At 74.4% G+C, this 56,005-nt stretch carries 53 protein-coding genes (1 of these 53 cut by a window edge); 25 read left to right on the top strand and 28 right to left on the bottom strand.

Translation table 11 applies throughout. From position 1 onward, the window contains the following. Positions 1-907, bottom strand: partial view of an NAD(P)/FAD-dependent oxidoreductase gene (locus C5507_RS07830; RefSeq protein WP_104527972.1) — the 5' portion only. 521 nt of this gene lie to the left of the window's left edge; the window shows 907 of its 1,428 coding nt (coding positions 1-907); it begins with the start codon at positions 905-907; its stop codon lies beyond the left edge, outside the window. A 120-nt stretch (positions 908-1,027) separates the two neighbouring features. Between C5507_RS07830 and C5507_RS07825 the strand changes: the two genes are divergently transcribed. After that, on the top strand, positions 1,028-1,660 hold the full coding sequence (locus C5507_RS07825; protein ID WP_104527971.1) for an alpha/beta fold hydrolase: 633 nt from the start codon (positions 1,028-1,030) through the stop codon (positions 1,658-1,660). Here C5507_RS07825 and C5507_RS07820 read toward each other — a convergent pair whose 3' ends face one another. Beyond that, entirely contained in the window at positions 1,661-3,079 is a 1,419-nt protein-coding gene (locus C5507_RS07820; protein ID WP_104528061.1) for a xylulokinase, read from the bottom strand. A gap of 213 nt (positions 3,080-3,292) precedes the next feature. On the opposite strand from C5507_RS07820, the gene C5507_RS07815 reads away from it, so the two are divergent. After that, entirely contained in the window at positions 3,293-4,576 is a 1,284-nt protein-coding gene (locus C5507_RS07815) for an ROK family transcriptional regulator (protein ID WP_104527970.1), read from the top strand. A gap of 66 nt (positions 4,577-4,642) precedes the next feature. Further along, a complete protein-coding gene (gene xylA / locus C5507_RS07810) occupies positions 4,643-5,806 on the top strand; it encodes a xylose isomerase (RefSeq protein ID WP_104527969.1) in 1,164 nt (387 codons plus the stop codon). Between the two features lie 71 nt (positions 5,807-5,877). Here xylA and C5507_RS07805 read toward each other — a convergent pair whose 3' ends face one another. The 4 genes from C5507_RS07805 to C5507_RS07790 all read right to left on the bottom strand — a co-directional run bounded on the left by C5507_RS07805 (position 5,878) and on the right by C5507_RS07790 (position 9,334). Then, positions 5,878-6,291, bottom strand: coding sequence for a hypothetical protein (locus C5507_RS07805; protein WP_242611094.1), 414 nt, complete (start codon positions 6,289-6,291; stop codon positions 5,878-5,880). Next, positions 6,291-6,791 carry a cupredoxin domain-containing protein gene (locus tag C5507_RS07800; protein WP_104527968.1) on the bottom strand — a complete coding sequence of 167 codons (501 nt, stop codon included), beginning with the start codon at positions 6,789-6,791 and terminating at the stop codon, positions 6,291-6,293. Before C5507_RS07800 ends, C5507_RS07805 begins: the two co-directional genes overlap by 1 nt. Positions 6,792-7,025: 234 nt before the next feature. Continuing rightward, positions 7,026-7,529 (bottom strand): hypothetical protein, encoded by a 504-nt coding sequence (locus C5507_RS07795; protein WP_104527967.1) that lies wholly within the window; start codon positions 7,527-7,529, stop codon positions 7,026-7,028. Positions 7,530-7,729: 200 nt separating this feature from the next. Continuing rightward, positions 7,730-9,334, bottom strand: coding sequence for a DEAD/DEAH box helicase (locus C5507_RS07790; RefSeq protein ID WP_242611093.1), 1,605 nt, complete (start codon positions 9,332-9,334; stop codon positions 7,730-7,732). Positions 9,335-9,683: 349 nt separating this feature from the next. On the opposite strand from C5507_RS07790, the gene C5507_RS07785 reads away from it, so the two are divergent. Beyond that, positions 9,684-11,003 (top strand): MFS transporter, encoded by a 1,320-nt coding sequence (locus tag C5507_RS07785; RefSeq protein WP_242611092.1) that lies wholly within the window; start codon positions 9,684-9,686, stop codon positions 11,001-11,003. A gap of 35 nt (positions 11,004-11,038) precedes the next feature. Next, on the top strand, positions 11,039-11,563 hold the full coding sequence (locus tag C5507_RS07780) for a DUF4265 domain-containing protein (protein ID WP_158657540.1): 525 nt from the start codon (positions 11,039-11,041) through the stop codon (positions 11,561-11,563). A gap of 6 nt (positions 11,564-11,569) precedes the next feature. Here the strand turns inward: C5507_RS07780 and C5507_RS07775 are convergent, their stop codons facing one another. The 5 genes from C5507_RS07775 to C5507_RS07755 form a co-directional block, all read right to left on the bottom strand. Further along, positions 11,570-13,204 (bottom strand): GMC family oxidoreductase, encoded by a 1,635-nt coding sequence (locus C5507_RS07775; RefSeq protein ID WP_104527964.1) that lies wholly within the window; start codon positions 13,202-13,204, stop codon positions 11,570-11,572. Further along, the gene (locus tag C5507_RS07770) at positions 13,201-14,754 is read right to left on the bottom strand and encodes an aldehyde dehydrogenase family protein (RefSeq protein ID WP_207225766.1); all 1,554 of its coding nucleotides are present in this window, start codon (positions 14,752-14,754) and stop codon (positions 13,201-13,203) included. Before C5507_RS07770 ends, C5507_RS07775 begins: the two co-directional genes overlap by 4 nt. 64 nt (positions 14,755-14,818) lie before the next feature. Beyond that, the gene (locus tag C5507_RS07765) at positions 14,819-15,250 is read right to left on the bottom strand and encodes an ATP-binding protein (protein WP_130504233.1); all 432 of its coding nucleotides are present in this window, start codon (positions 15,248-15,250) and stop codon (positions 14,819-14,821) included. 195 nt (positions 15,251-15,445) lie between these two features. Further along, positions 15,446-15,817, bottom strand: coding sequence for a hypothetical protein (locus tag C5507_RS07760; RefSeq protein WP_104527962.1), 372 nt, complete (start codon positions 15,815-15,817; stop codon positions 15,446-15,448). Positions 15,818-16,061: 244 nt separating this feature from the next. Continuing rightward, on the bottom strand, positions 16,062-16,403 hold the full coding sequence (locus C5507_RS07755; protein ID WP_104527961.1) for a hypothetical protein: 342 nt from the start codon (positions 16,401-16,403) through the stop codon (positions 16,062-16,064). A 231-nt stretch (positions 16,404-16,634) separates the two neighbouring features. Here C5507_RS07755 and C5507_RS07750 point away from each other — a divergent pair, with 231 nt between their 5' ends. The 3 genes from C5507_RS07750 (at position 16,635) to fabG (ending at position 19,188) form a co-directional block, all read left to right on the top strand. After that, on the top strand, positions 16,635-17,012 hold the full coding sequence (locus C5507_RS07750; protein ID WP_158657539.1) for an STAS domain-containing protein: 378 nt from the start codon (positions 16,635-16,637) through the stop codon (positions 17,010-17,012). A 149-nt stretch (positions 17,013-17,161) separates the two neighbouring features. Further along, the gene (locus C5507_RS07745) at positions 17,162-18,373 is read left to right on the top strand and encodes an acetyl-CoA C-acetyltransferase (RefSeq protein ID WP_104527959.1); all 1,212 of its coding nucleotides are present in this window, start codon (positions 17,162-17,164) and stop codon (positions 18,371-18,373) included. 44 nt (positions 18,374-18,417) lie between these two features. Next, positions 18,418-19,188 (top strand): 3-oxoacyl-ACP reductase FabG, encoded by a 771-nt coding sequence (gene fabG, locus C5507_RS07740; RefSeq protein ID WP_104527958.1) that lies wholly within the window; start codon positions 18,418-18,420, stop codon positions 19,186-19,188. Between the two features lie 3 nt (positions 19,189-19,191). On the opposite strand, the gene C5507_RS07735 is transcribed toward fabG, so the two are convergent. Together C5507_RS07735 and C5507_RS07730 are read right to left on the bottom strand one after the other, a co-directional pair. Continuing rightward, the gene (locus C5507_RS07735) at positions 19,192-20,070 is read right to left on the bottom strand and encodes a DUF1206 domain-containing protein (protein ID WP_104527957.1); all 879 of its coding nucleotides are present in this window, start codon (positions 20,068-20,070) and stop codon (positions 19,192-19,194) included. Next, on the bottom strand, positions 20,067-20,918 hold the full coding sequence (locus C5507_RS07730; RefSeq protein ID WP_104527956.1) for a DUF1206 domain-containing protein: 852 nt from the start codon (positions 20,916-20,918) through the stop codon (positions 20,067-20,069). The genes C5507_RS07735 and C5507_RS07730 overlap by 4 nt, the downstream gene beginning before the upstream one ends. A 114-nt stretch (positions 20,919-21,032) precedes the next feature. Here C5507_RS07730 and C5507_RS07725 point away from each other — a divergent pair, with 114 nt between their 5' ends. Genes C5507_RS07725 through C5507_RS07715 form a run of 3 tightly spaced genes read left to right on the top strand, consistent with a single transcriptional unit; the run spans position 21,033 to position 24,655 of the window. After that, a complete protein-coding gene (locus C5507_RS07725) occupies positions 21,033-21,695 on the top strand; it encodes a hypothetical protein (protein WP_104527955.1) in 663 nt (220 codons plus the stop codon). Between the two features lie 53 nt (positions 21,696-21,748). Beyond that, entirely contained in the window at positions 21,749-23,383 is a 1,635-nt protein-coding gene (locus tag C5507_RS07720) for an SIR2 family protein (protein WP_165400451.1), read from the top strand. Positions 23,384-23,425: 42 nt separating this feature from the next. Further along, on the top strand, positions 23,426-24,655 hold the full coding sequence (locus tag C5507_RS07715; protein ID WP_104527953.1) for a cytochrome P450: 1,230 nt from the start codon (positions 23,426-23,428) through the stop codon (positions 24,653-24,655). Between the two features lie 17 nt (positions 24,656-24,672). Here C5507_RS07715 and C5507_RS07710 read toward each other — a convergent pair whose 3' ends face one another. Together C5507_RS07710 and C5507_RS07705 are read right to left on the bottom strand one after the other, a co-directional pair. Beyond that, a complete protein-coding gene (locus C5507_RS07710; RefSeq protein ID WP_242611373.1) occupies positions 24,673-26,973 on the bottom strand; it encodes a HelD family protein in 2,301 nt (766 codons plus the stop codon). Between the two features lie 338 nt (positions 26,974-27,311). After that, complete coding sequence (locus tag C5507_RS07705) at positions 27,312-28,073, bottom strand: hemerythrin domain-containing protein (RefSeq protein WP_104527952.1); 762 nt, start codon at positions 28,071-28,073, stop codon at positions 27,312-27,314. Between the two features lie 260 nt (positions 28,074-28,333). Between C5507_RS07705 and C5507_RS07700 the strand changes: the two genes are divergently transcribed. From C5507_RS07700 to C5507_RS07675, 6 genes are all read left to right on the top strand, one after another. After that, positions 28,334-29,134, top strand: coding sequence for an alpha/beta fold hydrolase (locus tag C5507_RS07700; protein ID WP_104527951.1), 801 nt, complete (start codon positions 28,334-28,336; stop codon positions 29,132-29,134). Next, positions 29,131-31,398: a SpoIIE family protein phosphatase gene (locus C5507_RS07695; RefSeq protein ID WP_104527950.1), complete on the top strand. Its 2,268-nt coding sequence runs from the start codon at positions 29,131-29,133 to the stop codon at positions 31,396-31,398. The genes C5507_RS07700 and C5507_RS07695 overlap by 4 nt, the downstream gene beginning before the upstream one ends. Positions 31,399-31,470: 72 nt before the next feature. Next, positions 31,471-31,773: a hypothetical protein gene (locus tag C5507_RS07690; protein WP_104527949.1), complete on the top strand. Its 303-nt coding sequence runs from the start codon at positions 31,471-31,473 to the stop codon at positions 31,771-31,773. A gap of 28 nt (positions 31,774-31,801) precedes the next feature. Further along, complete coding sequence (locus C5507_RS07685; RefSeq protein ID WP_104527948.1) at positions 31,802-32,359, top strand: GIY-YIG nuclease family protein; 558 nt, start codon at positions 31,802-31,804, stop codon at positions 32,357-32,359. An 86-nt stretch (positions 32,360-32,445) separates the two neighbouring features. Then, a complete protein-coding gene (locus C5507_RS07680; RefSeq protein ID WP_104527947.1) occupies positions 32,446-33,606 on the top strand; it encodes an acyl-CoA dehydrogenase family protein in 1,161 nt (386 codons plus the stop codon). Further along, positions 33,606-34,655, top strand: coding sequence for an acyl-CoA dehydrogenase family protein (locus tag C5507_RS07675; RefSeq protein ID WP_104527946.1), 1,050 nt, complete (start codon positions 33,606-33,608; stop codon positions 34,653-34,655). The genes C5507_RS07680 and C5507_RS07675 overlap by 1 nt, the downstream gene beginning before the upstream one ends. A gap of 46 nt (positions 34,656-34,701) precedes the next feature. Here the strand turns inward: C5507_RS07675 and C5507_RS07670 are convergent, their stop codons facing one another. The 3 genes from C5507_RS07670 to C5507_RS07660 form a co-directional block, all read right to left on the bottom strand. Beyond that, complete coding sequence (locus tag C5507_RS07670; protein ID WP_104527945.1) at positions 34,702-35,322, bottom strand: hypothetical protein; 621 nt, start codon at positions 35,320-35,322, stop codon at positions 34,702-34,704. Positions 35,323-35,454: 132 nt separating this feature from the next. Continuing rightward, a complete protein-coding gene (locus C5507_RS07665) occupies positions 35,455-36,075 on the bottom strand; it encodes a hypothetical protein (protein WP_104527944.1) in 621 nt (206 codons plus the stop codon). Between the two features lie 282 nt (positions 36,076-36,357). Then, complete coding sequence (locus C5507_RS07660; RefSeq protein WP_104527943.1) at positions 36,358-37,863, bottom strand: HNH endonuclease signature motif containing protein; 1,506 nt, start codon at positions 37,861-37,863, stop codon at positions 36,358-36,360. Between the two features lie 229 nt (positions 37,864-38,092). Between C5507_RS07660 and C5507_RS07655 the strand changes: the two genes are divergently transcribed. After that, on the top strand, positions 38,093-38,362 hold the full coding sequence (locus C5507_RS07655; RefSeq protein WP_104527942.1) for a hypothetical protein: 270 nt from the start codon (positions 38,093-38,095) through the stop codon (positions 38,360-38,362). A gap of 467 nt (positions 38,363-38,829) precedes the next feature. Here the strand turns inward: C5507_RS07655 and C5507_RS07650 are convergent, their stop codons facing one another. The 5 genes from C5507_RS07650 to C5507_RS07630 all read right to left on the bottom strand — a co-directional run bounded on the left by C5507_RS07650 (position 38,830) and on the right by C5507_RS07630 (position 42,878). After that, positions 38,830-39,378: a DUF6318 family protein gene (locus C5507_RS07650; RefSeq protein ID WP_130504232.1), complete on the bottom strand. Its 549-nt coding sequence runs from the start codon at positions 39,376-39,378 to the stop codon at positions 38,830-38,832. Positions 39,379-39,545: 167 nt separating this feature from the next. Beyond that, positions 39,546-39,956, bottom strand: a complete 411-nt coding sequence (locus C5507_RS07645) for a hypothetical protein (protein WP_104528056.1) — start codon at positions 39,954-39,956, stop codon at positions 39,546-39,548. Between the two features lie 50 nt (positions 39,957-40,006). Continuing rightward, positions 40,007-41,038 carry a glutathione S-transferase family protein gene (locus C5507_RS07640; RefSeq protein WP_207225764.1) on the bottom strand — a complete coding sequence of 344 codons (1,032 nt, stop codon included), beginning with the start codon at positions 41,036-41,038 and terminating at the stop codon, positions 40,007-40,009. Between the two features lie 135 nt (positions 41,039-41,173). Further along, the gene (locus C5507_RS07635) at positions 41,174-42,184 is read right to left on the bottom strand and encodes a hypothetical protein (protein WP_158657538.1); all 1,011 of its coding nucleotides are present in this window, start codon (positions 42,182-42,184) and stop codon (positions 41,174-41,176) included. Positions 42,185-42,458: 274 nt separating this feature from the next. Next, positions 42,459-42,878 (bottom strand): DUF1810 domain-containing protein, encoded by a 420-nt coding sequence (locus tag C5507_RS07630; protein WP_104527938.1) that lies wholly within the window; start codon positions 42,876-42,878, stop codon positions 42,459-42,461. 54 nt (positions 42,879-42,932) lie between these two features. Here C5507_RS07630 and C5507_RS07625 point away from each other — a divergent pair, with 54 nt between their 5' ends. The 5 genes from C5507_RS07625 (at position 42,933) to C5507_RS07605 (ending at position 47,901) form a co-directional block, all read left to right on the top strand. Then, on the top strand, positions 42,933-43,514 hold the full coding sequence (locus tag C5507_RS07625; RefSeq protein WP_104527937.1) for a TIGR03086 family metal-binding protein: 582 nt from the start codon (positions 42,933-42,935) through the stop codon (positions 43,512-43,514). A 103-nt stretch (positions 43,515-43,617) separates the two neighbouring features. Beyond that, complete coding sequence (locus tag C5507_RS22175; protein WP_158657537.1) at positions 43,618-43,875, top strand: hypothetical protein; 258 nt, start codon at positions 43,618-43,620, stop codon at positions 43,873-43,875. A 124-nt stretch (positions 43,876-43,999) separates the two neighbouring features. Further along, positions 44,000-45,409, top strand: coding sequence for a DUF4407 domain-containing protein (locus tag C5507_RS07615; RefSeq protein WP_104527936.1), 1,410 nt, complete (start codon positions 44,000-44,002; stop codon positions 45,407-45,409). 89 nt (positions 45,410-45,498) lie between these two features. Beyond that, positions 45,499-47,274 carry a putative bifunctional diguanylate cyclase/phosphodiesterase gene (locus C5507_RS07610; RefSeq protein ID WP_104527935.1) on the top strand — a complete coding sequence of 592 codons (1,776 nt, stop codon included), beginning with the start codon at positions 45,499-45,501 and terminating at the stop codon, positions 47,272-47,274. 180 nt (positions 47,275-47,454) lie between these two features. Beyond that, positions 47,455-47,901 (top strand): hypothetical protein, encoded by a 447-nt coding sequence (locus C5507_RS07605; protein WP_104527934.1) that lies wholly within the window; start codon positions 47,455-47,457, stop codon positions 47,899-47,901. A gap of 63 nt (positions 47,902-47,964) precedes the next feature. Here the strand turns inward: C5507_RS07605 and C5507_RS07600 are convergent, their stop codons facing one another. Beyond that, positions 47,965-48,633, bottom strand: coding sequence for a helix-turn-helix domain-containing protein (locus C5507_RS07600; protein ID WP_104527933.1), 669 nt, complete (start codon positions 48,631-48,633; stop codon positions 47,965-47,967). A gap of 136 nt (positions 48,634-48,769) precedes the next feature. Between C5507_RS07600 and C5507_RS07595 the strand changes: the two genes are divergently transcribed. Both C5507_RS07595 and C5507_RS07590 read left to right on the top strand, forming a co-directional pair. Further along, entirely contained in the window at positions 48,770-49,303 is a 534-nt protein-coding gene (locus C5507_RS07595; RefSeq protein ID WP_104528055.1) for a DUF4916 domain-containing protein, read from the top strand. Between the two features lie 84 nt (positions 49,304-49,387). Continuing rightward, on the top strand, positions 49,388-52,669 hold the full coding sequence (locus C5507_RS07590; protein WP_104527932.1) for a DEAD/DEAH box helicase: 3,282 nt from the start codon (positions 49,388-49,390) through the stop codon (positions 52,667-52,669). Between the two features lie 28 nt (positions 52,670-52,697). Here the strand turns inward: C5507_RS07590 and C5507_RS07585 are convergent, their stop codons facing one another. The 4 genes from C5507_RS07585 to C5507_RS07570 form a co-directional block, all read right to left on the bottom strand. Beyond that, positions 52,698-53,090, bottom strand: coding sequence for a type II toxin-antitoxin system VapC family toxin (locus C5507_RS07585; RefSeq protein ID WP_242611091.1), 393 nt, complete (start codon positions 53,088-53,090; stop codon positions 52,698-52,700). After that, complete coding sequence (locus tag C5507_RS07580; protein ID WP_104527931.1) at positions 53,087-53,341, bottom strand: type II toxin-antitoxin system Phd/YefM family antitoxin; 255 nt, start codon at positions 53,339-53,341, stop codon at positions 53,087-53,089. Before C5507_RS07580 ends, C5507_RS07585 begins: the two co-directional genes overlap by 4 nt. A 156-nt stretch (positions 53,342-53,497) precedes the next feature. After that, positions 53,498-54,121 (bottom strand): putative quinol monooxygenase, encoded by a 624-nt coding sequence (locus C5507_RS07575; protein WP_104527930.1) that lies wholly within the window; start codon positions 54,119-54,121, stop codon positions 53,498-53,500. Between the two features lie 81 nt (positions 54,122-54,202). Then, positions 54,203-56,005: HAD-IC family P-type ATPase (locus C5507_RS07570; protein ID WP_158657536.1), on the bottom strand; the 1,803-nt coding region annotated here is incomplete at its 5' end.

Below are 56,005 nucleotides of genomic sequence, written 5' to 3'. Positions count from 1 at the left end.
GGTCGACCTCGGCGCCGGTCTGCTCGCCGAGGATCCGGCCGAGCCCGCTGGCCTGCACGCCGGCGGCCCAGATCTTGGTGGCGGCCTGGATGCGGCGGACCTGGCCGTCGCTGTCCTTGACCTCCAGCCCGTTGGCGTCGACGTCGGTGACCATCGCGCCCAGCTGCACCTCGACGCCGATCTCGTTGAGCTGGCGGCGGGCCGCCTCGCCCAGCTTCTTGCCGAAGGAGGGCAGCACGGCGGGCGCGGCGTCCAGCAGGATCACGCGCGCGCCGGTCGGGTTGATGTTGCGGAAGTCCCGGCGCAGCGTGCGGCGGGCGAGCTCGGCGATCTGGCCGGCCATCTCCACGCCGGTGGGGCCGGCCCCGACGACGACGAAGGTGAGCAGCCGGTCGATCTCGGCCGGGTCGGTGGCGATCTCGGCCAGCTCGAAGGCGCCGAAGATCCGGCCGCGCAGCTCCAGCGCGTCGTCGATGCTCTTCATGCCGGGCGCGAACTCGGCGAACTGGTCGTTGCCGAAGTAGGACTGGCCGGCGCCCGCGGCGACGATGAGCTCGTCGTAGGGGTGCACCGTCTGGCGGCCCAGCACCTCCGAGGTCACCGTCCGGGCGGTGACGTCGATGTGCGTGACCTCGCCGAGCACCACGCGGGCGTTCTCCTGCCGGCGCAGGATCTCGCGGGTGGCCGGCGCGATCTCGCCCTCGGACAGGATGCCGGTGGCCACCTGGTACAGCAGCGGCTGGAAGAGGTGCTGGGCGGTCTTGCCGACGAGGGTGACGTCGACCGGGGCCTTGCGCAGCGCCTGGGCGGCGAACAGGCCACCGAAGCCGGAGCCGACGATGACGACGCGCGGCCGGTCGCTGCGGTGGTCGCTGCTGGCGGGGGTCTGCGCTGGTGATGTCGTCATGATGAATCATTCTCCCACTTCGAGCGGTGCCGTCCCTGGGTGCCCACGAGAGATGCAGGACACACTGTGCTGACTGCCGTGCCGGTCGCGTGCGAGGTCCCCGGGCGGTAGACCCGACGGGTGCCCTCCGGACCCTCACTCGTCGTCGTGCCCGGTCTCGGGCTGGACGAACGTTCCTCGGCACGATTGCGCGAGGAGATGCCGGGCACGGTCGTGCTCCTCCCCGGGATGGGGCGGCCGCGGCCCGTCCCGTCGCTCGACGAGCTGGCCCGCCGGCTGCTCGCCGCCCTGCCCGACGGACCGGTGGTCCTGCTCGGCCACTCGCAGAGCTGCCAGGTGGTCGCGGCCGCCGCCGTCGACCCCCGCGTCCGGGCCGTCGTGCTGTGCGGCCCGACCACCGACCCGCGGATGCGCCGGCTGCCCGTGCTCGCCTGGCGGTGGCTGCGGACCGCGCTCGCCGAACCGTGGTGGCAGGTGCCGCTGGTCCTGCGGCAGTGGCTGCACACCGGCCCGCTCGCGATGGCCGCCCTGTGGCGGAGGGCCTCACCGGACCGGATCGACGGCCGCCTGGCCCGGGTGGGCGTGCCGGTCGTCGTCGTCCGGGGCACCCGCGACGCCCTGTGCCCGGCCGACTGGAGCGGGCGGGTGTGCGCCGCGGCGCCGCGCGGGCGGCTCGTCGAGCTGTCCGGCGCGGCGCACATGACCGTGCAGACCCACCCGGCCGAGATCGCCGCCGTCGTCCGGGCGTTCTGACTACTGGCCGTCGGTGCGGCCGCGCACCTCCGCGTACCGCTCCCGCACGTGCGCCGCGGGGGCGGCGTCGAACTCCTGCAGGCCCGGCTGGGCCCACTCCGGTGCGGTCCCGGCGCCGGAGAGCACCCAGGCCGCCTGCCGCGCCGCGCCGTCGGCCACGTACTCACCGGGCGGCGGCACCAGGACCGGCCGGCCGAAGATGCCCGGCGCCAGCTGCTGCACGGCGGGGGAGCGGGCCGCCCCGCCCACGAGCAGCACCCGCTCGACGGTCACGCCTTGCGCGACGACGGCCTCGATGCCGTCGGCCAGCCCGCAGAGGAGTCCCTCGATCGTGGCGCGGGCCCAGTGCGCGGGCGTGGAGGACCGCAACGTCAGCCCGTGCACCGAACCGGTGGCGTTCGGCAGGTTGGGCGTGCGCTCGCCCTCCAGGTAGGGCACCAGCACCAGCCCGTCGGCCCCCGAGGGCGCCGACAGCGCGAGGTCCGACAGGGTCGCGTGGTCGACCCCGAGCAGCGCGGCGGCGGCGTCGAGCACCCGGGCGGCGTTCATCGTGGCCACCAGCGGCAGGTGGTTGCCGGTGGCGTCGGCGAACCCGGCGACGGTGCCGGTGACGTCGGCGACCGCGGTCGGCGTCACCGCCGAGACCACACCCGAGGTGCCGATGGAGACGACGACGTCGCCGGGGCGGGCGGCCAGGCCGAGTGCGGCCGCCGCGTTGTCGCCGGTGCCGGGGCCGAGGAGCGCGGTGCCGCCGGCGAGCGTGCCCACCCGCTCGGCCGGCCCGGCCACCCGGGGGACGGCGGGACGGCGTCCGCGCATCGCCCGCTCGAGGAGGTCCAGCCGGTACTCGCCGGTGCGGGCCGACCAGTAGGCGGTGCCGCTGGCGTCGCCGCGGTCGGTGACCAGGGTGCCGAGGTCGCGGTCGGCCGAGAGGCGCCAGGTCAGCCAGTCGTGGGGCAGGCAGACGGCCGCGGTGCGGTCGGCGTTGGCCGGCTCCGCGTCGGCCAGCCAGCGCAGCTTGGTCGCGGTGAAGGAGGCGACCGGCACCAGGCCCACGGCGTCGGCCCACGCCCGGCGCCCGGCGGCCTCGTCGCCGTCCCCCAGCTCGCGGATCAGCTCGGCGGCGGCGGGCGCGGAGCGGACGTCGTTCCACAGCAGCGCGTCCCGGACCACCTCGCCGTCGGCGTCCAGGCAGACCATGCCGTGCTGCTGACCGCCGACCGCCAGCGCGGCGACGTCGTCCAGCCCGCCGGCCTGGTCGGCCGCGGCCCGGAACGCGTCCTCCCACGCCTGCGGGGCGACCTCGGTGCCGGCCGGGTGCGCGGCCCGCCCCGAGCGCACGAGCTCGCCGGTCGCGGCGTCGCGGACGACGACCTTGCAGGCCTGCGTCGAGGTGTCGACCCCGGCGACGAGGGTCATCGGACCGGCCCCCGGCCCACGGGTGGGCGGACGGTGGCGGAACGGGCCCGGCGGGGCCGCGGCGAGCACACGGGGGTCATGGGACCGGGACTGTAGGCCGCCGCGAGCGCTGTCGCGAACGAGGGTGGGGGGTTGGTCTTGACCGGCCGCAGCCGCGCCCCCTAATTTGTTTGTTGATCCGACTAATGCAGGCCCGGGTAGCGAGGAGGTGGCATGACCGAGGAGGCGCCGCTCTACGACGGCTCGTCCGAGCGTCGTGCTCCCGCCGACCAGGCGACCGTCCGGCGCACCAACCTGGGGCTGGTCCTGCGCCACCTCCGGGACCACGGCCCCCGGTCGCGCGCCCGCATCGCCCAGGAGACCGGCCTGAACAAGGCCACGGTGTCCAGCCTCGTGGCCGAGCTCGCGGAGCGGCGGCTGGTGAGCGCCGGCGAGGTCGACCGGGCCGGCTCCGTGGGGCGGCCCGGTCTCATCGTGCACCTGGACGGCCGCTGCGTCTGCGGGATCGGTGTCGAGCTCAACGTCGACTACGTGGCCGTGCTCGTCCTGGACCTGCGGGGCGAGGTGCTCTTCGAGCGCCGGCACGCCCTGGACATCCCCTCGCTCGGCGCCGAGGAGACCCTCGACGCGGTGGCCCGCGCGGTGACCGAGGCCGTCGCCGCGGCGGCGGTGGTCGGCGCGCGCCCGGCCGGGGTGACCGTCGCCGTCGCCGGCCTGGTCCGCAGCGTCGACGGCGTCGTCACCCTCGCGCCCAACATCGGCTGGCGCGACGTCGCGGTGCTCGACGGGCTCCGCTCCCGGCTGGACGTCGACTGCCCCATCCGCGTGGAGAACGACGCCAACCTGTTGGCGATCGCCGAGTGGGCCATGGGCAGCGAGGCGCGGACCCCCGACCTGGTCTACCTGACCGGTGAGGTCGGTGTCGGCGGTGGCGTGATCGTGGCCGGCCGGCTGCTGCGCGGCGCCGGGGGGCTCTCCGGCGAGGTCGGGCACACCTCGCTCGGCGACCCCGACGTCGTCTGCGGCTGCGGGCGGCGCGGCTGCTGGGAGACCGTCGTGGGCCTGGCCGCGCTGCTGCGCGCCGCCGCCGACCACGGGGACCCGGTGCGCGACCCCGGCCGCGACCTGGAGACCCGGCTGGCCGAGGTAGCCCGCCGCGCGGAGGCCGGCGACGAGCGCACGCTGGGCGCGCTGCGCCAGGTCGGCACCTCGCTGGGCACCGGCGCGGCCGTGCTGATCAACCTCTTCAACCCGCGGGTGGTCCTGCTCGGCGGCTACTTCGCCGTGCTGGGGCGCTTCCTCATGGAGCCGCTGCTGGCCGAGCTCGAGTCACGCGTGCTCGGCCCCGGCATGGCCGGTGCCCGCGTGGTCCTCTCCAGGCTCGGTTTCACCGCCGCCGTCCGGGGCGGCGCGCACGTCGCCCTGGAGTCGGTCTTCGACGACCCCACCCTCGTGCCCGAGCCGGTGCTCGACCCGGCCGGCGCCACCGCCCCCTGACCACCCGCTCGTCCACCAGGTCGTCGACCTGGTGTGCACGCCCGAACCGGACGGAGAACACCTCCCATGACCGACCGCTACACCCCCTCCAAGGACGACAGGTTCAGCTTCGGTCTCTGGACCGTGGGCTGGCAGGGCGTCGACGTATTCGGCGGCGCCGTCCGCCCGGCGCTCGACCCGGTGGAGTCCGTGCACAGGCTCGCCGAGCTGGGCGCGGCCGCCGTCACCTTCCACGACGACGACCTCGTCCCCGACGACGCCACCCGCGAGGCCACCCTCGAGCGCTTCAAGAAGGCGCTGGCCGAGACCGGCATGGACGTCGAGATGGCGACGACCAACCTGTTCGGCGCCCCCGTGTTCAAGGACGGCGGCTTCACCGCGAACGACCGCGCCGTCCGCCGGTACGCGATCGCCAAGGTGCTGCGCAACATCGACCTGGCCGCCGAGCTGGGCGCGAAGACCTACGTGCTGTGGGGCGGCCGCGAGGGTGCGGAGTCCGGTGGCAGCAAGGACGTCGCCGCCGCGCTCGACCGCTACAAGGAGGGCCTGGACGCCCTCTGCGCCTACGTGCGCGACAAGGGCTACGACATGCGCTTCGCCCTGGAGCCCAAGCCCAACGAGCCGCGCGGCGACATCCTGCTGCCGACGATCGGGCACGCGATCGCCTTCATCAACGAGCTCGAGGAGCCGGCCCGCGTCGGTCTCAACCCCGAGGTCGGGCACGAGGAGATGGCCGGGCTTAACTTCGCCCAGGGCATCGCCCAGGCGCTGTGGCACGACAAGCTCTTCCACGTCGACCTCAACGGCCAGCACGGCCCGCGCTTCGACCAGGACCTGCGCTTCGGCGCCGGCAACCTGCGCGGCGCCTTCTGGACGGTGGACACCCTGCTGGGTGCCGGCTCCGGCAAGGCCTACGACGGCTACCTGCACTTCGACTACAAGCCGCCGCGGACCGAGGACATCGAGGGCGTCTGGGAGACCGCGCGCGCCTGCATGCGCAACTACCTGATCCTCAAGGAGAAGGCGCAGGCGTTCCGCGCCGACCCGGAGGTCGCCGAGGCGCTGGAGGCCGCGCGCGTCGGTGAGCTCGCCGTCCCGACCCTGGGCGAGGGGGAGAGCCTCGACGCGCTGCGCACCGAGGCCCACGATCCCGAGACCCTCGGTGCGCGCGGGCTGCAGTTCGAGCGGCTCGACCAGCTCGCGATGGAGCACCTGCTCGGCGTCCGCTGACCGGTTCCGCCCAGCACGGGCGGGGCCCGGGAACACCCGGGTGCCCGCCCGTCCGTCGTCCCCGGCCGGGGTCAGCCCCGCCGGCGGACGGCGACGACGGTCAGGACCGCGAGCACGACGACGGCGCCGGCCTCGATCCACAACGTCTCCCACCACAGCGGCGCGGCGGTCGACTCCACGAAGCCGAACAGGCCCACGGTGGTGGAGAGCACCAGGGCCGCCAGCGTGCCGGCGGCGGCGAGCGCCCCCAGCGCGGCGGCCCCGGCGAGCAGCCGGCGGGGCACGACCAGCAGCAGGACCGCCAGGGCGAAGCCGGCGACGGCGTTGAGCAGGAAGGCCGGCCCGATCACCGCGATGGTCCGGTAGCCGTCGAACCACAGGTCCAGGTGCAGCCAGCCCATCGCGGCCAGCAGGACCGCGCCCAGGAACCGGAGCCCCCAGGTCAGCGTCGACGAGGACCGTGCCTGCGCCGTCGTCGTGGTCATCAGGTGACCTCGATGGTGATTTCCATGCCCATCGAGCGGTGGGCCCCGACGCTGCAGTAGAAGACGTACTCCCCGGGCTCCAGGTCGACCGTCAGGGTCTCCGAGCCGCCGGGGCTGAGGATCTCCGTCGCGGCGACGTCCTCGCCGTCGCGCTCGACGATCAGGTTGTGGCTGGCGCCGCCGGAGTTGAGGGCCTCGATCTCGTAGCTGCCGGCGGGGACGCTGTCCTGGTCGACGGAGATGCTGAAGTCCTCCTCCGTGGCGGTGATGGTCTGAACGGCGCTCTCCGGGGCCGAGGGGGCCGCGGGCTCGGAGGCGGTGGACGACGACGGGCTCGACGACGACGGGCTCGACGACGACGGCGCCGGCGCGGCGGAGCCGGTGTCGGACTCCATGCCGCAGGCAGCGGTGACGGCGAGCGTGCCGGCGAGGAGGAGTGCTGAGGCGGCCGGGCGCAACCGCGCGGAGGTGCGGGAGCGGGAGCTGTGGGAACGGGACATGGGGCCTCCTCGGATCGACGGTGCCGCCCGCTCGGTTGCACACGGCGCCCGCTCGTCCCACGCGAGTTCCTCGTGCCGGGACGTCAGGTGTTCGTCCGCGGCGGCCTCTCCGGATGGGTCGCGGCCGCTCCGATCTGCCGGTCGAGGCGCCGCTGACCGACCGGGCCGGCGGTGGACGCCGGCGCCGGCTGGTCAGCGTGGTGCGCCTACCCGGGGGAGGGGCCTCGGCAGAGCTCAGTCGTTGAGGCGCTTGCGGGCCTTCGCGGCCTTCTTGTTCGCCTTGTCCAGCACCTTCGCCGCCTTGCGCACCTGGCGCGGCTGGCGGTCGACGGTGCCGCGCACGAGCAGGCCGATCCCGATGCCGAGCAGCCAGCTGTCCTTGGCGATCGAGAGGCCCTGCTCGGTCGGGGCCAGGCTGCCGGGCTTCCGCATGCCGGGCGTCTTCAGGTAGAGGCCGAGCAGGCCGCCGGAGAAGGCGGTGAGCGCCGCCCCGGCGACGGCTGTCGGCACGAACGGCGTCAGCAGCGCCGCGCCGACGGCGATCTCGGCCGAGGACAGCATGGTCGCGAACTGCTTGGGCGCCATGTTCCCGAGGAACGGGTAGGTGCCGGTCGCGAAGCCCTGCATGCCGGCGGCGGCCTCCTCGTCGGCGCCTCGCTTGCCGAGGCCGCTGTTGAGGATGAAGGCCCCCGCGGAGATGCGGGGTGCGATCTCGGACAGGGTGATGGGCAGCCCCATGAGGGAACCTTTCTGGTCGACGGTGCTGGTCCAGTGCTCAACCAGCCGTGTGCGACCTGTGCCCTCGTCGGTGTGCACCCAACCGTGGGAGCCGGGAGACCACTCTCCTCACCGCGAAGGGTCCTGGCTCACCATCGACGGTGAGCCAGGACCCTTTACAGTGAGCCAGGATGGCGACGGAGCGCCGGTCCGACGAGCGGTCAGCGGCCGCCGCGGCGCGAGCGGGCGCTGAAGGACGCCGCGGACGACGAGCCGGCGCGGGCGGCCAGCTCGGCACGGGTGCGCGCCGGGCCCGAGGCGCGGGCCGAACCCCCGCGGGAGCTCCCGGCGGATGCGGCCTTGGGCGTTCCGCCACCGGAGGAACCGCGGCCCGAACCGCCACCGCTGCGACGGCGTCCACCGCCACCGCCCTGCTGCGGCTGCTCGACCACCGGGGCCGGCTCGACGTACGGCGCGGCGTGGCCGACCAGCGCGGTGATCTCCCGGGCGCCGGGCTTGATCGCCGACACCTCCGGGGTGATCCCCGCCTGGCGGGCCAGGGTGCGGACCTCGCCGGCCTGGTCGGGCGTGGCGATGGTGACGACGGCGCCCTCGGCACCGGCGCGGGCGGTGCGACCCGAGCGGTGCAGGTAGGCCTTGTGCTCGGCCGGCGGGTCGACGTGCACCACGATCGCCACGTCGTCGACGTGGATGCCGCGGGCGGCGATGTCGGTGGCGCACAGGACGCGCGTCTCGCCGCTGGTGAACGCCTCGAGGTTGCGCTCGCGGGCGTTCTGGCTCAGGTTGCCGTGCAGGTCGACGGCCGGCACGCCGGCGGCGGTGAGCTGCTTGGCGAGCTTCTTGGCCTGGTGCTTGGTCCGGGTGAACAGCACGCTGCGGCCCAGGCCCGAGGCGAGCTCCTGGACGATCCGGGCCTTGTCGGCGGCGTCGACGCGGAACACGTGGTGGGTCATCGTCGAGACCGGCGCGACGGCCGGGTCGACCGAGTGCGTGACCGGGTTGCTCAGGTACCGCTTGACCAGGACGTCGACGCCGTTGTCCAGGGTGGCGGAGAACAGCATCCGCTGACCGACCTTGGGCGTGCGGTCCATGATCCGCTTGACGCCGGGCAGGAAGCCCAGGTCGGCCATGTGGTCGGCCTCGTCGAGGATGGTGACCTCGACGGCGCCGAGGTCGCAGTGGCCCTGCTGGATGAGGTCCTCGAGCCGGCCGGGGCACGCGATGACGACGTCCAGACCGCCGGCCAGGGCCTGCACCTGGGGGTTCTGGCCGACGCCGCCGAAGACCGTCGTCGTCCTCATGCCCAGCGCCCGGGCCATCGGGTCGACGACGGCCGCGACCTGGTTGGCCAGCTCGCGGGTCGGGACCAGGATCAGCGCGCGCGGCCGCTTGGCCTGCCGCTTGGTAGTGGAGGCGGCCAGGCGGGCGACCAGCGGGATGCTGAAGGCCAGGGTCTTGCCCGAGCCGGTGCGGCCGCGGCCGAGGACGTCACGGCCGCCGAGGCTGTCGGGCAGCGTCGCGACCTGGATCGGGAACGGCGCGATGATGCCGCTGGCGGTCAGCACCTCGACGAGGGGGGCGGGGACGCCCAGGGCCTCGAAGGTCGTGTCGGTGGGCAGGACGGTGGCGTCGGCCCCGACGGGGACGACGACGGGCGCCGTCGCCGCGGGCGCCGGACGGTCCTGCTGGGTCTGCTGGCCCTGCTGGTCACCGGCCGGACGGGAGCCGCGACCGCGTCCACCGCGACGGCGACGGGGGCCGCCGTCGGAGGCGGAGGCGGGGGAGTTGCTGGTGGTGGAGGTCAAGGGAGTCCTTCGACGCTTCGAGTGGCCGCACGACCACCTCGGCGAGCGCGAGCGCCGGCACGGCTGCACGGAGGCAGGGCGGGCTCGCATCGTCGGCGAGACGTCGGTCAGCCGGGCGCACCAAGGTGGCGCAGCCTCAGCCCGACGTCGATTCCTGCCGCTCCGGATGAGCGAGGGCGGCGCCGGTACGCAGTACTCAACCAGACCCGGGGTCGGTGTGGTCCCATCCGGGGGGAGGAACAGGTCACATCGGGTGACGTGTCGCGCTCCCGCGGTACGTGCGCCGGTAGGTGGATGCCGCCTGCCGGCGACTCCCACCGACGGCGGCGGGTCCGTCATGCTCTGCGCCGTGACCGCCTCCGCTCCGCCGCGCACGTATCGGATCCACCCCGCCTGGTGGGTGGCCGGCGTGACCTTCCTGGCCCTCGTGGGGGCGGCCGCCTTTCGCGCGGTCCCCGGCGTGCTCATCGACCCGCTGCGCGAGGAGTTCGGCTGGTCGGTCACGACGATCTCGGCCGCCGTCGCGGTGAACATGGCCCTCTACGGGCTCACCGCGCCCTTCGCGGCGGCGCTGATGGAGCGCTTCGGCATCCGCCGGGTGGTGATCGGCGCGCTCCTGCTCACCGCGGCCGGCAGCGGCCTGACCGTCTTCATGACGGCGAGCTGGCAGCTGGTGCTGCTGTGGGGCGTGGTCGTCGGGCTGGGCACGGGCTCCATGGCGCTGGCCCTGGTGGCGACGGTGACCGGCCGCTGGTTCGTCGCCCGCCGCGGGCTGGTGTCCGGAGTCCTGACCGCGGGCGGGGCGACCGGGCAGCTGGTGTTCCTGCCCCTGGTGGCCTGGGCCGACCAGACCTGGGGCTGGCGGTCGGCCTCGCTGGGCACGACCGTCGCGGCGCTCGCCGTCGTCCCGCTGGTGGCCTGGCTGCTGCGCGACCGGCCCCGGGACCTGGGCGTGACCCCCTACGGCGGCACGCCGGCCGACGACGTCGACCCGGTCCGCACCGGCGCCGCCCGCACGGCTCTGCGCGGCCTGGCCCAGGGGGCCCGTCGACGGCCGTTCTGGCTGCTGGCCGGCGGCTTCTTCATCTGCGGCATGTCGACCAACGGCCTGGTGCAGCCGCACTTCATCCCGGCCGCCCACGACCACGGCATGCCGGTGACCACGGCCGCGGGTCTGCTCGCCGTCGTCGGCATCTTCGACATCGCCGGCACGGTGCTGTCGGGTTGGCTCACCGACCGGGTCGACCCGCGGGTGCTGCTGCTGGCCTACTACGGGCTGCGCGGGTTCTCGCTGTTCCTGCTGCCCCCGCTGTTCGGGCCGGAGCTGCACGTCAGCATGGTCGCGTTCATCGTGTTCTACGGCCTGGACTGGGTGGCCACCGTGCCACCCACGCTGGCGCTGTGCCGTGAGCACTTCGGCGTCCGCGCGCCGGTGGTGTTCGGCTGGGTGTTCGCCGCCCACCAGCTCGGCTCGGCGGTGGCCGCCTTCGGTGGCGGGGTGATCCGCGACGTCACCGGCTCCTACGACCTGGCCTGGTTCCTCGCCGGGGGGCTGTGCCTCGGTGCGGCCGCCATGTCCGTCGCGATCCGCCGCAACCTCCCGCCGGCCGCGGGGGAGGCCCTGCCCACGGACCGGCAGGCGGCGGCGGCCGCGCAGGCGCACGGCTGACCGGCGCGGCCGGCGCCGTCCCTAGGCTGGGCGGTGTGAGCAGCTTCCTCGAGCACCCGGGCACGGTCTGCCGGATCCGGGAGCGCGTGCTCGAGGTGCACCCGGACGTCGCGGCCGCGACGCAGACCGTGTGGGTCGCGGTCTACCCGGCCGGGGACGGCGAAGCGGCCTGGGAAGGGCTGCGGGCCCGCCCGTCGGGGGAGGGGCGCGCCGTCCTCGCCGCCGTCCCGGTGTTCGCCTACGACCTGGCCCTCGGCGACGAGGTGGAGGTGGTGGCCACCGCGGAGGGACCGCTGGTGGCCGTCCGCCGCGTGCACGACACCGGGCGCACCACCTTCCGGGTGTGGCTCCCCGACTGGCCGGACCTGGAGCGCGACGACCGGGTGACCGAGCTGCAGCGGGAACTGGCGCGCTTCGGCTGCTGGTTCGACGTCTGGTCGCCGAACCTGCTCGCGGTCTCCGCCGAGCCCGACGTCGCCCCGGCGGTCGCCGACCACCTCGCCGAGCAGGAGCGCGCCGGCCGGTTCATCTTCGAGCCCGGCCGGCCGAGCGCTCCCTGAGCCCGATCAGCCCGCGGCGGCCCCCGCGGGAGCGGGCACCCGACCCAGGATCAGGTCGGCGGCCCGCTCGGCGATCATGATCGTCGGCGCGTTGGTGTTGCCGCGGACGAGCGTAGGCATGACCGAGGCGTCGACCACCCGCAGCCCCTCGATGCCGTGCACGCGCAGCTGCGGGTCGACGACGGACTGGTCGTCGGTGCCCATCCGGCAGGACGACACCGGGTGGTAGAGCGACTCGAGGGTGTCGCGCACCGACTGCCGCAGCGCCTCGCTGCCGTGCACCGTGCCGCCGGGGGACCACTCCTCGGCCAGCACCGAGGCCAGCGGCCCGGCCGAGGCGATCTCGCGCGACTTCTCGACGCCGCACACCAGCGCGTCGACGTCGCGGGAGTCGGTGAGGTAGCCGGCGTCGATCGCGGGGGCCCACGTCGGGTCGGCCGAGCGCAGCCGCACCGAACCGCGGGAGTGGACGTCGACCAGCACGACGGCGGAGGTGAAGGCCTCGGCGTCCGGGTCGATCTCCGCCTGCTTCCAGAACTTCACCGGCAGGAAGTGCATCTGCAGGTCCGGCGCGACGAGGTCGGGGCGGGACCGGGTGAAGAGCCCGGCTTCGGCGAGGTTGGAGGTGAGCGGCCCCCGGCCGGCGGCCTTCCACTTCGCCAGGTTGACCGGCGTCTCGGCCAGCCGCAGGGACCTGCCCGACCGGACGTTCCAGACCACGGGCACCAACGGGTGGTCCTGCAGCCCGCCGCCCACGCCCGGCAGGTCGTGGACGACCTCGACGCCGACCTCCCGGAGGTGGTCGGCCGGGCCGATGCCCGAGAGCATGAGCAGCTGCGGGGAGTTCACCGCGCCGCCGGAGAGGACCACCTCGCGGGTGGCCCGCACGGTGCGCAGCCGGCCGCCGCAGCGGTACTCGACGCCGGTCGCGCGCCCGCCCTCGACGAGCACGCGGGTGGTCAGCGCGCCGGTCCGGACGGTCAGGTTCGGCCGTCCCGCGGCCGGGTGCAGGTAGGCGTCGGCGGCCGACCAGCGCCTGCCCCGCTTCTGCGTCACCTGGTACTGGCCGACGCCGTCCTGGGTGGCGCCGTTGAAGTCCTCGTTGCGCGGGTAGCCGGCGGCCACCGCCGACTCGACGACGGCGCGGGTCCACGGGTGCGGCGACCGGAGGTCCTCGACCCGCAGCGGGCCACCGACGCCGTGGAACTCGTCGGCGCCGCGGGCGTTGTCCTCCATCCGCTTGAACAGCGGGAGCACGCGGTCGTAGGACCAGGACGGGTCGCCGGTGAGCTCGGCCCACTCGTCGTAGTCGGCCCGGGCGCCGCGGATGTAGATCATCGCGTTGATCGAGGACGACCCCCCGAGCAGCTTGCCGCGCGGCCAGAACAGCGTGCGGCCGCCGAGGCCGGGCTGCTCCTCGGTCGTGTAGTTCCAGTCGTGCCGGGTGCGCCAGACCTTGTAGAGGCCCGCCGGGATCTTCACCTCGAGGACGTCGTCGGAGCCGCCGGCCTCCAGCACGAGCACCCGCAGCGACGGGTCCTCGCTCAGCCGCCCGGCCAGCGCGCTGCCGGCCGAGCCGGCACCCACGACGACGACGTCGTACTCGTCGGCCACCTGCACCTCGTCGGACCGCCGGCTCATCGCTTGCTCCCGTGGACCATGCCCATGACGCGGGCGAGGGCGTCGGCGGCCTTCTCCGGCCGGCCGAAGCTCATGAGGTTCACCGGCAGCGCGTAGCGCTGGCGGGTGATCGCCTTGGCGCGGGTGAACTCCTTGAGCCCGTCCTCGCCGTGGATGCGGCCGAAGCCCGAGTCGCCCACGCCGCCGAACGGCAGCGCCGGCACCGAGGCGAAGGTGAGCACGGAGTTGATCGAGGTCATCCCGCTGCGCATCCGGCGGGCGAGGTCCATCGCCTTGTCCTTCGAGCCGGAGAAGATGGCGCCGGCCAGCCCGTAGCTGGTGGCGTTGGCCCGCTGGAGGCCCTCCTCGGCGTCGCGCACCCGGGTGATGGTCAGCGTCGGGCCGAAGGTCTCCTCCGTGATGGCGGAGGAGTCGTCGGGGACGTCGAGCAGCACGGTGGGGGCGACGTAGCCCTCGGCCGGGAAGGCGTCGGCGTCGGTCCCGCCGGTGACCACGCGGGCGCCGGCGGCGGCGGCGTCGGCCACGTGCCGGCGGACGACGTCGATCTGCGACGCCATGGTCATCGGGCCGTAGGTGGCCTCGCCGTCCGACCCGGGCCGCAGCGAGCTCACCTGCGCGGTGACCTCGGCGACGAACCGGTCGTAGACGGCCTCGGTGGCGTAGATGCGCTCGATGCCGATGCACGTCTGGCCGCCGTTGCTCATCGCGCCCCAGACCGCGGCGTCGGCGGCAGCGGCCACGTCGGCGTCGTCGTCGACGATCATCGCGTCCTTGCCGCCGAGCTCCATGAGCACCGGGGTGAGGGTCTCGGCGCAGGTGGCCATCACCTTCTTGCCGGTGGCGGCCGAGCCGGTGAAGGCGAGCTTGTCGACCGGTACCCGGCACAGCGCCGCGCCGGTCGAGCCGAAGCCGGTGACCACCTGGAAGGCGTCGGGCACGTCGGGGACGGCGGCACGCCACGCGGCGGCGAGCCAGGCGCCCACCGCCGGGGTGTGCTCCGACGGCTTGAAGACGACGGCGTTGCCGGCGGCCAGCGCATAGGCGATCGAACCCATGGGGGTGAACACCGGGTAGTTCCACGGGCCGATGACGCCGATGACGCCCAGCGGCTGGTACTCCAGGTACGCCGCGTGGTTGGCCGCGAGCATCCCCGAGGGGACCTTGCGGGGGCCGAGGGCCTTGCGGGCGTGGCCGGCGGCCCAGGCGAGGTGGTCGACCGTGAGGGCGATCTCGAGGATCGCGTCGGCGTGCGGCTTGCCGTTCTCGCGGTGGACGAGGTCGGACAGCTCGTGCATGCGCCGGGCGAGGTAGCCGCGGTAGGCGGCGAGGCGCTGCTTGCGCCCGTCCCAGCCCAGGGCGGCCCACTGCTCCGCAGCGGTGCGCGCCCGCGCCACGGTCTCCGCGACCGCGGCGGCGTCGTGCACGGGGAAGACGCCGACCACCGCGCCCGTGGCGGGGGCGGTCGACTCGAAGGTCTCGGTGGTGCTGTGCCGGTCGACGGTGCCCGCGGTACCGGCGTCGACGGAATCCAGCTGCTCGGCGAGCGACATGGGTGCACGTTACCCGCGGGTCACAGGCACCGGAGGAGGGGTCGCCCGGTCGGGGGTGGGCCGCCTAGGAGGAGCCGTCGACGACCGCCCAGGCGGTCTTCGTGCCGCGCTCGGTGAACCAGCCGTGCGACGAGGACAGGTCGGCGACGAGGTAGAGCCCGAACCCGCCCCGGGCCGGGTCGCGCCCCTTCGCCGGGACCGGCGCGACGTCGGCAGCGGAGTCGCGGACCGCGATCAGCCAGGCGTCGCCCCGCCGGCCCAGGACGGCGGCGACCGGGGCGCCCCCGTGCCGCAGGGCGTTGGAGGTCAGCTCGTCGGCGATGAGGACCAGCCGCTCGGACCAGTGGTCCCGCTCGGGACGCTCCACGACGGGGCTGCCGGTCATCGACGTGCGCAGCCGGGCCCGCAGCGCGGCGAGCTGGCTCAGCGCGGTGAGCTCCTGGCACCACATCTCCCCGAAGGCGTGCGCAGGACGCGCGCGCTGCCAGAGCGTCACCGCCACCGCCTTCCCATGCCAGCACTGCTCGCCGACACCACTGCGCAACCCCGTGCCCGTTGCGGGACCGGTCGAACCCTCGTCTCACCCGGAGGAGGACGGCCGTCGGCGAGTTGCGCGGAGCGGGCGCGGGGGTCACCCGGCGCAGCGGCGGGAGCAGCTGCGCCGGGTGGTCGCGGTCCCCGGCGGAGGGCGCTACTGGCCCCAGCGGGGGATCGCCGCGGCGCCGGGGGCGTGCCCGTGGGTGGAGGGCCGGCCGCCGTTCCTGCGGGCCGCGGCACCGCCGGACCCGGGCGCGCGGGACGCCGACGTCCAGCAGCCGAACAGCGACAGCCACTGCGCGGCGGTGAGCGCGGCGGGCCGCGCGGTGGGGGGCAGGTTCTCCTGGCGCAGCCAGCGGACGCCGGCCGTCCCGGGCAGCCGCGCGCGCAGCACCGGCCCGAGCGGGGCCGACGGCGAGGCGAGGACGGCGTGCGCGAGCCGGTCGAACGCCGTCGTCTCCGCCTCGGGGAGCGTGGCGCGGGCGTCGGCGGCGGGACCGGCGGGAAGCGGGGCAGGGCGTGACAAGGGGTGCCTCCGGCGAGGACGTGTGCGGGGCGTCCGCGGGCACGACGAGGCCCGGACGGGACGTGGGGGAGCGGGCGCCCGGGATCCGACCGGGGCGCTGACGGCGGGGTGGGGGTACCGCCCCGCGGCGCGATCAGCTCGAAAGAGTGCGAAGCCGCACGAAGTACCGCATGGCAGGGGACGCTAGGCCGGGCGCGGCCGGGCGTCGAGCGGATTACGCGGGACGTGGCCACCGGCGGCCGTGCTACCGAGGGCCGTCCGTGCCTGTCGTGCCGGCCTTGCCCGCCTTGCGCGCCTGGTGGGCCTCCCACTTGGCGCGGTCGCGGGCCCGGGCGGGGGCGTCGCGCTCCCACTTCTCGGCGCGCTTGCGGGCGCGGGCGAGCTCGCGCTCCTCGAAGGAGGCGTGCCGGTCCCAGTCGTGCGCGGCGACGGCCATCGCCAGCCCGACCACGAGAACGATCGCGACGAAGGCGGCGAGGATGGTGTCCAGGACCCAGAAGGTGCCGGCCGCGACGGCGAGACCGACGACGACGCCCACCGCGAGCAGGGGGGACGTGCGGCGGGTCGGCGAGCTCTCCTGGGTCACGGCACCAGTATCTCCTCGCGCCCGCGACGACTCCGCCGGAGAGCGCCGTAACACTGGTCTCACCGGCACTGTTCCGTCCCCCGTCGTGATGGGCCGCCCCTTGCGTGCCGGGCGACGGGTGCCTACGGTCGGAGGGGTCGGTTGAACAGCAGCCGTGATTTGCCAGTGCTGGTCGTCGTGTCGTTCGCGTCCGCAGGCTCACTGGTCCGGGTCCGCCCGAGAGGCAATTCCGTGACCGCATCCTCGCTCGACCGTCCGTACACCCCCGAGTTCGCCGACCACGGCCTGGTCACGCTGGCCGTCTCCGGCTCCGCCGCGACGCCGTGCCTGGTCGCCACCGGCGAGATCGACTGCACCACCGCGCCGCACCTCCAGGGCCGTCTCGAGCAGCTCCTCGACGCCGGCGCGCGATCGCTGGTCATCGACCTGACCGGCGTCACGTTCCTGGACTCCGCCGGCCTGTGCGCGCTCGCCACGGTGCACCGCCTCTCCGGCGGGCAGGTCCGCATCCGCGTCCTCGCCGCCACCCGCTCCGTCATCCGCCCGATGCAGATCACCGGGCTGTGGGACCTGCTCGGTGGCGAGCGCGTGGAGCAGCCCACCTTCTGATCCACCCCTCCGCAGCCCCGGCGAGCGACCGCGGGAGCGCCGGCCGGGGGGCCACTCCGCGCGGCGCCCGCACCGGCGGGGCAGACTCGGGCTCAGCACGACCGGTCCCGACCGGGGCCGGCGGAGGCGGAGCAACGAGGAGGACCACCGTGCGGGATGCGGTCATCTGCGAGCCCCTTCGGACGCCGGTCGGGGGGTTCGGGGGCTCGCTGCGCGACGTCCCCGTCCAGGAGCTCGCGGCCACGGTCATCCGTGCCCTGATGGAGCGCACCGGCCTGCCGCCGGAGTCGGTGGACGACGTGCTGCTCGGCCACTGCTATCCGACGATGGACGCGCCGGCGCTCGGCCGGGTGGCGGCCCTCGACGCCGGCCTGCCGGTGACGGCGTCCGGTCTGCAGATCGACCGCCGCTGCGGCTCGGGCCTGCAGGCGGTCGTCTACGCGGCCATGCAGGTGCAGTCCGGCGCCTCCGACGTCGTGCTCGCCGGCGGCGCGGAGTCGATGAGCAACGCGCCGTTCTACTCGACGGCCATGCGGTGGGGCGTCAAGCCCGGCCCGGGCGTGCTGCTGGAGGACGGCCTGGCCCGCGGCCGGGTCACCGCCGGCGGGCAGAACCACCCGGTCCCCGGCGGCATGCTCGAGACCGCCGAGAACCTGCGCCGCGAGTACGGCATCGGCCGCGAGGAGCAGGACGAGTACGCGGTCCGCAGCCACCAGCGGGCCGCGGCCGCCAGCGCCGAGGGCCGGTTCGCCGACGAGATCGTCCCGGTGACGGTGCAGCACCGGAAGGGCGAGACCGTCGTCGACCGCGACGAGCACATCCGCCCCGACTCCTCGGTGGAGACCCTCGCCAAGCTGCGCCCGATCCTGGGCAAGAAGGACCCCGACGCCACGGTCACCGCGGGCAACGCCTCCGGCCAGAACGACGGCGCCGCCGTCGCGATCGTCACCCACCCGGAGAAGGCCGCCGAGCTGGGGCTGCGCCCGCTGGCGCGGCTGGTGTCCTTCGGCATCGGCGGCGTGCCGCCCAAGACCATGGGCATCGGCCCGGTGCCGGCCACGGCGAAGGCGCTCGCGCTGGCCGACGTGAAGCTCTCCGACGTCGACCTGATCGAGCTCAACGAGGCCTTCGCCAGCCAGGTGCTCGCCGTCGCCAAGGAGTGGGGCTTCACCGACGCCGACTGGGAGCGCACCAACGTCAACGGCTCGGGCATCTCGCTGGGGCACCCGGTCGGCGCCACCGGTGGACGCATCCTGGCCACGCTGCTGCGCGAGATGGACCGCCGGGACGCCCGCTACGGCCTGGAGACCATGTGCATCGGCGGCGGGCAGGGGCTCGCCGCGCTGTTCGAGCGGGTGTGAGCGAGACTCCCCCCGATCGTCCCCGAGCCGAGGAGCGCCCCCGCATGTCCACCTCCCCGAACGGTTCGCCGCGCGTCGCGATCGTCACCGGTGCCGCGCGCGGCATCGGTGCGGCGACCGCCCTGCGATTGGCGCAGGACGGCTTCGCCGTCGCGGTGATCGACCTGCGGGAGGACGACGCCCGCGGCACCGTCGAGGCGATCGAGGCCGCCGGCGGTCGGGCGCTGGCCGTCGGGGCCGACGTCGGGGACGCCGAGCAGGTGCAGGCGGCGGTCGGCCGCATCGCCGACGAGCTGGGGCCGCCGGTGGTGCTGGTGAACAACGCCGGCGTCACCCGCGACAACATGCTGTTCAAGATGAGCGACGTGGACTGGGACGTCGTCATGCGCGTGCACCTGCGCGGCTCGTTCCTGATGACCCGCGCGGCGCAGGAGCACATGATCGAGGCGAAGTTCGGCCGGATCGTGAACCTGTCCAGCACGTCGGCGCTGGGCAACCGCGGGCAGGCCAACTACGCGACGGCCAAGGCGGGTCTGCAGGGCTTCACCAAGACCCTCGCGATCGAGCTCGGCAAGTTCGGCGTCACGGCGAACTCGATCGCTCCGGGCTTCATCCAGACCGAGATGACCCGGGCCACCGCCGAGCGGATCGGCGAGGAGTGGGAGTCCTACGTGGCCAAGCGGGCTGCGGCGATCCCGGTCGCCCGCGCCGGGGTGCCCGAGGACATCGCGCACACTGTGTCGTTCCTGGTGAGCGAGGGCGCCGGCTTCGTCTCCGGCCAGGTCATCTACGTCGCCGGCGGCCCGCGCACCTAGTCCTCACTGCGACGGGTCGCGGTCGGGGTAGCGGGCGCGGGCCAGGGCGTAGACCCCGAACGCGGCGAACCCGGCCGCGACACCGGCGAGCAGCCACGGCCCGGCCTGCACCCCGGCGATCGCCGTCATGGCGCCGTCCAGCCCGGTGGCGGTCGAGACGTCGGCGGAGCCGGCCGCCCGCCACAGCAGGACGCCGACCAGCCCGAACGCGATGCCCTTGGCCAGGTAGCCGAAGCGGCCGATGCCCTCGATCACCGGCTCCCAGCGGTCGGGGGCGGCGGGCAGGTCGATGTCGCGCATGAAGCCCCCGGTGCAGCCCCGCACGAAGGTGTAGATGCCGACGGCCACGACCCCGGCGGCGACCGTGCCGATGAGCAGCGCCCCGCCGGGGATCAGCAGGGTCTCCTCGGTGAGGTCGCGCAGCCGTTCGTCGGCCTCGTACTCCAGGCCGAAGGAGAACAGCAGCGCGGTCAGCCCGAGGAAGCCGTACACCGCGCCCTTGGCCAGGCACTTGGCGCAGACGACGGCGGTGCGCACCCGGTGGTCGGCATCGAGCAGCCCGTGCCACCAGAGCAGCACCTCCGCCGCCTGCCAGAGGGCCAGCGAGAGCATGCCGAGCCCGATGGCGACCAGCAGCAGCCGCCCGCCGGGTCCGTTCGCGACGGTGAGCAGCGCGCCGGTCTGGTCGGCGTCGGCGCCGCGCAGACCGAGCGCCATGCGCAGCGCCAGCACGGCGATGAGCAGGTGCATGGCCCCGTAGGCGATGAGCCCGGCGCGGGCCAGGTGCCTGAGCCACGGGGAGTCGGTGACCCGGCGGGCCCGGTCGACGAGGTCGTGCAGCCGGTGCGCGAGCGACCGGGCCGTCGGCGCCGGTGGGCTCACGTGCGCTCGGGGTACCGGGCGCGGACGAAGCAGAACGCCCCGAACGCGGCGATCCCGAGGGCGATCAGCGTGAGCAGGACCTGCCCGGCAGGGACGCTGAGCACCAGGTTCAGGGCGCCGTCGAGGCCGTCGGCCTTGGACGCGTCGAAGGTGATCGCCGACCAGACCAGCAGCCCGCCGATCAGGCCGAGGGCGACGCCCTTGCCGGGGAAGCCGACCTGGCCCAGCCGGGTGACCGTCCGGGTGGTCCGGCCCGAGCAGCCGGCCAGGTCGATCTCCTTGAGGAAGCGCTTCGAGACGCCCTTGTAGACGTGGTAGGCGCCGACCCCGACGACGACCAGCCCGATCGCACCGACCAGCCAGCGCCCGCCGGGCCAGCCGAAGACGCCCGCCGCGGTCTGCTGCGGGGTGCTGGAGCCGCTGCTCTGCCCGGTCCCGGTGGCGTAGCGGAACGCCAGCACCGCGAGCGCCAGGTAGATCACCGTCTTGACCGCCGACTTGCCGGTCTTCTCCAGCGCCTTGGTCCGTGTCTCCCCGCTCGCCGACCAGCCGTGCCGCCACCGCAGGATCTCCGCGGCCTGCCACAGCGCCAGCGCGAGCAGACCCACGGCGAGCACCCACAGCAGCGGCTTGCCGAGCGGCTGCTGGGCGAGCGTGGCGAGCGCGCCCGACTGGTCGGCCTCCTGCCCGGCCCTGCCCCACGCGAGCTGGAGCGCCAACCAGGCGATGAGCAGGTGCACCAGCCCGTAGGCGACCAACCCGACCCGGGCCAGGTGCTCCAGGGCGTCGCTGTTGCCGGCCCGGCCGGCCGCACCCATCGCCGATCCGGCGCTGTTCCGCACGCTCATCTCGGTGCCTCCTGCCCTCGCCCCTGCGTTGGAGCGCCTGTGATGGATGAGCGTGGCACGGGCCGGGGTGCGGTGCCTCCCCGGTCGGTGGCGCGGGTGAGGGAGACTGGGTTCGTGGCGAACGCAACCGGAATCCTGTCGGCGACCACCGCGGGGATGGCGACCCCTGACGTGGCGCGGCGCACCTGGCCCCGCTGGCTGGCGCTGGGCGTCGCGATGATCGCCGTCGCCGTGCTCGCCGTCGCCTGGGAGCCCGCCGGCGCGCGGCTGCTGCTGGGTGCGCTGGGCCTGTTCCTGGCCGTCCGCGGTGCGCTGCTGCTGCGCGGCGCGGGTTCGGGCGCCGTGGCCGGGGAGCTCGCCGGGCGGGCCAGAACGCTGGGCGCCGTCGCCGTCGGAGCCGGGGTGGCCGCCCTGGCCGTGGCCGTGGCGGCGGCCGCGCTGTCGGCCACGGTGCTGCTGGTGGGGGTGCCCGTGGCGCTGCTCGTGGTGTCGGCCGGGCTGCTCGCCCGTGGCGGGACCGCCCGGCGCGGTGGGCAGGCGCTGCTGGTCTGGTCGCTGCTGGTCACGGCGCTGCTGGTCGTCACCGGCCTGGCGCAGGACTGGGAGCGGGCCGAGGGGCTGGCCACGGTGGTGGCTGCGCTCGGCATCGCCGTCCTCGGGCTCCCGCTGCTCATCGGCGCGGTGAACCTGCGCACGATCGCCGCGACGCCCGCTCCCGCGCCGGTGCGCCCGGGCTGCGGCGGTTGCGCGTGCGGCGCCGGAGGCTGCGGCTCCTGACCTCCTCGCGCTGACCGGGCGCATGAGCCGCGGGCCCTGGGTAAGGGCCTGCGGTGAGCGGACACGTGTTCGTCGTCGGGGCGGACCTCACCCGGCTGTCGTGCGACGACGTCCTGGTGCCCACCGACCGGTCCCTGCGGGTGGCGCGCGGCTGGCGGCCGCTGCTGCCGCCCGAGCTCGTCGTCGACGAGCAGGCCGAGGGCGACTGCATCGACCTGTCGTGGGCCGACGGCGAGCGGGTGCTCGAGGTGCCGGGCAGCGGCCTGCGCCGCGCCTGGCTGGTCGACACCGTCGACGACCGCGGCCGCGGGCTGCCGTGGCTGCTCGAGGGCGTGCGCGAGGCGCTGGCCGCGGTGGCCTGCCGCGAGGTCGTCGAGCCGGTGCACGGGCGGGCCCGGCGGCTGGTCGGGCTGCCGGCGCTGGGCACCGGCTGGGGTGGTGCGGCGGGTCAGCGCGGCGCCGGTGGTGCGGCGGGTCAGCGCGGCGCGCTCCTGCGGGAGCTGCTGCCGGTGCTGCGGGAGGCGGCGGACGAGCACGGGTTCGACGTCGCGCTGGTGCTGCGCGGGCCCAGCGACCTGGCGGCGGCCCAGCGGGTGCGCCGCGGCCAGGAGAGCGGCTGGGACCTGCCCGGCCACCTGCGCGAGCTGGCCGAGCAGCTGGGGGAGCGGGCCCGGCGCGGGCAGCTGGCCCTGTTCATCGGCGCCGGGGTGAGCGCGGCGGCCGGGCTGCCCACCTGGGAGCAGCTGGTCGACGAGCTGGCCGGCAGGTCCGGGCTGGACGACGCCCTGCGGGCGGGGCTGTCCCGGCTGCCGCCGCAGGACTCGGCGGCGCTGCTGGCGCGGGAGCTCGGCTCCGAGAAGCTCGAGGCGTTCGTGGCCGAGCGGTTCGGTCCTGGCCCGTACGCGCTGGCGCACGCGCTGATCGCCGACCTGCCGGTGCAGGAGTTCGTCACCACCAACTACGACCCGCTGGTGGAGCTGGCGGCCACGGACATCGGCCGGCAGGTGAAGGTGCTGCCCTGCGACGAGGCCGAGCCGGGGGCACCGTGGCTGCTCAAGCTGCACGGCGACGCCGCGCACCCGGAGAGCGTGGTGCTGACCCGCGAGGAGTACCTGCAGTTCGGCAACACCGGGGCCGCGCTGGCCGGGGTGCTGCACTCGCTGCTGCTCACCCGGCACGTGCTGTTCGTGGGCACCTCGATGCTCGACGACGACCTGATCCGGATCGCCCACCAGGTGCGCACCGCGCTGCAGACCCAGGGCTCGGGCACGGCACGGCGCACCGGCACGGTGCTGGCGCTGCGGGAGGACCCGGCCCGCGCGCGGCTGTGGGAGCAGGATGTCGAGACGGTGGCGATGGGCGCCGGGGACGACTCCCCGGCCGAGGCGGCCCGGCGGCTGGAGGTGCTCCTGGACCTGATCGGCTGCCTGTCGACCCCGCCGACCGGTTACCTCCTGGACCCGGCCTACCGCGGGATGCTGAACGAGGAGGAGCAGGCGCTCGCGCAGGCGCTGGGCGGCGTCGTCGACGCGCTGCCGGAGGACGCGGCCAGCACCGCCGCCCTGGAGGTGGCCGGCCTGCTCCGCCGGCTGGGGCACGGCGGGTCGGCCGGCGAGGGGGACGACCGGCCGGTCGATGCGGCGACCCGCTCCCGGGACGACCGGCCCCAGGAGCAGCGGCCGGGCTGATCCGCGGGATTGCCCACCGGGGCGGGTGGGCACGAGCGGACCATGCCTCGTCTCGAGAACGGCCTCACGCTGCTGGCCAAGGGCTACGCCTGGTTGCCCGACGTTCGCCGCCGCACCGGGCGCCGTGCGGTGGGTGTGCGGCTCGGTGGGCTGCCGGCGGTCGGCATCGAGGGCCCGGAGGCGGCGCGGTTCCTCTACGACGAGGACCACGTGCGGCGCTCGCACGCCATCCCCGAGCCGGTGCAGGGCACGCTGTTCGGCAAGGGGGCGGTGCACACCCTCGACGGCGAGGTGCACCGGGTGCGCAAGGCCATGTTCGTCTCGCTGCTGATGCGCGAGGACGGCATCGCCTCGCTGGTGCAGCGCACCACGAGCGCCTGGGACGACGCGGTGCCGGAGTGGACGCGCCGGCCGTTCGTGGTGCTCATGGGTGAGTCGGCGCAGGTGATCGCCGGTGCGGTGACCCGGTGGACCGGGATCCCGCTGCGCGACGACGAGGTGCCGTCGCTGGCCCGCGACCTGGTCGCGATGGTCGACGGCTTCGCCACCGGCGGTCCGCGGCACGTCCGGGCGCGGCGGGCCCGTGGCCGCCGGCAGCGGTGGCTGACCGAGCTGGTGCACGACGTGCGCAGCGGCGTCACGCGTGTGCCGGAGGGGTCGGCGGTCGACGTCGTCTCGAAGCACCGGGACGCCGACGGCACGCAGCTCTCGGCGCGGGTGGCCGCGGTGGAGCTGCTCAACATCATCCGGCCGACGACGGCGGTCGCCTGGTTCATGGCGTTCTCCGGGCACGCGCTGATCCGCTGGCCGCAGTACCGGGAGCGGCTGGCCGGCGGGGACCCGGCGTTCGCGGAGGCGTGGGCGCACGAGGTGCGCCGGTTCTACCCGTTCGCGCCGTTCATCGGTGGCCGGGCGCCGCAGCAGCTGGAGTTCGGCGGGGAGAAGATCCCGAAGAACGCCATGGTGCTGCTGGACCTCTACGGGCAGAACCACGACCCGGAGCTGTGGGACAGCCCCTACGCCTTCCGGCCCGAGCGCTTCCTGGACCGCGAGATCGGCGAGTTCGAGCTGGTGCCGCAGGGCGGCGGCGACCCGCGCACCAACCACCGCTGCCCGGGCGAGCAGATCACCGTCGCGCTGCTGTCCGCGCTGGCGGTCCGGCTGGCCCGGCTGGACTGGGAGGCGCCGGAGCAGGACCTGACCATCGCGCTGCACCGCATCCCCGCCAGGCCGAGGAGTGGTGTCGTCCTCCGGGTCAACAGCACCGTCTGAAGACCGCGGGCACCGGCTCAGCGCGGGTCGAGGCCCTTGAGCTCCGGCGGGAGCTCGCCGGGGTGCACGACGCCGAGCCGCTGGGTGGCCCGGGTGAGCGCCACGTAGAGGTCGTTGTGCCCGCGCACGCCGTCGGCGATGATCCCGACGGGGTCGCCGACCAGCACCGAGTCGAACTCCAGGCCCTTGCTGCCCTCGGGTGTGAGGACCACGGGGCCGCTGGTCAGGTCGCCGTCGCCGGACGCCGAGGGCAGGGCCTGCCGGACCGCGGCGGTGACGGCGTCCAGCCGGCTGAACGGGACGATGACGGCGAGCGTGCCGTCCTCGGCGTCGTACTCCGCAGCCGCCGCGGCGACGGCGCCGGTGAACCCGTCCTCGGTCACCTGGTGCGACCACGGCAGCTCGCCGGTGGAGCGCACCGACTCCGCGGCCGATGCGGCGGCGCCGCCGGCGGCCAGCACGTCCGCGGCCACGGCCATGATCTCGGCCGGCGTCCGGTAGTTGACGGTGAGCTCCTCCAGGCGCCAGGTGCTGCCGAGGTGCGGCTCGAGCACCTCCCGCCAGCTGGTGGCGCCGGCCAGCGTGGAGGTCTGGGCGACGTCGCCGACCAGGGTCATCGAGCGGGTGGGGATCCGGCGGAGCAGCACCCGCCAGGCCATCGAGGAGAGCTCCTGCGCCTCGTCGACGATGACGTGCCCGTAGGTCCAGGTGCGGTCGGCCGCGGCCCGCTGGGCGGTCGACCGGCTGTCGCGCTCCTCGTGCCGCCCGGCCAGGCCCTCGGCGTCGAGCAGGTCGCCGGCCGACAGCTCCTCGGACTCGTCCTCGGTCTCCCAGTCGGTGGAGCGGGAACCGTGCAGCAGGTCGAGGGTCTCCTGCGCGTGCCGCAGCCGGCGCTGCCGCTCGCGGCGCTCCCGGTCGCGCTCGGCGGAGTCGTCGACGCCGAGCAGCTCGTCGGCCTCCTCGAGCAGCGGCACGTCGGCGGGGGTCCACGGGGCCGAGGCCGGGCGGAGCAGCAGCTCGCGGTCGGTCCCGCTCCACCCCTTGGTGGCCGACTCCAGCCGCCGGCGGGAGGAGAACAGCTCGCCGATCAGCCGCTCGGCGGTCAGCCGCGGCCAGAGCCGGTCGGCCAGCGCGTGCACGGCCGGCTCGGTGGCGACCTCGCGGCGCAGGGCGGCGACGTCCTCGGGGCCCATCAGGTTGGCGCCGCCGAGGACGTTCTCGCCCAGCTTGTCGGCGTACTTGCGCGCGACGATGTCGATGACCGCGCGGACGGCGGCCGGACGGGCCTCGTTGTGCAGCCGGGACGCCCCCCGCGCGCGGCTGCGCACCTGGGCGGCATCGGCCTTGGCGAAGCGGATCGGCGTGCCGTCGACGGTCAGCACGACGGGCTTGTCGAGCACCGCCTGGCGGTCGCGCACGGCGGTCGCGACGACCCGCACCATCGCCGGGCGGCCCTTGACCTCGGCGACCTTCGGCGCCTCCTGGGCGTGCGCGTCCAGGCCGGGCCGCAGCCCACCGAGGTCGGTGAGCACGACGCCGGTCTCGCCGAGGGAGGGCAGCACGTCGGCGATGTAGCCGAGGAAGGTGGGGGAGGGGCCGACGATCAGCAGGCCGCTGCGGGCCAGCCGCTCGCGGTGGGTGTAGAGCAGGTAGGCGGCGCGGTGCAGGGCGACGGCGGTCTTGCCGGTGCCCGGGCCGCCCTGCACGACCAGGACGCCGCGGTGGTCGGCACGGATGATCCGGTCCTGCTCGGCCTGGATGGTGCGGACGATGTCGCTCATCCGACCGGTGCGCGTGGCGTTCAGCGCGGCCAGGAGCACCGACTCCCCGGCGAGCCCGGACCGCTGCGCGAGGTCGGGGTCGGAGAGGTCGAGGGTCTCGTCGGTCAGGCCGACGACGGTCCGGCCGCGGGTGCGCAGGTGCCGGCGGCGGCGGACGCCGAGGTCGTGCAACGGGGTGGCGGTGTAGAAGGGCTGCGCGGCGGGGGCGCGCCAGTCGACCAGCAGCGGTTCCTCGCGGCCGTCCTCGGTGTTGAGGCCGATCCGGCCGATGTAGCGGGGCACCTCGGCGTCGTGCCGGTCCAGCCGGCCGAAGCACAGCCCGTGGTCGGCGGCGTCGAGGGCGACGATGCGCTGGGCGTGCAGCTCCACCGCGGCGTCGCGCTCGCCGATGGCCTGCGGGTTGTGGGGGACCAGGGCCAGGGCGTCGGAGAGGCGCGCGACGGTGCGGGCGCGCAGCTCGTCCAGCCGGCGGTGCAGTCCGCCCACGTAGGCCTGCTCGGCCGCCAGCTCGGCGTCCTGCGGGTCGGGGTCTCGCACTGTCGACAAAGCCCATCGCTTTCACCGGGGTACGGGTGGATCGCGCCCGCGGCGCAACTGCCCATCCTGCGCGGATCTTCCCGTCCGTGTCACCCGCGACCCGGGTGGCACCGGCCACGTCGACGCCGCGGGTCGGCGTCGAGAAGTACACGGAGGGGACACCTCGGGGACACATCCGGCTCCTAGCGTTCCGCATGAGCCAGTGACCCGAGGGGAGATCGCCATGAGCACGACGACGAAGGAGCGGACCACGTGGGTCTGCGACAACTGCCGGCACGAGGTGACGACCGCGCGCAAGCGGTGCCGGGACTGCGGGACCTCCCGCTACTGACCGCCGGTCACGCCGCCGGCGGGGCGCCGCGCAGCCGGACGACGCTGGCCCGGAAGCGGCCCTCGCCGTAGAGGCGCCACGCCAGCCGGGTGCCGCGGGGCACGCCGTGCAGCAGCCGGGCGCGGTCGCCGGCGCAGGCGTCCTCGAGGGCGAGGCCGAGCACCAGCAGCCGCTGGCGCGCCGGCAGCCCGCACCGCACGGTCCGGCTGATCGCCGTCCACCCGGCGTCGGTCAGGTGCCGGTCGAGCAGGGGGAGCAGGGTCTCCTCCTCCGCGGTGGTCTGCGCGTCGACGTCGTCGGCGAGGGCCCGGCAGGCGCGGGCGAAGGCGAGGCGGGCCGGAGCGGTACCGGCGACGGCCCACTGCCGGGCGGTGGTGTCCAGATCGCGCAGCCGGGCGTCGATCCGGGAGCAGGCGAGGGTCCACTCCGAGACCGCGGTCTCGGCGGCGGCGCGCTCGGCGTCGGGGACGGCGCGCAGCAGGGCCGGCCAGAGCGCCTCCCGCTCGACCGCGTGGTGGTGCAGCAGCACGCGGGAGACCAGCCCGGCGTGGCAGCCCAGCGTCCCGGTGCGCGCGCACTCGCCGTCGGGCGCCCAGCCGGCGAGGTCGGCCAGCGTGCGCAGCTCGCGGCGCACCAGCTGGTGCAGCACCCGCTGGTAGGCCGCGGCGCGGCTCCGGACCGGTGCCGCGGTGCTGACGGGGGCCGCGTCGACGGGGCGCCGCGGGCGGGGGACTGTCGGGGAGAAGGAGCGGACCGCGGTAGCGGTCATGGCGCACCTCGTGGGCGGTCGGGCCGGGTGCTCGCGGTGGAGCGGGATGCCGGGGAGGGTAGGACCGGCGGCGCCGCGGCGGACACCGGTTTCCGGGTCGGTGCGGGCGGGCCTCGGTGCGGCCCGGCGGGTCCGCGTCACGACGTCGTCCCGAGGTGACCGTGGGTGAGCCGGCGTGGCTCCGGACGCCGTGCGGACCAGTTCCGGAGCGGGCGCCGGGAGCGGCGACAGCGGGCGGACGGTCCACTACGGTCGGGTGGATGGGGAGCGTCGTGTTCCGCAACCGGGTGACCGTCTGTGGCGTGCCGTCCGGTCGCCCCCTCGTGTTCGTCCACGGCTTCGGCTGCGACCAGACCATGTGGCGCCTGGTGACCCCGGAGTTCGAGCGCGACCACAAGGTCGTGCTGTTCGACCACGTCGGCTCCGGGCGCTCGGACCTGTCGGCCTACGACCACGAGAAGTACGCCTCCCTCGACGGGTATGCCTGCGACGTCGTGGAGATCTGCCGGGAGCTGGGCCTGAGCGACGTCGTCCTGGTCGGCCACTCGGTGAGCGCGATGATCGGCGTGCTGGCCTACCACCGGGCGCCGGAGCTGTTCGGCGCGCTGGTGATGATCGGCCCGAACCCCCGGTACGTCGACGACGGCGACTACGTGGGCGGGTTCAGCCGCACCGACATCGTCGGCCTGCTCGACGCGCTGGACAGCAACCACCTCGGCTGGTCGGCGGAGATGGCGCCGGTGATCATGGGCAACCCTGACCGGCCGGAGCTGGCCGAGGAGCTCACCAACAGCTTCTGCCGCACCGCACCGGACATCGCCCGGCAGTTCGCGCGGGTGACCTTCCTGTCGGACAACCGCGGCGACCTCGACGGCATCGCGGTGCCGACGCTGGTGCTCCAGTGCAGCGCCGACGCGATCGCACCGGACAGCGTGGGCGTGTACGTGCACTCGCGCATCGGGGGCAGCGAGCTGGTGCGGCTGGCGGCCACCGGGCACGTGCCGCAGCTGTCCGCACCGGAGGAGACGGCGGCCGCCATCCGTGACTTCCTGAGCCGATGAGCGGCGCCGGCCCGGTCGACCCGGGCGCCGCCTCCTCCTCGGCCTCCCTGGACCGGCTGCTGGAGGACGACCCGGCCGATCTCTACGAGAACGCGCCCATGGGGTACCTCTCCACGCTGCCCGACGGCCGGATCGTCAAGGTGAACCGGACGTTCTGCGCCTGGACCGGCCGGCTGCCCGACGACCTGATGAACAGCCGCTTCCAGGACCTGCTGAGCGTGGGCGGCCGGGTCTTCCACGAGACCCACATGGTGCCGCTGCTGCGCATGCAGGGCGCGGTGCGGGAGATCGCCATCGACATCCAGCGGGTGGACGGGTCGCTGCTGCCCTGCCTGCTCAACGCCGTCGAGCTGCGGGACGCCGACGGCCGGCCGCTGCTGGTGCGCGCCACCCTGTTCGAGGCGACCGCGCGCCGGCGCTACGAGCGGGAGCTGCTGGCCGCGCAGCGGCTGGCCGAGGAGTCCGAGGGGCGCTCGCGCACGGTGCAGAAGGTCGTGTTCGACCTGGCGGCGGCGACCACGGTCGAGGACGTGGCGACGGTCATCGTGCAGCGCAGCCGGGCGGCGCTGAAGGCGCACGGCGCGGCGCTGGTGCTGGTGCACGGGGAGGCCGACGACCCCCGCGAGCTGCCGGCGCTGCGGCCGGTGCGGGCCGAGGGGCTGTCCCGCGACCTGCTGCGGCGGCTGCGGGAGGCGGCGGGCAGCCGGCTGGCGCTGGAGATGGCGCAGGGCGTGCGGTCGATCGTGCTGGACCCCCGGTTGCGGGCGGGCCAGCCAGAGCTCGCCGCAGCGATGGCCGAAGGAGGGACGAACGAACTGGTCATCGTGCCGGTGGCTGCCGACAGCAAGCGGCTGGGTGTGCTGGTGCTGGCGCTGGGGGAGGGCGCTCCCGGGCAGCTGATCAGCCTGGAGGAGCCGGGCCAGCGCCGGCAGATGGCGACGTCGCTGGTCGACCTGCTGTACACGCTGGGCCGGCAGGCGGGCCAGGCGCTGGAGCGGGCGCGGTTGCAGGAGGAGTCGATGCGGCAGGCGGAACGGTCCGCGTTCCTGCTGGAGGCCGCGCGGCTGATGGCCGGGGCCGCCGGCGTCGAGGACACGATGGAGCGGCTCGCGGCGCTGGCGGTCGACCGGCTGGCCGACGTCTGCCTCATCGACCTGGTCACCGAGCACGGCCTGACCCGGCCGGCCGTCCGCCACCGCGATCCCGCCCGGCAGCCGCTCCTGGACGTGCTGCGCGAGAAGCAGCTGGCAGGTCAGGCGCCGGGGCATCCGGGGGTGCGCGCCCTGCGGGAGCGGCGCACGCAGTGGGTGCGCGACGTGGACGAGACGCGGCTGGAGGCCATGACCCTCGCCGGGGACCACCGGGACATCGTGCGACAGCTGGACATCGGCTCGGTGGTGAGCGTGCCGATGCTGACCGAGGGGCGGCGCCTCGGCGTCATCACCCTGGCCACCGACCGGGAGCGCGAGCCGTTCACCGCGGCAGACGTGGAGGTGGCCGAGCAACTGGCCCTGCACCTGTCGCAGGTGGTGGACAAGGCGCGGCGGTTCGAGTTCGCCGAGCAGACATCGCACACCCTGCAGGAGAGCCTGCTGCCGCCGCGGCCGCCGCAGGTACCGGGCCTGCGGACGTCGGTGCGCTACGTGGCTGCGACCCAGGGCGTGGACGTGGGCGGGGACTTCTACGACGTCGTCCGGCTGCCCGGGGACCTCGTCGGTCTGCTGGTGGGCGACGTGGTCGGGCACGACATCACCGCCGCCGCCACGATGGGGCAGCTGCGCAGCGTCTGCCGCGCGCAGATGGCCGACCGGCTGTCGCCCGCCGCGCTGATCGAGCGGCTGCAGAGCAACTGGGAGCTGTTCGAGCTGCAGCGGATGGCGACGGTGCTCTTCGGCCTGCTGGATCCGGCGTCGGGGGAGCTGCGGCTGGCGTCGGCCGGGCACCTGCCGCCCGTGCTGTGCGGGGGCGGCTCGGCGGAGTTCCTGCCGGTGCGGCCGACCCGGATGCTGGGTGCCCCCGCGGCCGAGGGCCCGGTCCAGGAGTGGGTGGGCGTCCTACCGATGGGGGCGACCCTGGTGCTCTTCACCGACGGGCTGGTGGAGAGCCGGGACGCCGACATCGATGCGGGGATGGACCGGTTGCTGGAGGTGGCCCGCCGGGCCTGCTCGGCCGACCCGGACGCGCTGTGCGACCGGCTGCTGTCGGAGCTGGCGGGGGCGCACCGGGCCGACGACATCGCGCTGCTCGCCCTGACCCGGACCTGAGCCGAGGGCGGTCCCGCTACCGGGCTGGGCGGTTTGGGGTCACCATGGATCCGACTCCGGTGGGAGGCGGTCATGGATTCTTCGGCTCGTGTGAACCCGGTCGCCGAGGCGATCGACGGGGCGACCGGTGACTGGTCGATGTCGGGCGACGCGATGCGCTGGTCACCCGATCTCGCGGAGCGCGCGCCGGCCGGCGGCGAGCTGGGCGGGGTGGACTCCGGGGCCGGCGTGGGCAGTGCGCTCGGCCTGGACGTGCTGGGCGTGCGGCGGCTGGTGTCCGACGCCCTCACCTCGCTCGGCACCGTGGCCGCCGACGTCGCCACCGAACTCCGCGCACTCACCCGCGGCTCGCCCTCGGATCCTCCGGAGGACTGACCGCGCCGCCCTGACTAGGGTCCGGCTGATGGACGACGTCATCGATCTGCTGGTGCGGACGCCGATGGGCCTGCCGGGCGCCGCGGGGCCGGCCGAGCAGGGCGGGGTACCGGCGGAACCGGGTCTCTACGCGTGGTGGGCGCGGCCGGGCACGCTCCCGGGCATCACTGGCCCGGCGCATCCCGAGGGTCGGCTCGAGTTGATCTACGTGGGCATCGCACCGAGCCGGGCGTCGTCCCGGGCGAGGCTGCGCAGCCGGGTGCTCGGTAACCACGCGGGCGGCAACACCGGCAGCTCGACCCTCCTGCGGTCGCTGGCGGCGCTGCTCACCGACGACCAGGGGTACCGGACCCGCTGGACCAGCCGGACGGTGCTGGAACCGGCCGACGAGCAGCGGCTGACGGCGTGGATGCGCGAGCACCTGTCGCTCACCTGGGCGGTGCACCCGGCGCCGTGGGAGGTCGAGGCCGGGATCATCGAGCAGCTCGCGCCGCCGCTGAACCAGGCCGACAACCGGGCCCACGCGCTGTACGCCGTCGTCCGGGAGGCCCGGGCCCGCTGGACGGCGTCGGCCCGCCCGGGGTGACCGGCGCGGGTGCCCGCCCGCCGGCTCCGGAGCGGTGCCCGTGTACAACGGCGGGAGAGCACGGCCATCTCGACGTGGGGAGTCGCATGAGCAACTCGTTGGTCCTGGCGCCCGCGCCACGGTCCGATGCCGCGGAGCGGGTGCGGGCGGAGGTGCGCGAGTTCCTCGCCGACGAGCTGGCGGCGGGCACGTTCACCACGCACGTGGACACCTGGCTGTCCGGCGTCGACCCGTCGTTCTCCCGGAAGCTGGGCGAGCGCGGCTGGCTCGGGATGACCTGGCCGAAGGAGTACGGCGGCCACGAGCGGTCGGCGATGGAGCGCTACGCCGTCACCGAGGAGCTGCTGGCCGCCGGTGCACCGGTGGCCGCGCACTGGATCGCCGACCGGCAGTCGGGGCCGAACCTGCTCACCTACGGCACGGAGAAGCAGCGGCAGGAGATCCTGCCGCGCATCGTGCGCGGCGAGTGCTACTTCGTCATCGGGATGAGCGAGCCCGACTCGGGTTCCGACCTCGCGTCGATCCGCACCAAGGCGGTGCGCAACGGCGACGGCGACTGGGTGGTCAACGGCGCCAAGGTGTGGACGTCGAACGCACACGAGTCGCACTACGGGATCGTGCTGGTCCGCACCTCGCCGTCGGACCCCTCGAACCGGCACGCCGGCATGTCGCAGCTGCTCATCGACCTGTCGCTGCCGGGCATCACGGTCAACCCGATCCGCATCCTCGACGGCGGCCACCACTTCAACGAGGTGGTCTTCGACGACGTCGTCGTCCCCGGCGACATGCTGCTGGGTGAGGAGGGCAACGGCTGGCACCAGGTCACCGCGGAGCTGGCGTTCGAGCGGTCGGGGCCGGAGCGGTTCCTGTCGACATATCCACTGATCGCCGAGTTCGGACGTCGGGTCGTCGACTCCGGCGACCCGGCGCAGCTGGCGGTGCTCGGCCGGCTGTCGGCGCGGGTGCTGGCGCTGCGGCAGATGTCGCTGCGGATCGCGGCCGCGCTGGACCGCGGCGAGCTGCCGAACATCCCGGCGGCGCTGGTGAAGGACGTCGGGACGACGTTCGAGGCCGACGTCATCGAGGAGGTGCGGCGGGTGGCCGACGTGATGCCGTCGCTGGACTCACCGGACCCGCTGGCGCGGGCGCTGGCCGAGGCACAGCTGCACCAGCCCGGCTTCACGCTGCGGGGCGGGACGAACGAGATCCTGCGAGGGATCGTGGCGCGAGGGCTGGGGCTGCGCTGATGGCTGATCAGGACCTGGTGGTCGAGACGGTCCGGGACATCCTGTCCGGGCACGAGCCGTTCGTGCTGACGCCCGCGCGCCGGTGGGACGAGGGCCTGTGGTCGGCGCTGGCCGAGGCGGGGCTCACCGGCGTGGGGCTGCCGGAGGAGGCCGGTGGCTCCGGGGGCGAGCTGGCCGACGCCGTGGCGATCGTGCGGACGCTGGCCTCGGGTGCCGCGGCGGTGCCGGTGGCCGAGCAGCTGCTGGTGGCCGGGCCCGCGGTGATCGCGGCCGGGCTGATCCTGCCGCCGATCGAGGAGCCGCTGACCTTCGGGATCGCCGACCCGGTGACGGCGACGTCGTCGGGGGACGGCTGGACCCTGACCGGCACCGCGGCCGACGTCTCGTGGGCCGGGGTGGCGGCGCACGTCGCGCTGCTGGTGACCGGTCCGGACGGCGCGGCGCTGGCGCTCCTGCCGACGTCGGGGCTGCCCGTGTCGGGTGCGTTCAACCTCGCCGGTGAGCCGCGGGGCTCGCTGACGCTGGAAGCGACGCCCGCCGCGGTGGCGCCGCTGACCGAGGGGCAGGCGCGGGAGCTGCGGGCCGGGTTCGCGTTGGCGCGGGCGGTGCAGCTGGGCGCGGCGCTGGAGCAGGTGCTGGCGTGGACGGTGCAGTACGCGGGGGAGCGGCACCAGTTCGGCCGTCCGCTCGGCAAGTTCCAGGCGATCCAGATGGAGCTGGCCGAGATGGCCGGCGAGGTGGTGGCGGTGACGGCGCTGACCGACGCCGCCGTGCAGGCGCTGGCGCACGGGTCGGCGGACGTCGTGCTGGCCGCTGCGGCGGCGAAGGTGCGGGCAGGGGCGGCCGTCGAGGTGGTCGCCCGGCTGGCGCACCAGGTGCACGGTGCGATCGGCTTCACCCAGGAGCACAAGCTGCACCACCTGACGCGGCGGCTGTGGTCGTGGCGGGACGAGGCGGGCAGCGAGCTGGTGTGGTCGCGGGTGCTGGCCTCCGGGCTGCTGGCCGACGGGCCGGACGGGCTCTGGCCGGCGCTCACCCGGGTGGTCTGAGCTCTGTGCCGGGGTCGGCCGGGGGAACCCGGCCGGCCCCGCGCGGTCAGACGGTCTCGGGTACCCGGAGCTGGGCGACGACGAGTTCGAAGGTGGCGACCTCGAGCGCCTGGGCGCCCATCTGCCGGGTGAACTCCTGGCGCAGCTCGGTGGCGCGGTCGAGCGACTGCTGGAGGGCTTCGCGGCTGTCGTAGGTGACGGCGGTGGTGGCGCGGCCGTCCTGCGGGTTCACCAGCATGCTGACCGAGCAGAAGCCGGGGATGTCCTCCAGGCACGGGACGATGCTCACGCCGAAGGCGTCGGTCATCCGGTCCAGGCGGTCGGGGTGCCCGCGGGTCCAGGTGACCCGGGCGCAGGCCCCTTCCGGAGCGGGGTGCAGGCGGTGGAGGACGGCGATCGTCCACTCCTCGACGACGGCGGGGCCGCCCAGGATGTCGGCGGCGCGGGCACGCATGGCCTTGACCTCGCCGGCGCTGCGGTGGAGGGCGGTGCTGTCCTCCCAGGCGGTGGTGACGATGCAGCGGCCGGAGTGCCGGTCGGCGAGCATGGAGAGGCCGATGAAGCCGTCCATGCCCATGACGGCGGGCAGCACCCGGTCCCGGACGTAGACGACGCCTCGGTCGATGTTCGGCGGGCTGCCGGAGATGGTGGTGGAGCGCGCGTACATGCGACGGTTCCTCTCGCGAGCAGGCGAGCCACGGGCGGCGTCGCCGCCCCTGTCACTGTCCTCGCCGGCGGGCTGCTTGGGAACGGTTCCGGACGCGCTGGTTCCGCCGCTGTTCGGACCGGGCGGTCGCTCTCAGACGGTCTCGGGGACGCGCAGCTTGGCGACGGCGACGTCGTACTCGCTGGTCTGCCGGACGCGGAGGCCGGTCTCCTCGGTGAAACGGTCCTGGATCGCGGTGGTCCGCTCGCTCGCACCGGTCATCGCCTCGCGGCTGGCGTAGGTGACGGCGGTGGCCGCCCGGCCGGTGGGGCGGTCGATCAGCACGCTGACGCTGCAGAAACCGGGGAGCTCCTCCAGCTGCGGGAGGACGCCGGTGCGGAAGGCGTGAATCCTGCGGTCGGTGTGGGCCGGATCGCCACGGGTCCACACCACCCGGCTGCACGCTCCTTCGCCGGTGGGCCGTAGGCGGTGCAGGACGGCGATCTCCCACCGCTCCACGCGGGGCACTCCGCGGAGGATCTCCGCGAGACGCTGGCGCAGGACCCGCACATGGGGAGCGCTCCGCTGCACGGCGTCCGCGTCCTCCCACGCCGTGGTGGTGATGCAGCATGCCGACGGGCGGTCGGTCAGCATGGACAGACCGACGAAGCCCTCCATGCCCGCCACCTCGGGCAGCACCCGGTCCCGCACGTAGTCGATGGCCGGGTCGAGGCGCTGCGGGTCGCCCACGATGGTGGTGGACCGAGCGTGCATGGGACGTCTCCTTCCCGGGAGCCGGCGCGCCCTGGTCGGCGTCGCCGCCCTCCGTACTGTCCTCCCGCCGGGGCGGGAAGGAAACGGTGCGGAGCGTGCCGGTTCACGCGGGCCGGGGGCGGCGGGCGCTGAGGTGCCCGTCCGGTCGTCGGCGGACCGGTTCGGCACCGGCGTAGCGCCCTGGTGCCCGCGACACGTGAGGCGGCCGGCGCCTCGGAGACGGACGGTCGGACATCACCGGCCGTGGCGTCGTCGGGATCCGAGGTGTCCGCGGCCGGGCCGTCAACAGTGGAGCGGGTCCGGTGGTGCTTGTTCCTCCAGCCACGGAGGTTCGGGCTCGGGTTCGTGGCACCAGCCCGGTGGCCGGGTCTCGCGGGAGACGCCGCTCGGCGTGCGGACGATCAGCCGCCCGTCGCGCAACAGCTCGAAGTGCCAGCCGCGGGCGAACGTCTTGATGCGGTGGTGCCGCCGGCACAGACAGCAGAGGTTCCAGCAGTCCGTCGGTCCGCCGTCGCCGTGCGCGATGCCGTGGTCGATGTCGCAGCGGCCGGCGCGCCGCTGGCAGCCGGGCATCCGGCAGTGCCGGTCACGGGTGTGGAGGAACCGTTGCTGGGCGGCGGTGGGCTCGTAGGCGGAGGTGGCCGGTGGTGGACGGAGCCCGGGGCCGTCATCGATCGGTTGGTCGGGTCGGCCGCGCCGCCGGCGGCGTCGGCGGGCGCCGCCGGCTCGCTGCAGTTCGCGGCGGGTGGCCACGGCGACGAGCCGGCCGGTGGTGGGGTCCTCGACGGCCACCCGGATGCAGCCGCCGGTGGGCGCGTTGCCGACTCCGAGCAGGTCCAACTCTCGGAGGAGCTCGCGGCACTCGGCGGCGGTGACGACCTCACCGGCGACCTCGGCGGGGGGCTGCGGGACCGGGTCGGTGGCGTCTGGCTCGGCCAGTGCTGCCAGCGGCGCGTGGATCGTCAGCTGGGCGGTGACGGGAGGCCGCGAGGTGTCCCACGGGCGCAGGATGAGGTCGGCGGCAACGGCGGCCCGGATGACACCGATCGGCCTGCGGTCGCCGTCGGCCCGCAGCAGCTGGGCGTACTGGTCGATGGCGTCGGCGCAGGCGGCCGCTCGTGCGACGGACAGGTCGATGACCAGCTGGCTCATCCCGTCACCGGTGCGGCAGGCGCGGACGTCGGCGCGCCGGGCTGCTTCCTTGCGTCGCTCGTCCAGCGCCTCGGCATCGAGCGTGGCGAGGGCGCGCCGGACCTGTCGGCGGAGCTGGGCGACCGTGCGGCGGCCAGCGCCAGGCAGTACCCGCTGTTCGATTTCCTGGGTCACGGCGGACTTCGCGGGGCCGAGGAGATCGACCAGCGCCCGCATCTTCTTCACGTCGATCTCGCCGGCGTGGAGCGCCTCCCACGTGGCGGTCATGGTGGTGGTCAGCACGATCGACTCCACGGCGAGGGCCTCGGCCTCGACCTCGGAGCAGCCGCGGATGAGGGCGAGCTCCGACACGAAGGTCTCGCTCACCTGCGCGAGGACCGGCGATCGGCGCAGTCGGCTGTCCAGTCCCGGGCCGCCCAGCGGGCCGAACTCGCGGTCGCGCTCGATCGCACGGCGGCGGGCCAGTGCCGCGATGGCTGTGGCGCGCTCGGCGGCGTAGCGGGACTCGCGTGCATCGGCCGCCCAGATGTCGGCGGCCAGTTCGAGATCGCTCAGCCCGGGGGCGATGGTGTCGGGCAGCTCCCGGATGCGGACGCCGTCGTCCGGATCGCCAGGTGCGGAGCCGTCGTCGAACACACCTGCACCGTAAGGCCGACCACTGACACTTTTCGCAGCTCAGCCGGCCGGTCCGGCGGTCAGTCGTACGGGTTGGTGAGCACCGTCCGGGCCTGGAGGACGTCGAAGGTGACCGGGGGCCGTCGGTGGTGGTGGTGCCCGGGACCGCGACCGTTGCGCCGCCGTCGACGGAGAAGGTGGCTCCCCAGGTGACGGTGAGGTGGGCGGTGTAGGTGCCGGACCGGTAGGAGTGCTCGACCGTCTCGTCGGGATAGGGGCGGCCGGGGTCGGTGCTGGTGATCTGGCCGGTGGCGTCGCCGGTGTGCCAGGTGAACTGTTCGGCGGTGGCTTCGATGACGACCTGGAAGCCGCGGATGTCGACGGTGAAGGTATGGGTGGTGGGGGAGTCGGTGTAGAAGATGACCGGCAGCCCGGTCAGGCCGTCGCCCGGTGGCTGGTGCTGGGTGGCCAGCTGCGGGAGCGGCAGGGTCTGGAAGTAGCGGAACACCTCGTCAGGTGACGGCGGCGGGTTCAATGCGGTGATGTCCACGCAACCGCGATCTAGGGGCAACCAGCCGCCGACAGGGGTTCCTGGTGGCGTGCCGGGAAGCGGGACGATTCCGTCTTCAGTTGTGCCGTTCGACAAGACCAGGTTCTGGCGTTCGAGCACGAGGTCTTCGACGAGCAGCCCCGGCGCGCTCGGGCAAGTGCGGAAATCGCTGGGTCGACAACCGCCGTTGTCCCGGTCGTCTACGACGCAGGGATGTGAAAGCTGGTAGCGGTATGGATGAGCTTCCGGGGCGACGTTACTGGCGATCCACCGGCCGCCAGGACTTCCCTCGACGTATGCCGCATTCATTGAGCCAGGGCTGTATCCAACGTCTGGGCAGATCAGCGCGCCACAGTGGTTGTCGGCGACGGCGGCGAATGGATACGCGGACACGAGCAGCCCGACAAGCAGGGCTACTGCGAAGCGGGTTAGCGCTCTCATCCGAAAGTCATGTAGGTCATGACCCAGGAGTCAAGGGCGGGCTTCCACGCGAGTGAGACACTGCCGGGGAGACCGACGTACTCCTCCGAGCTTCCTTCTGCGACCGGATTTCCCGAGGCATCGCGCACGACGAGCGTCGACTGATTCAGGCGAATGGCCATGTCGGCCGTCCCGTCCCGGACCAAGGCCGGGGCCATCTCCGTGATAGTGATCTGCCCCCCGTCGTAACGGTGGCCTGCTTGTGCGCTTCTCTCGGCGTTATCTGCGATACGGGCGCAGTCATCGCAGTCTTCACTTAGCTGGCGGAGCGCATCCGGCTCCAACGTGGCGGAGGTGTGGTTGATGAGCTCGAAGTAGTAGCGCACAAACGCCTGTGCACCTGCAGGGTCTTGCACCCGCGCTTCGTCAGGAACACGGAAATCCTCTGGGCCCAGCTCGGGCCGTGACTGTGTCTTCTCCGCGGCAGAACTCGTCGGGAGACTCTCGTTGGCTTGCTGCTTCTCGGAGCAGCCGCTCAACACGGCCGTCCCGATCAGCAGACCCACCACGGCTCGACGCAGTCCTCGACGATCACGCACAGCGGGAGACTACGCAGGGTTCGGTCGTGTGCGGTTCCGTAACTGTGGACAAGCCGTCGTCCGCCGCCGGATCGGGTGACCGCCCGGCGCCTGGAGACCTGCAGCGTCGGCACCGCTGAACCGTGCGGGACGGCTCACAACGGACCGGCCACCATCGGCACGACCGCGCCACCGGCGGCCAGGTGCAGGCTCCAGGAGGCCTCGTCCAGGACCGCGCGCAGCGCCTCGGCCCACTGCTGGTCGCCCTCGGTCACCGACGGTGACCCCGGCCGGCACAGCGCCAGCGCGAGGTGCCCCGCGCCGCCGAGCTGGTCGTCGAGCACAGAGAAGTGCAGCTCGCGCAACCCGACCAGCATCTTGCCGTCCGGGACGAGCCGCAGATCGTCGACCGGGACGACCAGCGGGAGCTGCCGGCCGTCGGTGCCGAACCAGGTCAGCCACAGGCTGCGGGCGCCGAACACCGGCGGCTCGAGGATCGCGGACCACCGCTCGGTGAGCTCGGCGGCGGAGCGGACGGGCAGGGCGGTGAGCGGGGAGATCGTCATGCCGGTCACCGTGCCAGCCGGCGACGACCTCCCCGCCCGTTGTCCACAGGTCAGCGGTGCGCGATGCCCCCGGGCCCGTGCTCCGCGGGCACCTGCTCCAGCGCCGGCGGCGGCGGGGGCGGCGTCCCGTCGCCGAACGGCCGGTCGCCGAGCTCCTCACGGCCGTGCGGCGTCAGCCAGTTCGAGGTGTCCGGCCCCTTCGGGATGATCTGCGTCGGGTTGATGTCGGCGTGCACGACGTAGTAGTGCTCCTTGATCTGCGGGAAGTCGATCGTGTCGCCGAACCCGGGAGTCTGGAAGAGGTCGCGCGCGTACGCCCACAGCACCGGCATCTCGGTCAGCTTCTGCCGGTTGCACTTGAAGTGGCCGTGGTAGACGGCGTCGAACCGGGCCAGCGTGGTGAACAGCCGGACGTCGGCCTCGGTGATCTGGTCGCCCATCAGGAAGCGGCGGTCGGCCAGCCGCTCGGACAGCCAGTCCATCGTGGCGAACAGCCGGTCGTAGGCCTTGTCGTAGGCGCGCTGCGAGCCGGAGAACCCGCAGCGGTACACGCCGTTGTTCACCTCCTGGTAGACCCGCTCCATCACCTCGTCCATCTCGTCGCGCAGGTGCTCCGGGTAGAGGTCGGGCGCGCCGTCGCGGTGGTGGGCGGTCCACTGGGTGGAGAGGTCCAGGGTGATCTGCGGGAAGTCGTTGGTGGCGACGGCGCCGCTCGGCACGTCCACCATCGCCGGCACCGTGATGCCGCGGGAGTACTCCGGGTCGCGGGCGAGGAACGCTTCCTGCAGCCGCTCGTATCCCAGCACCGGGTCGCGGCCGCCGGGGTCGAGGTCGAACGTCCAGCTGCGCTCGTCGTGGGTGGGCCCGCACAGGCCCATCGAGATGGCGTCCTCCAGGCCGAGCAGCCGGCGCACGATCACCGAGCGGTTCGCCCAGGGGCAGGCGCGGGCGACGACGAGGCGGTAGCGGCCGGCCTCGACGGGCCAGCGGCTGGAGCCGTCGGCGGTGATGCGGTCGGAGATGTACTTGGAGTCGCGGGTGTACTCGGGCTCGACGTATCCGGAACCGCTGTCAGTGCTCACGCCCTCAACCATCGCCGACGTGCGGCGGCGACGCGAGGCGGGATTGCGGCGGCCGGCCGTGGAGCTGTCCGTCGGCGTGCGATGGCCATCCCCGCGATGGCGTATCGCGACCGCAATGCTGCGTCGAACCGCGCGTCAGGACGGCGGAGCCGGGAGGTCCCCCTCGGATGGGGCCGTCGGGGTCGCAGGCGCGGGGATCCCGGGAAAGTCACGATCCGACTGGAGCTTGGACACGAGAGCGAATCCCGCCCCGCTGATGAGGACGAGGGAAAACACGGTGAGGACGACCGCCTTGCCGAAGATCGCTCCTGGGCCACCGCCGACGCGGATGAGCCATGCTCGCATGGGCCCTGGACGGTAATCCCCGTCCTGCTGGGCGCGAACCGCTGTCGCAGCCACCGCATAAAGCTTCAGCGAATGGAACGCGATCATGCTCACGGAGAGCACTGAAAGGGCCAGGCCAAGCAGCTGGTACAGGAGGAAGAGTACCCAGTCGAACCCGAACCGCTCGAACAACTCGTCGATAGCTGCGGTCCTGCCCGCCTCGAGGAGTGTTGCGAACACCGAAGCGTCGATCCCCGTCAGCGGATCGCTGAGGAAGTAGATGCCGAGCAGACTCGCGCATACGAGGAGCAGGTTGAGCCAGACTTGGACGAGCTGACTCCGCGCGTAGGAGACAGCTCGCACCCGCGCCGCGATCAGGGCACCGATCGGCAAGAACATCGCGAAGCCGCTGAGGGAGAGCACCGTGATGATGACGGTTTCCCGGTACCGCAAGTAGCCCAGCACGACTAGCAGGACCGCCAAGCCCCCCCACACGAGCGGTTCCCAGTCGCTGCTCGAACTCGTGCTCGCCGCAGAATTCGACGGGCGTCGCTCCCGGCGAGGAGGCGTCAGATCGGCCACTTCTCGAACGGCCGGCCCGTTGATGATCACCCGGTTGTCGTGCGTGAGGTGGAAGACTTCGTCGCCCACGTGCACATTTCCGGTGAAGGTCCCACCCGATATGGCGTTACGGGCACTTCCCTCAGCACTGGTGGAACTGCTGGCGGTTCGTTTCGGCAGGAACAGTGGCAGGACGGCGCCGGCGACGGCTCCTGCCAGGGAGGAGGCGAACGCGACTGCGATCTCGCTGGAGTCCATCATTCCCCCGCCCTGGCGGCCCGTTTCCGGCGCGCATAAGTCGCTGGACGGGACGGTGACGAGCCGCCGACGCCCGGTTCTGACTTCCTACACCCGCCATAGCAGTACTTGGGCGTGTCGTAATCGGCGTGTCGTGGGGTGGAAGATCAGCCCGCACCGGGCGGGGCGCGGGTATGGCGGCGGCATGCCTCGCCCCCGACGGCGACGGCCCTGGGGTAGGCGACAGCCCCGTCCGACCTGTGGCGGCAGGTTGCCGGCGCCACCGCGCCATGCGTCGTCAGAGCCGGGAACTGGTGGCCTCGTCCTCCGCGCCGTCGAAATAGTGGTCGAGCACCTCGCGGAAGACCGGCTGGTCGGGCGCGGCGTGCGCGAAGAGCGTCATCGACGAGCGGAGCTTCTGCGCGTCGATCGAACCCATCACCCGGACGGCGTCGTCGGTGTCCAGCGCGGTGAGCGCACGGGCGCACTCGACCAGCCGGGGGCCCAGCACCGGGTGGGCGACGTACGCGCGGGCCTCGTCGAGGTCGGCGATCGCGAACCGCTGGGCCATGCCGCTGCGCCCCAACCCCGCGATCTGCGGGAACACGAACCACATCCAGTGCGTCCGCTTCCCCCCGGCGCGCAGCTCGCCCAGCGCCTGGTCGTAGGTCTGGGACTGCGCGTCGACGAACCGGCGGAGGTCGTGGGGATCGCTCACGCCGAGCAGCTTGCCCCACCGATGAGTCCGGGGCGCCGGAGCCGTCTGACAAGCATGCAGACGACGACGCTCGACCTGGGGCCGCAGACCGCCGAGGTGGCCCGCGTGGTCGCCGGCGTGCGGGAGGACCAGCTGTGCCACCCGACGCCGTGCGAGGACATGACGGTCGCCGCCCTGCTCGACCACCTGGTCGGGCTCACGCTGGCGTTCCGGCTCGCCGCGGAGAAGACCGCCTTCGACGGCGGCCCGTCGGCCGACGCGGCGAGCCTCGCGCCCGACTGGCGCACCCGCCTTCCCGCCCAGCTGGCGGCGCTGGCCGCCGCGTGGCGCGAGCCGGACGCCTGGGAGGGCACGACCGAGGTGGCCGGGGTGCGCATGCCGGCACCGGCGATGGCACTCGTCGCGCTGGACGAGGTGCTGGTGCACGGCTGGGACCTCGCCGTCGCCACCGGGCAGCCCTACCGGCCGGACGACGCCGCCGTCGAGGCGTGCCTGGACTTCGTCGGCGACCGCAGCGATCCCGCTGACGAGCCCGAGGGCCTGTTCGGGCCGGTCGTGCCCGTGCCGGACGGCGCCCCGGCGATGGACCGGCTGCTGGGCCGCACCGGCCGCGACCCGACGTGGTCCTCGACCTGACAGCGGGAGATGTCGAAGCCGTGTCATCTGCCGCCGGGTCCGCGTGCCGGCGGGGCCGCCGGGCAGGAGAGGATGCACCAGTCCATGACTTCGAGGAGGACCCGTGCGCAGGACCACGCGGATGGTCGCCGGCGCGGTGCTCGCCGGCGGTCTGGCGCTGACCGGCTGCGGTGAGGGCGACACCGCCGACCCCCAGGACGGCACGAGCGTCGAGGAGGAGTTCGAGCAGGAGGAGGTCGGCGGACCCGACCCGGTGGACGGCGGCGAGGAGGACGACGACGCCGTCGACAAGGGCACCGGCGGCCTGGACAGCGACGACAACACCGAGGGCGGGGGCGACGGCAGCACCCCGGACGGCTGAGCCATCAGCAGCCCGCGCGACATCCCGCACGCCGTGACCGTCCCGTCACACCCCCGGGCCTGCCGATAAGGGCAGGGAAGGCGACGGATCCCCGCAATCCCCGTCGCCGGGGGTGTGCACGTACATGTTGGCTCGACGAGGACGGATCGGCCACGCGCTGGCGGTGCTGGCCGGGGCACGTCCGGACGTGCTGACGGCGGCGCCCGGTGCCCGGCCCCGGTTCGTGGCGCTGGGCGGCGTCCTGCTCAGCACCGGCGGGCTCGCCGCGGTCTCCGCGGCGTTCGCGGTACACATGGCCCTCGGCGTCTGGTGGCCGTTCGCGCTGCTGGTGGGCCTGGGCTGGGGCGCCGTCGTCGTCAACCTGGACCGGATGCTGCTGGTCGGGATGGCGCACGACTCGTCGCTGAAGCGGAACCTGGCGCTGGCGGTGCCCCGCGTGGGGCTGGCCCTGGTGCTCGGCGTCGTCGTCGCGACGCCGCTGACGCTGCAGGTCTTCCACAAGGAGATCGACGCCGAGATCGTGGTGATGCAGGCCGAGGCCGCCGATGTGCACCGCCAGACGCTGGAGGCCGACACCCGGTTCGCCGGCCTGCCCGAGCTGGAGGAGCGGATCGCCGCGCAGGAGGCGATCGTGGCCAGCGGCGGCCGCAGCGACGAGCAGCTGATGACCGTCCGCGCCGAGGTCTCCGGCAAGCAGGCGGCGCTGGACGCCGCGCTCGCGGTGTCGCGCGCCCTCGAGGCCAAGGCGCAGTGCGAGCTCGACGGCACCTGCGGCACCGGCGACGCCGGCACGGGGCAGGCCTACCTGCAGGCCCGTGCGGCGGCCGACGCGCAGCAGGCGGTCGTCTCCGCGGCGCGCGCCGAGCTCGACGCCGCCGTCGCCGGGGTGACCGCGGCCGAGGGCCGCAGCGCCCAGCTGGCGACGTCGTCGCTGGACCGCGACCGCGCCGACTTCGCCCGGCTGAGCGCCGAGCTGGACCGGCTGCAGGCCGCGTTCGACGCCCAGAACGAGGGCTCGGGCGGCATCCTGCTGCGCCTGGAGGCGCTGGACCGCCTCGGGGACGAGAGCGGCACCCTCGCCGCCGCCCAGTTCATGCTCTCGCTGCTGTTCATGAGCGTGGAGGTCCTGCCGGTGCTCATGAAGCTGCTGCTGAACTTCAGCCCGCCCACCGCCTACGACCGGCTGGCCGCGCTGCGCGACGACGGCGACGTCGACCTCGAGGCGATGGCGCAGGACTCGCGCCGCACGGTGGCGCGGGCCAAGGAGGAGCTGCTGGTGCTCGCCGAGAAGGAGCGGGTCGACCGGCAGCGGGAAGCCATCCTGGCCCGGCGCCGCACCGCGCTGGCCGAGGTGGCGGCGCGGGTCGAGCGGGAGCGGCAGGGCGGGGCCACGCCGGCGCCGGAGACCGCCGACGAGGCGCCGCGGCAGCTGTGGGACACCGGCCCGATCCGGGAGCTGGCCCGCAACGCCGCCGTCCGCACCGTGCGCTCGGTGCGGCGCAAGCCGCAGGACCGGGTGCCGACCGGCGTCTGACCACCGACAGGCCCCCCGTCCGGGGGACTTCCGGACGGCGCAGGATGCGGCCGCTTGAGTTCCGCTGAGCGTGTGCCGAGGTCCAAGCCATGCGGATCAGCCGGTTGGCTCCTGAGGTGGCCACCTCGCGGCTGATCGCGCGGACGTCCGGCCTGCTCACCGTGATGGGCGGGCTGGGCGCGATCGCGCTGGTCCTGGGGTCCGCGGGCGCGATGCACCCGGGCGCGGCTGCGCTCGGACCGGTCACGGCCGGGGTGGGCCTCGTCGTCATGCGCTGGGGGCACCGCATACCGCTGTCGGGCTACCGGTTCCTGATGGCCGCCGGCGTCGTCGACATCGGGGTCTTCGCCTACGCCTCGCCCACGGTGGGCGCCGCCGTCGCGATGCTGTCCCTGAGCGCCTTCGCCGCGATGGGCTCCTTCCTCTTCTTCGCGCTGCCGTGCGCGCTGGGCTACCTGGCCGAGCTGCTCGTCATGGGCGCGGTCGTGGTCGTCGCGCGGGGCGACGTGGACGCCGGTGTGGCCGGGGTTCTCGCGGTGCTCGTCGTCGGCTGCGCCGGCGCCATGGCCGTGGTCGCGCACCGCGCGGCCACCGCCCACGAGGACGCGCTCACCGGGCTGGTGAACCGCCGCGGCTTCGACGAGGCCCTGGAGGCTGCCGTGCGCGCGACGGCCCGCACCGGCGAGCCGCTGTCCGCGGCGCTGTTCGACCTGGACCACTTCAAGGCCGTCAACGACTCCCGGGGGCACGCCGCCGGCGACGAGATGCTGCGCGCCGTCGCCGCCACCTGGACCCCGCTGCTCCCCGGCACCGCGGTGCTGGCGAGGCACGGTGGCGACGAGTTCGCCCTGCTGCTCCCGGGATCCGACGGCGGGAGCGCGCTCGCGTGCGCCGAGGCGCTCCGGGCGGCGCTGCCGCACATCGGCACATCGGTGGGGGTGGCCGAGCTCGCGCCGGGCGACTCGCCCGCGGACCTGATGCGCCGCGCGGACGCCGCCCTGTACCGGGTGAAGAGCCGGGGCCGCGGCCGCAGCGAGCTGGACGCCGGCGGGCAGAGCCCGATGGCCCGCGACCTGGCCGCCGCGCTCGCGGCCGGCACCTCCGGTGGCCTGTCGGTGCACCTCCAGCCGGTCGTGACGCCGGCCGACGGCGAGATCGTCGGCGTCGAGGCGCTGGTGCGCTGGACCCACCCCGAGCTCGGCGCGGTGCCGCCGGCGGACTTCGTGCCGGTCGCCGAGCGGGAGGGCCTGATCGGCGCCCTCGGCGCGTTCGTGTGGCTGGCCGCGTGCCGCGATGCGCGGACGCTGTCCGAGGCGACCGGCCGCTCGCTGTTCCTGACCGTCAACGTGTCGGGGCTGGAGCTGGACGATCCCGGCTTCCCGGACCGGGTGCTGGCCACGCTGGCGGGCTCCGGCTGGCCGGCCGAGCGCACCGTCGTCGAGGTGACCGAGAGCCTGGTGGAGGCCGAGTCGACCCGGTCGGTGCACGCCCTGCACGTGCTGCGCGAGCACGGGCTGCGGGTGGCGATCGACGACTTCGGCACCGGCTACTCGGCGCTGTCCCGGCTGGACACACTGCCGACCGACTTCCTGAAGCTGGACAACTCGTTCGTCTCGGCGATCACCACCTCGACCCGGCGGGCGCGGCTGCTGCGCAGCGTCATGGCGCTGGCCGACGCGCTGGACCTGATCCTCATCGCCGAGGGCGTGGAGACGCCGGAGCAGGCGCGGGCGCTGGCGTCGCTGGGCTGCCCGCTGGCGCAGGGCTACCTGTACGGCCGGCCCCGGCCGGTGGCCGAGCTGGTGGCCTCGCTGACGGCGGCCGACGTCGTCGACCCGCCGGCCGTGGCGCTCGCGAGCGGCTGAGCGGGTGGCTGGGCGCCCGCTGCGAGTCGGCTGGGAGTGCCCGGGAGGGCGGCCCGGACGGCGGTTCGCTGTGGGACGCTCGAGGGGTCAGCTGGACGGCTGAGGGTGTGGCCGCCGGCGGACTGCCGCGTGGAGCTCCTCGGCGTCCCGACTCCCGTGAGCAACTGAGGACGTACCGCGATGAGCACCGACAGCACCAATCAGCCCGACCCGACGACCGGCGTCGCCCCGGGGCAGCCGGCCGCCCACCCGGCCGAGGCCACCCACCCGGCCGAGGCCACCCACCCGGCCGAGGCCGCCCACCCGGCCGAGGCCTCGCCGGCGGGTGAGCCGGCTCGGCCGAAGCGGAACACCGCGCTGCTGGTCGCCGCGATGGTGGCCGTGCTCGTCGCGGCCATCGCGATCGCCGGCCTGATCCTCTGGCGCGGCAGCATCGACGACGCCAACGCCGAGACCGAGGCCGCCTTCGCCCGGTCGGTGACCGAGCAGGGCGCCGAGGTGACGACGGTCGAGTGCGAGGGCGACACCTGCGCGGCGATCATCGGCGGCCAGGCCTACACCGTGCTGGTGCAGACCGACGAGCAGGGCGAGCAGCACTTCGGCGTCGTCGCCTACACCGGCGACTGACCTCTCTTCTCCGCGAGCCCCGTACCTGCCGAGCAGGTGCGGGGCTCGCGTCGTCCCAGGGGGTCAGCTCTTGAGCGCCGCCAGTGCGCGGTCGAGGAGGCGGTGTCCCGCCGACCGCTCGCGGGTGTCGGTGGAGCCGGCGAGGTCGAGTCCGGCCAGCACGTGCCGGCGCCCGTCGACGAGCTCGGCGACGACGTCCAGCGGCATGTCCGTCGTCCGCAGGGTCAGGTTCCCGGCCGGATCGGGATCGAGCTCGTAGCGCTGGACCACGCGGCGTACGCCGGATGCGGCGATGTAGCCGTCGAGCCGGTCGGAGGCGGCCGCGAGCCCGCCGATGCCGCGGTTCGCGCCCGACTCGACGACGTCCCGGGTCAGGTGGCCGAGGGCTCGCGGGTGCGCGTGGAAGCGCTGCACCTCGGCGCGGTTGCGGGTGCGACCGGTCAGCTCCGCGGCGGTGGTTCCTGCGAGCGCTGACCGCAGCCGGGATCGTTGTGCCTGCCCCAGCCACGGCGCCGGCTCGTCCTCCAAGAGCGCGACCGCGGCCCATGCGGTCGGCGCCTCCCAGGCGCGCAGCCGGCGTCCCTGTCGCTGTGCCAGCCATTGGGCGACGGAGTCGGCATCGATCCGGTCGGTGCCGATCGCGTCCAGGCCGCCTCCCGCGACGAGCCGCTGCACGTGCCGGACGGAGACGCCGATCCGCTCGGCGGCCTGCTGCGTCGTCAGCAGGGGCATACGGATAGCGTCGTCCGGACGACACCGTCCATCAAGCGCAGCGCTGGTCCGTTCTTCCCTCGGTTCCCCTCGCTCGGGCAACTCGCCGGACCACCCGATCAGGCGCGGGGCCGGCTGCATCGGTTAGACAGTGCTCATGACCGAGCTCTCGACGCAGACCGGTGGCGGCTTCCTCTCCCGCGAGGAGATGGACGCCGCGCGCGAGCGGCTGCCCATCGTGTACGTCGACGTCGTGCCGGTGCGGGTGGACGAGCACGGCCAGGTGGTCGCCATCGGGCTGCTGCTGCGGGCCGGCGCGGACGGGCAGATCAAGCGGGCGCTGGTGTCGGGACGGGTGCAGTACCACGAGCGCATCCGGGCGGCGCTGCTACGGCACATGGAGAAGGACCTCGGGCCGCTGGCGCTGCCGCGGGTGCCGCCGGCGCCGCAGCCGTTCACCGTGGCCGAGTACTTCCCGACGCCGGGGGTGACGCCGTTCCACGACCCACGGCAGCACGCGGTGTCGCTGGCCTTCGTCGTGCCCGTGGAGGGTGACTGCGAGCCGCAGCAGGACGCGCTGGAGCTGACCTGGTTCTCCCCGCTCGAGGCGCGCGACCCCGGGGTGCTCGCCGAGTTCGAGAACGGCCAGAGCATGCTGCTGCTGCAGGCGCTGGCGCACCTCGGGGTCTGAACCCCCGCCGGGCGCCCTGTGGACGGATCGCCGCGGTGTGGACGACCGGGGCCTCGCGGGGATCGGCGGAGCTAGCCTCGGGCGGTGCTCCAGCAGCTGATGCCGATGCTCTCCGACGCCGTCATCCGGCGGTCGGTCGGGGACGAGGCGTGGCGGCGCGGCGCCGCGTACGCGCGGGAGGGCCGGGTCTCGGAGATCTCCTACGCGCGCTCGTCCGGCGAGCTCGGCGCCGTGGTGGTCGGCAGCCAGCGGCGCGTCTACCAGACCGTGGCGGTGTTCGACCGCGGCGACGCCCGGTGGTGGGGCGAGTGCAGCTGCCCGGTCGGCGAGGACTGCAAGCACGCCGCCGCACTGCTGGTCGCGGCCCGGCAGGCCCTCGCGGCGCCGACCGCGGCTCCTCCCGCCGGTCCTCCCGAGCCGCAGTGGGAGCTCGCGCTGGCCGACGTGCTGCCCGCCGCCGCGCTACCCGAGGGCCGTCGGGGGACGCCGGTCGGGCTGCAGTTCGACGTCGAGAGGGTGGGCCGCGGGGCGGCGTCCGAGGTGTCGGTGCGGCTGCGTCCGGTGGTGCCGGGCGCGAAGGGGCGGTGGGTGCGCAGCGGGGTGTCGTGGCGGAACCTGGAGTACGACTACTCCGGGCAGCGCGATGCCGCGCACGCCGCCGCGCTGCTCGGGCTCCACCGGGCGCATGCGGCCGGCGCCGACGCGCCCGGTTACCACTACCGCTCCGGTGACGTGCCCGTGCTCCTGCAGGACTTCGGCCCCGCGCTGTGGCCGGCCCTGCGGCAGGCCACGGACGACGGCGTGCCGCTGCTGACCACCGGGGGCGCGCCGGTGCAGGTCGCCGAGCTCCCGGGCGCGCTCACCGTGGACGTGCGCCAGGACGGCGACGGCGGTCTCCGGGTGCAGGCCGTGGTCGATCTGGACGCCGACGTCCGCGTGCCGGCCGGCTCCGTCCGGCTGCTCGGGAGCCCTCCGCACGGCGTCGCGGTCGTCCCCGGCACGGAAGACCTCCCGCCGGGCTTCGGCGCCGGGGCGGGGCTGGTGCTGGTGCCGCTGCAGCGGGTTCCCCGGCGGGTCGAGAAGCTGGTCGCCCTCGGCTCGCTGCGGATCCCCGCGGCCGACCGGGCCCGCTTCCTGACCGGCTTCTACCCGGCCCTGCGCCGTGCCCTGCCGGTGCGGTCGTCCGACGGATCGGTGGAGCTGCCGGAGGTGCTGCCCCCGCAGCTGCGGCTGGACGTCACCCATTCCAGCGGCCACCGGGCGCGCCTGGACTGGTCGGTGCTGTACCACACGGGGGAGGACGTCCGCCGGGTGCCGCTGGCGCGCGACGCCGCCGCTGCGGCGGATCCGGGGCGCGACGCGGGCGAGGAGCAGCGGTTGCTGCGTGCCCTGCCCGCTCCGCCGGAGCGGCTGCTGAGGGTGTGGCACGTCGGCCCGGACCCGCGGCCGATCCCCACCGCCGAGGTGTCCGGGCTGGACACCGTGGTCCTCGTCACCGAGCTGCTGCCCCGGCTCGCCGAGGCCGGGGTCCACATCGAGGTGACGGGGGAGCCGCCGGACTACCGGCTGGCCGAGGCCGCACCGGTCGTGCGGGTGTCGGCCACCGAGAGCGGGGACCAGGACTGGTTCGACCTGGGTGTCACGGTCACCGTGGACGGCGAGGACATCCCGTTCGCGCTGCTGTTCAGAGCGCTGGCGGCGGGCGAGGAACACCTGCTGCTGGACAGCGGCACGTGGTTCGACATCCGCCGTCCGGAGTTCGACCAGCTGCGCCGGCTGATCGAGGAGGCCAGGGCGCTGCAGGACGGCGACCGGCCGGGCCTGCGGATCAGCCGCTACCAGGCCGGCCTCTGGGACGAGCTCGTCGAGCTGGGCGTGGTCGCCGAGCAGAGCGAGCGGTGGGCGCGTGACGTGCAGGCGCTGCTGGAGGTGGACGACGTCGCTCCGCCGCCGGCGCCCGCCGGGCTGGCCGCGCAGCTGCGGCCTTACCAGCTCGAGGGCTACCAGTGGCTGTCGGTGCTGTGGGACGCCGGACTCGGGGGCGTGCTGGCCGACGACATGGGGCTGGGCAAGACCCTGCAGACCCTGGCGCTGATCTGCCGCGCGAAGGAGGCCGGTGACCTCACCGCGCCAGTCCTCGTGGTCGCCCCGGCCAGCGTGGTGTCGAACTGGGCGCGGGAGGCCGAGCGGTTCGCGCCGGGCCTCGCCGTCCGGACCGTCACCGCCACCGGTCGCAAGCTCGGCACGCCCCTGACCGATGTCGTCGAGGGCGCCGACCTGGTGATCACCTCCTACACCCTGCTGCGGCTCGGGGAGGAGGACTACCGGGCGCTGCCGTGGAGCGGGTTGGTGCTCGACGAGGCGCAGTTCGTGAAGAACCACCAGGCGAAGACGTACGCGGCCGCGCGGCGGCTGCCGGCCCGGTTCAAGCTCGCGATCACCGGTACGCCGGTGGAGAACAACCTGATGGACCTGTGGTCGATGCTCTCCATCGTGGCGCCGGGGCTGTTCCCGAGCCCGCAACGGTTCACCGAGCACTACCGGACGCCGGTCGAGCGCGGCCACGATCCGGAGCGGCTGGACGCGCTGCGCCGGCGGATCCGGCCGCTGATGCGCCGCCGCACCAAGGAGCAGGTCGCCGCCGAGCTCCCGCCCAAGCAGGAGCAGGTGCTCGAGGTGGTGCTCAACCCCAGGCACCGCAAGGTCTACGACACGCATCTGCAGCGGGAGCGCCGCAAGATCCTCGGTCTGGTCGACGACCTGGACCGCAACCGGTTCACGATCTTCCGGTCGCTGACCCTCCTGCGGCAGCTGGCGCTGGACCCGGCTCTGGTGGACGGCGAGCACGCCGGGATCACCTCGAGCAAGGCCGACGCGTTCCTCGAGCACCTGCAGGAGGTGGTCGCCGAGGGGCACCGCGCGCTGGTGTTCAGCTCGTTCACCGGATTCCTGGGCACGGTGCGCGCGCGGCTGGATGCCGCCGGGCTGCCCTACGCCTACCTCGACGGGAGCACGCGGGATCGCGAGCGGGTGATCGACGGGTTCCGCGACGGCGGTGCCCCGGTGTTCCTGATCAGCCTCAAGGCCGGCGGGTTCGGGTTGAACCTGACCGAGGCCGACTACGTGTACGTGCTCGACCCGTGGTGGAACCCGGCGGCCGAGGCGCAGGCGGTCGACCGCACGCACCGGATCGGCCAGGACAAGGCGGTGATGGTCTACCGGCTGGTGGCCGCGGACACCATCGAGCAGAAGGTCGTGGCACTCCAGGAACGCAAGCGCGACCTGTTCGCCCGGGTGCTCGACGACGACGCCGGCGCCCTGTCGGGAACGCTGACGGCCGAGGACATCCGCGGCTTGTTCAGCTGACCTGGCCGGTGGCCCCGCCCGGGTGTCGTCAGACCCGGACGACGCGGAGCGGAGTCATCCCGGCGAGGACGTCGAAGTCGGCATCCTGGCTGACGACCGGGACGTCGTGCGCCAGCGCGGTGGCCGCGATCCACGTGTCGTTCACGTTCATCCGCCGGCCCGCCTGGGCGATCCGCAGCCGTAGCTCTGCCCATGCGTCGGCGACGGAGGCGTCGATCGGCAGCGGGTTCAGCTCGGCCACGGCCTGCAGGGTGCTCAGCCGGCGCGAGCGCACGGACAGGTCGGTGGCGGCGAGGACCCCGGCGCGCAGCTCCGCGTAGGTGATCACCGAGACGGCGACCTGCTCGGGCAGCTGCGCGCTGTCCAGGCGGCGGCCCTCGCGGGCGATGAACACGCTGGTGTCCAGCAGCCCGCGGCTCACTCGAGCGACCGGAGCTCGTCCGTGCCGCCGGAGAGCGCCAGCAACTCTTCGGCGAGGGCCGGATCGGCCTGGATGTCGTCGAGCCGTTCGGCCAGGAGCGCGCTGCTCGTCCAGTGCGGCCGGTCCTGGCTCAACGGCCCCAGCTCGGCCACCGGCTCGCCGTTCACGGTGATCTGGACCCGCTCACCCCCCGCGGCGCGCCGCAGCACTCCGGCGGTGTCGTTCCGCAACTCCCGCGAGGCGACCTTCATGCCGTCGACTGTAGCGCTTCCGTAGCACAGGTGTAGCAGTCGTCCGCCGTCGTTCTCGAGACCTCCGGAAGCGTCAGGCGAGGGTGTCCGGGCCCCGGTCGGGGCGCGCTCGGCAGGGAGGTCAGCTCTTCTCCCTGCGGCGACCGCCGACCTGCGTCAGACCAGTTCGGGCACGCGCAGGTGGTGCAGGACGACGTCGAACTCGGCCACGTCGGTAGCCGACATGTGCAGCGCCCGGCGGAACTCGTCGCGGATGTAGGTGGCCCGCTGGCGGGACGACTCCAGAGCCCGGCGGTCGGCGTAGACGGCGGTGAGCGAGTTGTCGCCGGTCTGCCGGTCCAGCATCAGGCTGAGGCTGCAGAAGCCGGGCATGCCGTCCATCCGCGGGATGAGGTCGGTGCGGAAGGCCTCGAGGACGCGGTCCATGGCGGCCGGGTCGACGCAGGACCAGGTGACCCGGGCGCAGGCGTCGTCGCCCACGGGGTGCAGCCGGTGCATCGCCGCGATCTCCCACTCGCGCACCTCGGGCTCGCGGGCACCGAACCGCTCGGTCGCCTGCTCGCGCATCCGGCGCACCCCCTCGCGGGTCCCGGCCATCGCGTCCTCGCTCGCCCACGCGGTGGTGACGATGCAGCGACCGGAGTCCCGGTCGCAGAGCATGGACAGCCCGACGCAGCCGTCCATGTCGAGGACGGCGGGCATGACGTCGTCGCGGACGGCGGCGAGGCCGGCGTCGATGCGGTCCGGGGCGGCGGTGATCGTCGTGGAGCGGGCGTACATGACGCCCTCCCTTCCTCAGGGCCTGGCGTGGCGCCCCTGCGGCGTCCCGCGACGGCCATGCTGCTCGGCTCCCGACGCCTGTCAACGGCTGTGCGCGCGCCACCGGGTGACCAGGGCCGGCACCACCTCGGCGCCCGCGGCCCCGACGGCGGCCGAACCGAGCACCACCGACCAGGAAACCGGGTCCAGCGGCGTGCAGCCGAAGAACCGGCTCAGCCCCGGGGTCTGCACGATGGCGACCAGGACGACGAGCGAGCCGGCGACCGTGGCCAGCACCAGCGGGCTGCGCCGGCCCATCCACGCGGTCTGCGCCAGCTGGGTGGCGATGAGCGCGGCCAGACCCATGGTGCCGGCGCGGCCGGGGAAGACCGGGGTCACCTTGCCGACCGCCCACGCGCCGGTGGCGCCGGCGGTGGTCGCCGCGCCCCGGACCAGCACCATGCGCCGGACCGCGTCGGAAAAGCCACGGTGCGGGCCGGCGCGCAGCACCGCCGCCAGCGGGTGCCCGGCCAGCGGCCCCTCGTCGTCATCGTTCGGCACGTGCCGGGGTGCGGCCACGGCGACGGCGAGCGCCGGGAACATGTCGGTGAGCAGGTTGACCAGCAGCAGCTGGCGGGTGCCCAGCGGCGAGCGGCCGCCGAGCGCGGTGCCGAGCACGGTGAAGGCCACCTCGCCGGCGTTGCCGCCGACCAGGATGGACACCGCGTCGCGGACCCGGCCCCACATGGCCCGGCCCTCGGCGATGGCGTCGACCAGGCGGGTGAGGTCGAGGTCGGTGAGCACGAGGTCGGCCGCGGTGCGGGCGGCGGGCGACTCGGCGCCCTCGACGCCGACGCCGACGTCGGCCAGCCGGATCGCCGCGGCGTCGTTGACGCCGTCGCCGGTCATCGCCAGCGTCGCGCCGGCCTTGCGCAGCGCCTGCACCAGGGTCACCTTCTGCTCGGGCGAGAGCCGGGCGAAGACGGCGGTCTCGGCGACCATCCGGGCCCGCTCGGCGTCGGAGGCCTTGGCCAGCGCCGCGCCGGTCACGACTTTGTCGGCGTCGGGGATGCCGGCCTCGGCGGCGATGGCGCCGGCCGTCTCGGGGTGGTCGCCGGTGGCCACGACGACCCGCACGCCGGCCGCGCGCAGCTGCTCGACGGCGCGCACCGACGATTCGCGCAGCGTGTCGGCCAGCCCGATCAGCCCGCGGAAGGTGAGGTCGGCGGCCGCCTCGTCGAGGTCCTCGGGCACGCCGTCGATCCCGCGGTCGGCGACGGCGAGCACCCGCAGCCCGGTGCCGGCCAGCTCGCGGACCCGGTCACCGACGTCGGGCGCTGCGGCGCAGCGGCGGAGCACCACCTCGGGCGCGCCCTTGACCACGAGGCGGCCGTCGCGGACGGCGACGGAGAAGCCGCGGCCGGCGGCGAACGCCAGGCTCGCGTCCGGCGGGCCGTCCCAGGCGTCGCCGGCCGCGTCGAGGACGGCGCGGTCGGTCTCGTGCGCGCCGTCGTCACCGTTGCCCATGCCCGCGGCGGCGAGGCGGAGCAGCTCGTCGTCGCCGGTGTCGCCGTCGGGGAGGAGCCGGGCGACCCGCAGCCGGTTCTCCGTGAGCGTGCCGGTCTTGTCGAAGCAGACGGTGTCGACCCGGCCGAGCGCCTCCAGCACCCGGGCGCTGCGCACGACCGCGCCGCGGTTGGACAGCCGGCGGGCGGCGGCCTGCTGGGCGACGGTGGCGACCAGCGGCAGCCCTTCGGGCACGGCGGCGACCGCGATGGCCACCCCCACCACGGCACCGATCGCCACACCGATGACGGCCTGGCCGGCGATCGTGACCCGCTCCGGCAACCGGACCGCGGTGCGACCGGCCAGCGCACGCACGAGGCCGGCGAGCAGCCCGCCGAA

Origin of the sequence: Blastococcus saxobsidens, from assembly GCF_002938435.1 — a bacterium.
Taxonomy (GTDB): domain Bacteria; phylum Actinomycetota; class Actinomycetes; order Mycobacteriales; family Geodermatophilaceae; genus Blastococcus; species Blastococcus saxobsidens.
The sequence above is the reverse complement of the archived record's forward strand: the minus strand, read 5'-3'. Positions and strand labels throughout refer to the sequence as shown.

What these genes read in the sequence shown, in the direction of transcription:
- C5507_RS07690 (WP_104527949.1), top strand. Translation starts at nt 31,471, where the DNA reads ATGGATTCTTCGGCTCGTGTGAACCCGGTCGCCGAGGCGATCGACGGG.
- C5507_RS07615 (WP_104527936.1), top strand. Translation starts at nt 44,000, where the DNA reads ATGTTGGCTCGACGAGGACGGATCGGCCACGCGCTGGCGGTGCTGGCC.
- C5507_RS07635 (WP_158657538.1), bottom strand. Translation starts at nt 42,184, where the DNA reads ATGATGGACTCCAGCGAGATCGCAGTCGCGTTCGCCTCCTCCCTGGCA.
- C5507_RS07575 (WP_104527930.1), bottom strand. Translation starts at nt 54,121, where the DNA reads ATGTACGCCCGCTCCACGACGATCACCGCCGCCCCGGACCGCATCGAC.
- xylA (WP_104527969.1), top strand. Translation starts at nt 4,643, where the DNA reads ATGACCGACCGCTACACCCCCTCCAAGGACGACAGGTTCAGCTTCGGT.
- C5507_RS07625 (WP_104527937.1), top strand. Translation starts at nt 42,933, where the DNA reads ATGCAGACGACGACGCTCGACCTGGGGCCGCAGACCGCCGAGGTGGCC.
- C5507_RS07595 (WP_104528055.1), top strand. Translation starts at nt 48,770, where the DNA reads ATGACCGAGCTCTCGACGCAGACCGGTGGCGGCTTCCTCTCCCGCGAG.
- C5507_RS07730 (WP_104527956.1), bottom strand. Translation starts at nt 20,918, where the DNA reads ATGAGCGTGCGGAACAGCGCCGGATCGGCGATGGGTGCGGCCGGCCGG.
- C5507_RS07805 (WP_242611094.1), bottom strand. Translation starts at nt 6,291, where the DNA reads ATGACCACGACGACGGCGCAGGCACGGTCCTCGTCGACGCTGACCTGG.
- fabG (WP_104527958.1), top strand. Translation starts at nt 18,418, where the DNA reads ATGTCCACCTCCCCGAACGGTTCGCCGCGCGTCGCGATCGTCACCGGT.
- C5507_RS07680 (WP_104527947.1), top strand. Translation starts at nt 32,446, where the DNA reads ATGAGCAACTCGTTGGTCCTGGCGCCCGCGCCACGGTCCGATGCCGCG.
- C5507_RS07770 (WP_207225766.1), bottom strand. Translation starts at nt 14,754, where the DNA reads ATGTCGCTCGCCGAGCAGCTGGATTCCGTCGACGCCGGTACCGCGGGC.
- C5507_RS07580 (WP_104527931.1), bottom strand. Translation starts at nt 53,341, where the DNA reads ATGAAGGTCGCCTCGCGGGAGTTGCGGAACGACACCGCCGGAGTGCTG.
- C5507_RS07670 (WP_104527945.1), bottom strand. Translation starts at nt 35,322, where the DNA reads ATGTACGCGCGCTCCACCACCATCTCCGGCAGCCCGCCGAACATCGAC.
- C5507_RS07605 (WP_104527934.1), top strand. Translation starts at nt 47,455, where the DNA reads ATGAGCACCGACAGCACCAATCAGCCCGACCCGACGACCGGCGTCGCC.
- C5507_RS07685 (WP_104527948.1), top strand. Translation starts at nt 31,802, where the DNA reads ATGGACGACGTCATCGATCTGCTGGTGCGGACGCCGATGGGCCTGCCG.
- C5507_RS07795 (WP_104527967.1), bottom strand. Translation starts at nt 7,529, where the DNA reads ATGGGGCTGCCCATCACCCTGTCCGAGATCGCACCCCGCATCTCCGCG.
- C5507_RS07700 (WP_104527951.1), top strand. Translation starts at nt 28,334, where the DNA reads ATGGGGAGCGTCGTGTTCCGCAACCGGGTGACCGTCTGTGGCGTGCCG.
- C5507_RS07665 (WP_104527944.1), bottom strand. Translation starts at nt 36,075, where the DNA reads ATGCACGCTCGGTCCACCACCATCGTGGGCGACCCGCAGCGCCTCGAC.
- C5507_RS07695 (WP_104527950.1), top strand. Translation starts at nt 29,131, where the DNA reads ATGAGCGGCGCCGGCCCGGTCGACCCGGGCGCCGCCTCCTCCTCGGCC.
- C5507_RS07775 (WP_104527964.1), bottom strand. Translation starts at nt 13,204, where the DNA reads ATGAGCCGGCGGTCCGACGAGGTGCAGGTGGCCGACGAGTACGACGTC.
- C5507_RS07800 (WP_104527968.1), bottom strand. Translation starts at nt 6,791, where the DNA reads ATGTCCCGTTCCCACAGCTCCCGCTCCCGCACCTCCGCGCGGTTGCGC.
- C5507_RS07610 (WP_104527935.1), top strand. Translation starts at nt 45,499, where the DNA reads ATGCGGATCAGCCGGTTGGCTCCTGAGGTGGCCACCTCGCGGCTGATC.
- C5507_RS07715 (WP_104527953.1), top strand. Translation starts at nt 23,426, where the DNA reads ATGCCTCGTCTCGAGAACGGCCTCACGCTGCTGGCCAAGGGCTACGCC.
- C5507_RS07705 (WP_104527952.1), bottom strand. Translation starts at nt 28,073, where the DNA reads ATGACCGCTACCGCGGTCCGCTCCTTCTCCCCGACAGTCCCCCGCCCG.
- C5507_RS07675 (WP_104527946.1), top strand. Translation starts at nt 33,606, where the DNA reads ATGGCTGATCAGGACCTGGTGGTCGAGACGGTCCGGGACATCCTGTCC.
- C5507_RS07815 (WP_104527970.1), top strand. Translation starts at nt 3,293, where the DNA reads ATGACCGAGGAGGCGCCGCTCTACGACGGCTCGTCCGAGCGTCGTGCT.
- C5507_RS07820 (WP_104528061.1), bottom strand. Translation starts at nt 3,079, where the DNA reads ATGACCCTCGTCGCCGGGGTCGACACCTCGACGCAGGCCTGCAAGGTC.
- C5507_RS07645 (WP_104528056.1), bottom strand. Translation starts at nt 39,956, where the DNA reads ATGACGATCTCCCCGCTCACCGCCCTGCCCGTCCGCTCCGCCGCCGAG.
- C5507_RS07600 (WP_104527933.1), bottom strand. Translation starts at nt 48,633, where the DNA reads ATGCCCCTGCTGACGACGCAGCAGGCCGCCGAGCGGATCGGCGTCTCC.